The sequence below is a fragment of the Pedobacter glucosidilyticus genome, assembly GCF_002483235.1.
GTDB lineage: Bacteria > Bacteroidota > Bacteroidia > Sphingobacteriales > Sphingobacteriaceae > Pseudopedobacter > Pseudopedobacter glucosidilyticum_B.
The window spans coordinates 1-53,446 of the sequence record NZ_DLHN01000016.1 but is presented as its reverse complement, the minus strand read 5'-3'; the positions used below and the strand labels follow the sequence as shown (position 1 = coordinate 53,446).

The window sequence follows — 53,446 nt, the reverse complement described above, 5'->3', positions numbered from 1 at the left end:
GGAAATACATTAGGTATTCCGCATGCTTCTTTGGTAACGTTGTATGTAAAGGGAAAGATAAATTAGTTTTGATGTACAATTCCATTTTTTCTATATTTGGTTTTGTTTACCTTAAGAAAAAATGTAAACATATTATTTTAATCATTCAACTAATTAAAAAACTCCTAAGAGTTTCGGTACAATCCAAAACAGATTCTATAAATATTTTATAGGCGTTTTAAAAAAAACAACCACAATATAATAAACCTTCAAATAGTTTACTTCCTCAAGCTATGTTGAAACTTTTTAATGATTCTAATTGTCGATGAAATGAAAATATTAATCCTCTTTTCTATCTTACTTTCTTATAATCAATATCATGATAAAAATCTTCAATACAAATGTGATTCACTCGATCAAATCCTGTATGTAAAGTCTCTATCAAGCAAAAATCAACCATCAGAGTTAAAAAACACTTCTTATTATATGTATTTTAAAAATGATATTAGATCTAATTCGGCTTACTACATTACATATGAAACATATGATTTAAGAGAAAAGAATTTAAATTTATTTTTCACTATTAAAGATTATTTAAATCAATCTATTGGTATAGAAAAAATACTCACACTAAGCAAAAAAGATAACAAAATCGTATTAACTGTTTACATTGATAAAAATGGTAGTATTGAAGGGACTGATTTTTTAATGAATGACCTTTATGAAAATTTTGAATGTGATATCATTAAATTTGATAAATTACTAAGAAATTTAAAATTTAATATCACTCCAAGTTTGAAGAATAATCTACAAAATATGGAGGATAAAAAGAAAAAATCTGTTGTAGCCTATACTATGCCATTAGTGATTTTCGCCAATTAGAATATCAGCTATTAAATGCATAAAAAGCTCTTTTACTTAGAAAATTTAAAAGTCTTACGATTCGTGAATATAAAAATTCAAAACAAGAATTGGTTGCACCATCTAAAGGGGCAAATTTTGATATTTTTGATAATAGGAGGATAAACTATATTGATTACATCTCTTTCCTAATTTATTTCGCTACTTATTTAATATTAACGATATCCATCTAGAGTTCTTATAATAGATAAAACTTACTTCACAAACTGTTCTAATAACTGATTTAAAGTTTCCTCAGGGTTTTGGGTTAAACCCGGATGCACTTTAGAACATTGTAAAATGGTGCTTCTGGTAGCCGTTAACCATCTAAAACGTGATGGTAAATCTAACTGGGCAATGGGCGAATTGCAATTTTCTCCTTTACAAATACAGTCAAAAATATGAAGGTGTTGCTTTAAATCATCTACTTCTAGTACTGATGCAAAGGCTTTTAATCGGCTCTCATCAACATAAAAAGCTGTTTTTAAGAACTTGCTTTTAGCGCAATACAATACCACCCCAATATTTAGAAACTCTTCCCTTTCTACTTTAGGAACAATGCGAATAATCGCATACTCGTATAAATTACGCTCTTGCATTTTTGGCGGCTTCTAAAAAGTGATCAGCATGATTTAAGCGACTGGTTAAAAATGCTACATAAGCATCTCTATATACTTCCGGACTATCAAAATAATTTCCTTGTAACCAATCATCAGGAATAAGGTTTACAATTTCTTTTAAAACATCGGGGGTTATTTGAGCTTTAAAGATGGTATGTGCCTCATCAAGCTGAGTAGCTTGCTTTAATAAAACATGGTCATTTATTAAAACAAAAGGCTTTTTTGCTTGCTCTTGCCAATTATCCCAAGAATGGTGAAAATATAAAGAAGCACCATGATCTATTAACCAAAGTTCTTTATGCCACCAAAGCATATTGGTATTTCTGGCTGTACGATCCATATTCATGAGAAAAGCATCTAACCAAACTATTTTTGAAGCCAACAAGGCATCAACTTGATACACGCCAGGGTCGTAAGTAATAGAACCCGAAAGGTAATGTAAAGCCAAGTTTAATCCGGTACTAAATTTTAGTAAATCCTGAATTTCTTCATCAGGCTCGGTACGTCCAAAGGCTTCATCTAAATCTGCAAAAACAAGCTCAGGAACTTTAAAACCTAATTTTCTGGCTAGCTCGCCTCCTATCAATTCGGCTATTAAGGCATTTGTACCTTGGCCAGCACCTCTAAATTTTAAAACATACAGAAAACCGTCATCGGCTTCGGCAATAGCCGGCATAGAACCGCCTTCTCTTAAAGGGGTTACATATCTGGTTACGGTTACTTTCCTTAATTCCATTGCAAAGCTAAATATCAGCTATTTTTCTTCTTTATAATAAATTTTATAGTAATTCATGCCTCTGCTATCATCAAAGCCATTTTCTATCAATTGCCTATCGCCATGAATATACACATGAAAGTTTTTATCCAATTTTAAAACTGTTTTATAGGCGCTACTTTGCTTTTTTACAGCTTGTGTAGAAATATCAAAACGCTCTCCTATTTGGGTATCAAACTCTTGCTCAAAATTCTGAATCATAGATTTAAAAGAAGTTGCAGCGGTTTCATTCCCAATAACTTCCTCAGAAAACTCGTTAAAATCAAACTGTTCTTTTTCTTTAAAGTATTTGATGGATTTATTTAGCAAATCAATCTTATCTGGTTTAGAGATTTCAAACTGTTCGTCTATTTTCTCATTAACAAAGTTCTTGTATAAGCTTAGGTAATTATTGGTTTGGTTAAAGTTATCGTTTCTGATTTTCAGTTTCAGAAAATCATCTTTCCAATACACGGCGGCTTCTTGTGTTTTATTGGTTTGGTCTATCACCACTACCTTAAAGCCTTCTTCTTTATCGGTATTTAAAATTAAACAACCTTTATCTAGTTTTTGGATGTTGATAGCTTCTTGCTCATACGATAAGGCAAAACCGCCAGCATCAGGGTAAACCTTCATATAAGTTTCTTTAGTTTCTGATTTAAAGATGCCTAAAGCCTGATGAAGCTCTCCTTCTATTTGTACATCATGAAATAAAGCGATGTAAACCTCGCCCGATTTTATTTTAGGATGGTTAGAAATATCGTATAAATGACGGGTTATTTGCTGACTAACCTCGTGAAACTTGGTGGTATCTTTAAAAATCTGACTAGCAAAATGATAGATTTCATTTAAAGCTAAATCACTAGAATGCATAAAACGATATACTTCATTTACCTTTTCAAAAGGCTTTAAGAAATACTGCATCAATAAATTACGCAGAAACTCGTCTTGTATGTGTAAGGTGCTATCAGAAAGGGTAAAATATTCGTCTTGTACTTTATTTCCTACTTTATGAACAGAGATATGTTCTAAATCGGATTCAAAAAATGTAATCATGCCCTAAAAATATAAATCATTTGCCACTTTAAAGGTATTACAATGGGCATCAACAATATCTTTTATATTGGGCGAATAGCCACCACCCATACTTACCTGTACTGGAAGCTGTTGCGCTAAACATTTTTTAAATACCATTTCATCTCTTTTTTGACAGGCTGCGGGACTTAAAGCCAATTTTCCCAGTTTATCGGTGGCTAAAACATCAACTCCGGAAAGGTAAAAAACAAAATCGGGCTGGGCTTTATCAAAAACTTCCTCTAATTTTTGGTCGAGCATGGTTAAATATTCATCATCTTCAACACCATCTGGTAAAGGAACATCAAGATCAGACTGTTCTTTTCTAAAAGGGAAATTTTTATCGCCATGAACAGAAAAAGTAAAAACCTGAGGATTGTTTTGAAATATTTGAGCAGTACCATTGCCTTGGTGTACATCTAAATCAACAATTAAAATAGATTTGGATATTTGCTTATGTATAAGATAATTAGCTGCTATAGCTTGGTCGTTTAACAAACAAAAACCTTCTCCCCAATTGCTACCGGCATGGTGTGTACCGCCAGCAACATTAAAAGACACGCCATTTGCAATAGCATAAAAACAGCCATCAATAGTTCCTTGGGCAATACGCAATTCTCTTTCTACCAGCTGTGCCGATAGCGGAAAGCCTGTTCTTTTCTCTTCCTGATATGTTAAAGCTAGATTTTTAAGCTTTTCCCAATAAGACTTTTCATGGGTTAAGAGTACGATTTCCTCGTCTAAAATAACTGGCGAGAATAAATTTTCTTGTGTAATAACACCTTCATGTTTTAGTTGAAGCGGGATAAGCTCGTATTTAAGCATCGGGAAACGATGCCCCTCGGGCAAAGGATGTGCATAAATAGGGTCGTAAGCTATTTTAAGCATGAAAATTTATATACCAATAATGTGTTTTTCTTTACTGAACCAATTCGGCATTTTGCTTTTTAGCTGTATAATAGTTACTTATGAGCTGAATAATAACCGCGATGCTTACGAAACCTAAGCCGAACCAAGCAGCCTGAATAACATTTTCATACAAGCTTGGGTTTACCTGAGTTCTTTTTAATTGTATACCATAAAAAGCCCAAATAACTACCAAACCAAAATAAGGGTTTCGCTTAAAGCGTATGATATAAAATGCTAATAAAGATGCTACTGCTATCAGAATAATAGTCCATAAGGAGCCAGAAATATCTCCATCCCAATTGATGCTATATAAAAAAACGGATGTATTGGCGATGGTTGCAATACAAATCCAAGCGAAATAAATACTTAAAGGGATTTGGGTAAACCATTTAGAAGACAAGCTTTTAGCAGGATTAAAGGTATCTATATGGATGTTAATTTTTATGAGTGATACTAATTGTATGATCATCATGACCAAAGCAAGACCCATATATTCATTTAACCAAACAAAAACCCAAACGAAAGTTGCTGCATTGTTAATGGCAAACCAGTAGCCTATTTTTTGTAAAACCTGATTAGGCTCTGCATGTACATCTTTTTGATAGGCTTGTTTAAGATGATAAATGGTAAAAGCAAACAAACCTAAATATATAATTCCCCAAATGGCAAAAGTTATACCTGCTGGAGTAAAAACCGTATCGTACTTTTTAGAAATATCGCCCATATTACCATTACCAATAAGGTTTAATTGCGATAACTGCGAAACCGTAAAGGCTAAAACGTAAACAATGAAATTTAGCCAAGCTAATGTTCTTACTTTTTTCATGATATAAAATTAACAATATGTGGATGAATATGTTTAATATGACAGTTTTAATGCCAAAAATTATGATGTATTGATTCATCATGTTTTTATAATTGATAGCTTTGTAGCTTATGGAGCTATTTCAAGTACCGGGTATTTTTAATAATGATATTTGCCGAGCTAAAGAAGAAAAAAATGGTATATACACCATTACGTTAAATGCTGTTAAAATTGGAACTATTGTTAAAGAAAATGGGGGCTGGCGTTTACTAGAACAGTATAAAGAAATTTTAAGCGCAGAAAATGTGCAATTGATTGGGCAAAGTATTGATGCGAGAAACCATTAGTCAACCCCCAGAACTTCTCCGGGGATTAACAATGGCTTTCCAAACTAAACAACCTGATCTTTATTAATTAAAGTTTCGTGATATTTGATTAACCCATCAATTGGGTTTCTGATGATATTTCCTACTGGCATATTAAACTCGGCAGCAACCTCTGTTAAAAAAGGTAAATAATTGTGTGCTACAGACCCTACGCAGTTAAAACTATATTGCTGATAATCTGGGTAATGACAAATGATATTGGTAAACAAAGCTCTAAAAGCATTTTCTACTAAATCTATAATATAAGGATGTTTAATATGCTCGCCTACAAACCTACTAAAACTTGCACTAAACCTGTTGGGTAAAGGTTTGGTATATATTTGATTAATAACCTCATCAGCAGTAATTTTAAAAGTATCCCAAAAAAGTTCTTGTAAATCTTTTGGTAATAAAGCTCTGCAATAAGCTATGAGCAGTTGCTTACCCAAGTATGCCCCGCTACCTTCATCACCTAAAATAAAACCTAGAGAGTCTACCTGATAAATCATGTCTTCACCATCAAATAAACAGCTATTGGTACCTGTACCCAAAATAGCTACAAAACCAGGCTTATTACCTAGAACAGAACGGGCAGCGGCTAATAAATCAGACTGTACACTTATATTTTCGGCATGTTTAAAGACAGCTTTTAAGGCTTGTTCTACAACAGGGATTTTATCTGCGCTACAACCTGCCCCGTAGAAATAGATAGCAGAAACCTGTTCTATTTTTACATCATCTGGTAAATGGGTAGAAATAGCATCAGCAATGTATTTACTATCAACATAATAAGGATTAAACCCTTCTGTATTGAAATAAATAGGATTTTTATCTTTTTGTAAATAACACCAACTGGTTTTTGTAGAACCACTATCTGCGATTAAAATCATGCTTGTTTTTTAAATAGTTTATGATATAAAATTTCATGAGCTTATTGAAACTTTACAATACCAAAAATAAAAAAAGAAATGAAAACTTAAAAAAAATATTAAAAAGATTTAAGATTATTATTAAATATTTTTAAAGTTAGGTCTTTTAATAAAAATTTATCGTTAAATTTTTATATTGCCCAGATAAGTTTAGAAAGCTAAATTTGCAGCAATGTTTAATACCAATAAGAAAAATGCTAAGCTCTATTTCGACATTATACAACAATTGTATTATGGCGGCATATTATCTTGTGCAGACCTCAGCGCTTTAATTGATAAAAGTATACCCTTAGTTACCAAGTCATTAAACCATCTCATAGAAACTGGCTTTGTGGTAGAAAAAGGTTATGCAGCATCTAGCGGTGGCCGTAGACCATTAATGTATGCGGTTAAGCATGATAGGCTGTTTGTTGTTACCGTAGCTATGGATCAGCTTTTAACCAGAATTGGTATTATAGATTTAGCTAATCATTACGTATCTCCGGTTGAGTTTGTAAGCCTAAAACTAAAAGATAACCCTCATGCTTTAGAAAAGCTTACTGAAATTATAGATGCTCATATTAAAAAATCGGGTATTGATAGAGAAAAAATTATTGGTGTAGGTATTGGAATGCCTGGTTTTGTAAATACACATGAAGGTATCAACTACACCTACTTAACTTATAAAGAAAAAAGCATTACCAAACCAATTAGTAAAGCTATTGGCTTACCGGTATTTATAGATAACGACTCGAGTTTAATTGCACTTTCTGAGTTAAAATTTGGATTGGCAAAAGCTATCAAAAACGTGATGGTTGTAAATTTAAGCTGGGGAATTGGTTTAGGGATGATTATAAACGGACAGCTTTTTAGAGGTGAAAATGGCTTTGCCGGAGAGTTTAGTCATATCCCCATCTCAGAAAATGGGGTATTATGTTCTTGCGGAAAACAGGGGTGTTTAGAGGTGGAAGCCTCTTTATTGGCTGTTACAGAAAAAGCAATACAAGGTTTAAAAGACGGTAGAAAATCTAATTTTAAATATCAGGAAGAAGAGTCTAAATTAGCTTCTGCTGATGCTTTAATGGAAGTTGCCAACCAAGGTGATCAATACGCTATAGAACTTATTTCTGAAGCTGCTTATAAAATTGGTAAAGGTTTATCTATCCTGATACATATAACCAACCCTAAAGCTATTGTGATTAGTGGTCGTGGTGTTAAAGCCGGAAATTTACTCTTACCTCCTATCCAACAAGCTTTAAATCAACATTGTATTCCGCGTTTGTCTAGAGATACAGATATTTATATTTCTGATATAGGTTTTGATGCTGAATTAATTGGATCGGCTATTTTGGTGATGGAGCAGTATGTACCGAAGGGGTTGAAAAGCTGAAAGCTTAAGGCGAAAAGCTGAAGGCTAAAGGCTCTTAAGGCGAGAAGCTTAAAGCTAAAGGCGGAAGGCTTCAATCTATCATTCAATAAATAAAAAAAATGTTACTTCGTTCCTCATCACCTCATATAGTGCGCTGTGGTTTGAAACCTGTAAATGGCTTTTGTACTTACAGCACACTATTTTCATCGGCTATATGATGTCTCCTCATCATCAAAATTTTGTTTATTTCTTAACTTAAGTTCATCAATATCATCAAAACTTAAACTATCTTGCTTTTTAAAAAAGCATGTGTTAGAAAAATAATCATAAACATCTTTATCGCTAAATCTACTTATACAAGCATGATAAATCAAAGCAAATAATATGTTGTTAACCAAAGAGTTAGTACTTCAATTAGAATACAGATTGATAGAAGCCATTAAAACAAGTGATATTGCCTTCTTAAAAAATTGTTTACACGATGAACTTCTTTTTGTAGCTCCAGATGGCAGTATCATCACCAAAGCAATGGATATTATGGCCCATCAATCCAGACAAATGCAAGTGGAGTATATACAACCATTTTTTGAGGATATAAAAATCATGCAAGATACTGCTGTTGTACTTGTTGATTATGAAACCAAAGGAACAATGCTAGGAAATCCTATTGAAGGTAGATTTAGGTATATAAGATTTTGGAAACAATCACAAGAAGAGTTAAAAATTATTGGAGGCAGCTGCCACCAGTTAAAGCTATTAGAAAACAAATATCAATAATCATCATTAAGACTCATGAAAGCAGCTATTCATCAAAAATACGGATCGCCTGAAGTTGTATTTTTAGCAGAGGTTGAGCAACCTGTACCTAAAGATGATGAACTCCTGATAAAAATTTACGCTTCTACCGTAAACCGTACGGATGCAGGTTTTAGAAGTGCCGAATATGTTATTTCAAGATTTTGGAGCGGCCTATTTAAACCAAAATACCCGATTTTAGGTTGCGAATTTGCCGGTATAGTAGAGCGTTGTGGACATCAGGTTGTTGGATTTAAAACTGGCGATAAAGTTTTTGCATACAATGATAAAACCTTTGGCGGCCATGCGGCCTATACAACCATTGCTTATACCGATGCTGTTGCCTTAATACCTAAAAACATTGATATATATGAAGCAGCCGCAATTACAGAAGGCTCACACTATGCTTTAAACATCATTAGAGCTGCCAATGTTAAAAAAGGACAAAAAGTTTTGGTATATGGCGCTACCGGAGCTATAGGCTCTGCGGCGGTACAACTTTTGGCCTATTTTGGTGCCGATGTAACTGCAGTAAGTAATACCAAAAATTTATCGCTTGTTAAAAACCTAGGGGCAAATGAAGTTATTGATTATGAAAAAGAAGCTTTTTTAGCTTATACGCATCAGTTTGATTTTATTTTTGATGCCGTTGGTAAGCTTTCTTTTCATATCTGTAAACCAATCCTTAGCAAGAATGGAATTTATATTTCTACAGAACTTGGCAGCTACGCTCAAAATGTTTTTTTAGCTATGATAACGCCACTGCTAAAAGGTAAAAAAGTTTTATTTCCGATACCTCCGGCTTTATCTAAAGAGGATATAAACTTTTTAGCTACACTTACAGAGGAAGGTTATTTTAAACCTGTTATAGACAGGCATTATACGCTAGACCAAATAAAAGAGGCTTACCATTATGTTGCTACTGGGCAAAAAACGGGTAATGTTATTTTAAAAGTTATTGATTAATTATATTTGTGATGATAAAACTTAAATTGTTTATAGCAAAGCCTTTAACAAGTCACTAATTATAATTTAATGAATTTGAAAGACATTGAAATACTAAAAGATCAATATCTAAAGGAAATGATGAGAATCATGAATTTTTCTGAAGATGAATTTAATGCAATCAAGGATACAACTATTTTAAAAGCTTATAAAAAAGGTACTGTTTTATTAAAAGAAGGGCAATTTTCACAAAATACATATTACATCATTAAAGGTTGTTTAATAAGCTACCACATTATTGATGGGGAAGAAAAGGTAACTTCATTTTATACAGAAAAGGAAACCTTCTCTCCTTCTTGTATTGTAACAAAAAAGCCTATTGAGCACTATGTAGAATGTATAGAAGATTGTTTAGTAAGTATAGGAACTCCAGAATCAGAAAAATTGATGCTAGAAAAATTCCCCAGATTTGAGAAACTATGCCGAATTTATTCTGAAGAACTCTTGGTAAAACAAAAAACAGCATTTGACCACTTTAAAATTGCCTCGCCAGAACAACGATACCTGGATTTTATTCATAAAAGACCAGATTTGTTGCAGCGGGTACCACAATATCATATTGCCAGCTATTTGGGTTTAACACCGCAATCTTTAAGTAGAATTAGAAAAAGATTATTAAAAAACGAGGTTAATCATCATAAAATAGCTATCTAAAATTTATTTAACCCTTAGTCAATAAAGTAGTTAAACTCATCATTAATAGAAGTTATTTACCATAAATTACCCATATCTGATACATGGTTTTAATCATATCTGGCTTTATTTATATGATAAGGTTTACAATGGTTTACCTACTGATATGTGGTATATAAATTTGATTTCCTACCTATTTCTTAACTAAAGTTCACACTTAAGGAGGTTAATACGCCCAACTTTGCATCATAAATTTAAAATGATGCCATTAACCAAACAATTTAAAATTACCGGGAACAATCCCTGTAAAAAGATAACCATAAATCTTAAGCTATTTATGGTATGGATAACTTTTTCGCATTTAGCAATAGTCGTAACAGCGCAAGATAAAGTTACCATAAGTGGTAGGATTACCGATTCGGAAACCAAAGAATCCTTAATAGGTGTTAATGTATTTCTAAAAGAAATTAATAGTGCTACTAGCACTAATGAATATGGTTTTTATTCTATAACTGTACCTAAAGGAAGCTATACTGTAAAAATTAGATTTATTGGTTATACTTCTTTAGAAGATTCATTAAAACTTAACGAGAGTTTAGTAAAAGACTACGCTTTAAAATCTAATGAGCAATCCTTAAATGAAGTAGTCGTATTAAGTGATAAAAATGTAGCAGAAATACGTCGACCAGAAATGAGTGTAAACAAGCTTAGTGTTAGAGAAATTAAACAAATGCCTGTTATATTAGGCGAAGTAGATGTTATAAAATCTATATTACAACTGCCTGGCGTAACTAATGCTGGCGAAGGGCAATCTGGTTTTAATGTTAGAGGTGGTGGTGCAGATCAAAATTTAGTACTACTAGATGAGGCTACCATTTATAATTCATCCCATTTATTCGGATTTTTTTCTGTTTTTAATGCTGATGCCATTAATGACATTAAGCTTTATAAAGGTGGTATTCCTTCACGCTTTGGTGGGCGATTATCATCTGTTTTAGAAATTTATCAAAAAGAGGGTAACAAAAACAATTTAAAATTTAGTGGAGGCATTGGATTAATTTCTAGCAGGCTGCTTGCAGAAGGACCTGTTAATCGTGGTAAAGGGTCTTTCTTACTTGCAGGTAGAAGTTCGTATGGGCACTTATTTTTAAAACTTACCGATATTAAAAGTGCTGCCTATTTTTATGATTTAAACACCAAGCTTAGCTACAGTCTTAATGATAAAAACAAGCTGTTTCTTTCTGGTTACTTTGGCAGAGATGCTTTTAATCTAAACCAAGATTTTATCAATACTTATGGCAATACTGTTTTTAATGCCAGGTGGAACAAATTATTTAGTGATAAATTATTCTCCAACCTTTCCCTTATCTACAGTGATTACTATTATGGTTTGGAAATTGGCTTTGCTGGTTTTAAATGGACTAGTAAAATACAAAACCTAAATCTTAAGTATGATTTTAAGCATTATTTAAATAATGATTTAAAGCTAACCTACGGAATAAACGCTCAGCATCACTTATTTAACCCTGGTACAGTTACACCCATTGGAGAAAACTCTTCTATGAATAGAGATCAATTAGCAAAAAAGTACGCTCTAGAACCCGCAATCTATTTTGATGTTGACCAAACAATTACAAAAAAACTTAAAGTAAATTATGGCTTACGGTATAGTATGTTTTACCGGTTAGGACAAGAAGATGTATTTATCTACGACAATAACGAGGCGGTTAAATTTAATCAAGATTTAAAAATTTATGAGAAAGCTACCCCTATTGGTGTTAAAAACTACCAGAACAACCAAAGCATCGCCAGCTTTAATAATTTAGAACCACGTATATCTATTTCTTACGCTTTGGATGATGACCATGCTATTAAAACCAGTTATAATAGCATGAATCAATACCTGCATCTTTTGTCTAATGCTCAATCTCCAACACCATTAGATATATGGGCTCCAAGTGATAACTTCTTAAAACCTCAGTCCTTAGACCAAATTGCTGTAGGTTATTTCCAAAATATTAACCAAGACAATTACTCTTTAGAAGTAGAAAGTTTCTATAAAAAGATTAAAAATAAGTTAGACTATATAGATGGTACAGATTTATTAGCCAATAAGGCGATAGAACAAGTGGTATTGAACGGAATTGCCAGATCTTATGGTTTAGAGATGATGTTTAGAAAAAATACAGGAAACTTAACCGGTTGGATATCTTATACTTTATCAAGATCAGAACAACAAACACCAGGTAGAAATGCTTTAGAAACTGGAATTAATAATGGCGAATGGTATAAATCTGTAGCAGATAAATTGCATAATCTTTCTATAACGGCTAGTTATAAATTTAGTGAAAAATGGCGTTTCGGTTCGATATTTACCTTACAATCTGGGCAGCCTATTACTTTACCCAATAGCAGATATCAGTTTCAAGACATAAGTATTCCTAATTTTGGATTAAGAAACCAAAATAACTTACCTACCTATCATCACTTAGATATTTCTGGAACATATACACCAAAGCATCATCAATCAAAAAAATGGCAAGGTGAATGGGTTTTTAGTATTTACAATATTTATAACAGACAAAATGCCTCCAGTATTGCATTTAGGCAAAATACAGAAACAGGGGTAAATGAATCTAAAAAATTATCAATATTTGGTGCGGTACCAAGCTTCACCTATAACTTTAAATTTTAAAATCATGAGAAAAATGATATCAATATTAGCTGTTCTGGTTCCAGTTTTATTTAACAGCTGCGAGGAAGTGGTAAATGTTAAACTTGACACACAATCTCCAAAATTAGTTGTGGATGCTGCTTTAGTTTGGATAAAAGGTACGGATGGAAAAAATCAAACCATAAAATTATCAAGCACTACCGGATACTATCAACAAGAGATACCTAAAGTTGCTCAGGCAACTGTTTATATGGTAAACTCGGCAAATGTAAGATTTGATTTTTTAGAAGAATTAGATTTAAATGGAGCAACTGGAAGATATACTTGTACTAACTTTATCCCCGTGATAGGTGAAACTTATACCTTAACTATTGTTTACAAAGGTGAAACCTACGAAGGAACAGAGAAATTAACAGCTGTTAATAAAATAGAAGACATTGAACAAAGAGATGACTTAGGAATAAACAGGGATGAATATGGGATTAAGGTAAATTTTAAAGATCCTATCAATCAAAAAAACTATTATTTATTCAGTTTTGAAACTGCAAATAGAAAATTTCCTGATTATGAAGTTTTTGACGATCAGTTTTTTGAAGGGAATTTAGGCTTTGGGGTATTTTCTGATTCTAAATCTAAGGTTGGAGATCATATAAAAATTAAGTTAAGAGGAGTTTCTCAGAGGTATTTTAACTATATGAAAATATTAATTGGCACTGCAGACGGAGGCCAAGATGGTCCGTTTGGACCAATACCTTCTTCTAACATTAGGGGTAACATGATTAATAAAACTGTAAATGCTAATTACTGCCTAGGTTATTTTAGCCTTTCAGAAGCTGATGAGCTAAATTATATCTTAAAATAATCTTATTAGGACTGATAAATAGCTAGGCAGCATTCATTTATTAACTTAAGTTCATGAATGGTAGCTAGCCTGTGCTATAACTTTGACAAAGATTTGTTAAGCGTTTGAAATCTTTATTAAATCATCACCTACTTATCATATCATTTTACATGCTATCATTCATTTAAAAAAAACAAACATGAAAACTTTAACTACCCTTATTTTTACTTTTTTCACCATTACCACATTTGCACAAAACGGTGCTTATTCTAAAGGCGATAAATTACTAAACATTGGTATTGGTGTAAATTCTTATTATGACGGCGGAATACCCCTAGGTGCGTCTTTTGAAAAAGGAATTACAGAGAATATCAGCGTTGGTGCCCAGGCAGATTTTTTATCAGCAGATTACGCCTCCATAAAATTTACTGCTTTATATATTGGTTTGAGAGCTTCTTATCATGTTAACCAATTGTTAAACATAAAAAATGATAAAATTGACCTATACGGAGGACCTACTTTAGGCTATAGAAGTTTCACCTGGAAAGATGAAGATTTAAATTTAGGAGATGATTATGGAAGCGGCTTATTTCTTGGGGTTTATATAGGAGGAAAATACTATATCCATAAAAATATTGGCTTATTTTCTGAGCTTGGCGCTATTGGCAGTACCAATGCCAGAATTGGAGTAGCCTTTAAACTAAACTAAAACCTTATATTATCTTCAAAAACAAAAAATTATTTATCATACAAAATTATCATCATGAAAAATATAATTCTTACCCTGGTTACCCTTTCTTGCTTTTTAAGTTCTTGTAAAAAAGATGCTGATAACAATTCTAATAATGCGTCCAGAACTTTGGTTTATGAGATTAACGGAAATTTTACTGGAAATTTTATAGCTTCTTACACCACAGCTGCCGGTGGTACTACTAATGAGCAAATAACTACTTTACCATGGCGTAAAGAGATAACCTATAATAATAATGTTACTGCTGCAATTATAGCTTTATCTGGAAATGGAGGCGTCTCTGGGCAAACCATCTCACTTACCATCAAGAGAGATCAGAAACCAGCTATAAATCCTGTAAACATTATAGCCAATGCCTCGGGGGCTTTTTCAGAAGCAGCACCAGTAATTGTTTTCTAAATTTAAGAGCGTGTAAAGAGCTTCTTCTATTCTTTTAATCATTTCTAATCATAAATTAAAACAGATTTTTATAGATTCTATATAGGATATTATCATCAAAAATTGCTAAGTTTACGTTTATCTATTATAATAAAGTATAAACCTATTTCCTTTAAAATTTATATTTGATGAAACCTTTATTTAGGAAAGTATCCGTAGAGATAGAGAGCTCTTTTAATATTAAGCATCATATTATGCCTAACTATGGAAATGTATGGCATTATCATCCAGAACTTGAATTACACTATAATATTGCTGGAGAAGGCGTACGTTTTATTGGTGATAATATCAGCAATTTTACACCCGGAGAAATTATCTTGTTAGGAGAAAATTTACCTCATGCTTGGCGGTGTAATGAAGCTTATTATCAAAATAATACAGATTTAAATATTGAGGGTATAGTGATGCAATTTCGTCCAGATTGTTTGGGTAAAACCTTACTATCGTTACCTGAGACTTATCAAATACTAAAACTATACGAAAAAGCAAAAAGCGGAATGGTTATTAAAGGAAAAGCAAAAGATAAAGTTGCTGATTTGATGTACAAAACCGCCCAAGCAGAAGGTTTAGATAGAATTATACTTTTACTTTCTATATTAAAGGTTTTAGCAGAAACTCATGAATATGAGCCTATAGTAAATGGCCAAGGTTCTTTTTATCAATCTAACGAGTCTGATACGATAAGGTTAAACAAAGTTTTTAATTATACCCATAGTAATTATAAAAAAGACATAACCTTAGAAGAAATTGCGTCTATCAGTAATTTAAGTGTTACCTCCTTTTGCAGGTACTTTAAACTCATGACCAAGAAAACTTATTATGATTTTTTAATTGAAATTAGAATAAGCCATGCTTGCAGACTCTTGGTAGAAAACAAGTTACCTACTGAAGTGATATGTTTTGACTGCGGTTTTAATAATGTTTCAAATTTTTACCGCCATTTCAAAAAAATCACTGGGATGACTCCTCTTGATTATAAAAAGAAATACTTAGACAGAAGTTGATTTTTTCTTGATGAGGATTAAAAAAGTCAGTTTGTAAATTATAATCTAAATATAATAAGTCAGGTAAGAATTGTGGCAAGCCCTATCTTAACCTGCAGCCTGCTTAGGACGAAGTGAAAATTACTAGGATAGTATGCAAGACGGCCATTACATATAAAATCTATAGCAAAACCATAGTCAGACATCTTTATCGTGTTCACAAACAAAGCTATCAGACGTGTTGCTTGCTGGGCAAGTAAAGAACTGTATTCGTTTAGTCTTTCATCAATATAAGCGATATGCCTTTCCAGTTTAGCGGGACTAAAATTATTCTTCTTAGAGTTCTGCGCTCTAAGCTTGGTACTATCTCCAGCCAACAGCTTAGCGCCAATAAGGTGAAAGTTCTTAGCCAGAGAAACGGTAGCATGAAAGATCTTGCGAATAGCTTTAGGATTATCTTTCCTGAAATTAGCGATGGTATTATGGTCAGGCATCAAGCCTTTCATTAGCCACATCAGTTCAATATTGCGTTTGCACTCTTTTTCTAAAGCCCGAGAAGAGCGGATACGGTTGAGGTATCCATAAATAAACAGTTTAAGAAGATCAGCAGGATGATAGGCAGGTCTGCCGTTATCAATAAAGTTCATATCGAAACCATAGTCAGCCATTTTAATGGAACTTACAAACAGGTCTATCAAACGAACTTCGTTATCTTGACCAACGGCCTGTTCCAGGCAGAAGATCTCGGTCTGATTTCTATCTTTTCCAGTGGTGAATTTCATACTACAAAATACCAAAAGACTAGCTTTTATAGCGTAATACTTATCAATATCCTGTGGAAAACTAAAGGGAGGTTTTTAGACAGTTTGACGGTTTGCAGCTTTGCGAAGGTGGGGATTTAGGAGCACAAATCTATCATAAAGTGACGAGTTTTCTTTGTAGCACTTGTCCGCGGATAACCCACCGAGACCCCACTTTTGCAAAACTGCTGTTATGCCCAGTTTTTATTTTTTAGTTAGTCGTCATTCTAATTTAAATCTTGAAAAATTATAGTTTAAGCTGTCTTTAACGTAAATATTGTAATGATTTGGAATGTACAAATAGTCATTCAGTAAAATCAAATGATAACCCCATTCGCCTTTCAATGATTTCATTTTAAATTTTTTTGAATCACTAATTCTGTGTATTTCGGTTTCATATATCCAACGTAAAAATTTGTGTTGTTTAATTTCTTGCTTATACTTCTGAGGGTCATTTAAATCGATGAAGTCGTTTGTAAATATGTGTTGTTTAACTTCAATTGGAAGCTCTGAATATGGTAAAATTGTTTTTTCTAATCTGTCCACACCTTTTGAGTCGCAACCATACAGAACAATAGAAAGAAATATTGAAAAAGTTAAAATTGAATTTTTCATTTTATCAAGGTTTTACAAGCATAATTGTTGTCGTAAAATATCATTAAGTTCATCTGCCTTATTTAGTGTCATTAAGTGTCCACCGTTTTTAATTGTCGAGTTACTTTTTACAAAATTCAAAGGTAAAATTCTGTCACTTGTTCCGTGAATATGATATAAGTTTTTGGTCTGCGTTTGGTTTGTCCACCGAACAACTTTGTCAATTGCCCAATTCAAAAAAGTCGGGTCGGTGTCGATAAGAATTTGTTTTAAGAGTTGTTTCTCAAACGTTGAACTCGTCCCGAAAAACCAGTTTGTAATAAAGTTTGAGCTTTTTAAAATCTTGTTGGCAAAAGTCTGTGCAATTTAAGTTGACCAGCGAAACGATAGTAAAATGGGATTTCATTTCTAGTCTTTGCAGAGGCAATTAAAATTACTTTTTCAGTGTCAATTTGCTTAGCAACTTCCACAGCAATAAGTCCACCGAATGAAAGTCCGATTAAGGTCGGTTTTGTTGTCGTGATTTGGTCAATAAGTCGGGTTGCGTATTGTTCTATTGTTTCTTTGTCTTGCGGAACAATCCATTTTACAAAAGTTGTCGAGAAGTCAGAAAAGTCAAGTCGTTGAAAAACTCTTTCGTCTGCTCCAAGTCCACTAAATATGTAAAGTTCTTTTGTCAAGTTGTTGTTTTTTTGTGTGTCGTTTTAAAATTGGGCATAACGTCAGTCTGTGAAAAAACCTACGTTAAACAATCATGTAAATATATCAAAATAGGTAGTAATCAAGTTTTTAATTGGTTATTTTTAAGGAGTAAACAACCTTAAATGATGGCTTATTTAAAACCGAAAGATAGATTCCAAGTACAAATGCGCAGTATGGATGTTATGCCTAGTTTTTTATTTTCAATTCCTTTTTAATGTCAACATATTTATACTTCAATACAATTGTCGGTGTCAAATTTTTAATTGCGTTTGGAAGATAGCACTTTTCAATTATTTCTAAATGGTCTGAATGCAAAGCAAATGATTTCAATGTAAACTCCTTATCACAGTTTTCATATTGTTCTAATGCCCATTTATATGTATCGTCATCAAGTCCTGAGTCTTTGTCTAGTAGCATTTCTTTGAGTTCTATTTTCTGCTGCTCATATTGCTTGTCTTTGTCGGCCATAACAAGTGATTTGAAATTCCCTGTCGTGTCGATAATTTGGTCAATGGTTAAATACTGTCCTGTTATGTAATTGTATGTAAAGTAGTCTGTCCACCCCGTACAGTATGCGCCACACCATTCGGCACTTATATTCAATGAAATAAGTCCGCTTTTTTTATAAGTTACTTTAAAGTCGAGATAGATTACTTGTTCGTCTGCCCATTTAATTATTGTCGAGTCAGTTGGCAAGTCATTAAATTCATTGTTTGTAAATCTGATTTTTAAGTCTTTGTTTATTAAGTTGTCAATTTTAAAATCACCTGTCTTGATAATTGGAAATTTTAATTTGTCATTTTGAAAGTGGGTGAGTTTTTCTTTTTTGGGAAGAAATAAAGTGTCAACCGAAATATTCTGTCCGAATGAAGTCGGCCCAAAAGTCAAAAGTAATATTGTCGTTAAGGTTCGTGTCATTTTAAAATTAGGCATAACGGTTTGCAAATTTGTGCAGAAATGGCATTGCTTGCAGAACCATTGTCGTACTGTACCAAATTAATAAATAACTGATGAATTAGCGTAAACCACCGTCAGCCATTTTAGAACAAATTTGCTGTTAGGTGCTGTTTTTAATTTTCTGTCTGATTTAATTTTTCAAGTATACCATTGAAAAACACTACATAATTTTTTTCATCAATATTATTATAATTGTATTTCAAATTCGGTAACATGTAACTAAATGTTTTTTTGTATAGCTCAATTATATGACTTTTAATTATTGTGTAATTTTCGACGTCGACATTTTTTAAATCATGAAATCTTTTTTCCAATTCTAAATACTCAACTTTCCAGTCCTTATGAGTCGGTGGATAATATAGGAAATTCGGATTGATAAGTTTACTGAAACTGTCCGAAGGCGGGTTGTATTCAAAAAGTTGATATATACTTTGAAAAAAACTAACCCCATTTATTATATCTGATTCTATTGTACTGCTGATTTTAATTTCGTTACTATATATTCTTCTATAATTATTAACAACTTTCCTTCTGTTTATTTCGTAGGGCACTAATTTAACATTAAACAGGCTCCTAAATTCAGATATCAATGCTTTAAATTTAGGCTTCCATACAATCCTATTTTCCTTTTCAGTTTTTTTCAATTCATAGAAAAGGTACTCAAACGAACCGTCACTACATGATTCTTCATAATACTCGCCAATATATATTTCCATATGATTATTTGAGATTAAATCAATAAATATATGGTCACCAATTGAATCTTTTAGATTAACTATAAATTTTGATTCTGTCGTGATATAGATTTCGTAGTAATAGTCTTCATCATAGTTATTCGGTAAAATTCCAAGAATGTAATTTGTATCATTTACTTTTTTGAACGATTCTAAAACGCTAGATTTATATTCGGATTTCTTCATGTTTCTTGTACTTCGTTCGGCAAAATTGCACCTAACGACCAGCGCTAAATTTTAGTTGCCGATTTCGGAGCTGTTTTCCTGTCGAGAAGCACCGCTGTTATTGCGAGCTGTGAACTTTGTTTTCCGTAAAAAGCCGGCAATTAAATTTAGCGTCATGTTGGGTGCTGTTTTTATTCCTTCGTAAATTTATTTTGTACACCACCTTGTTTTAGTATTATTGTTTTGTCAGTTGGGTTAAATTCAAAAACCGCTCCCGCTTGGTCAAATTTAAAAATGTCTTTTGCTATTGCTTCAAGAGGAAGTGCAGACTGGCCTGTTCCTTGTGCGATTAAAGTATTGTTATCTTTTGTTACTGTAATTTTCAAAGCAATTTCTTTGGAAGAGTAAACGCCTAAATATTTATCCAAATCTTCTGAACTTACTTCATAAGTTGAAAATTCGGGAATGTCATACGGTTTATCGTAAACAGCACTCAATACCGCAATAGATATGTTGTTGTTATTGTAACTTGTTCCGTTTGATGTTAAAGCGTAAGAAATGTTTCCGTCGGCGAAATATGAAAACACCGAACTAAAACCGTCAATACCGCCTGTATGTCCGTAACCTATTTTGTCGTAAAATGGGATTTGGAACAACCCAATTCCATAGTTATCTTTAATGGATTTCATTATTTCAAGACTTTCCGTTTTTATTAGTTTTCCGCCAAACAAAGCGTTACTAAATTTTGTTAGGTCGCTTGGAGTGGAAATAATTCCACCTGCACCTAAGGGAATGGAAATATCTGTTTCTGGTTCAAGTTGCCAACCACCGCTAAAACTATATGACTTACATTCGTTTTTACTTGAGACAATTTTTCCGCCAAAGTATGTATTTTGTAACCCAACAGGTTTGATGATGTATTCTTGTAACAAATCGGCATACGATTTATTGTATGTTTTTTCAAGAATATAGGTCAAAAGCACAAAGTTTGAATTGCTATATTCTGCTTTGCTATCTGGTTGAAAATCGCTTCCTGATTCTGAAATAATTTCTACCATTTCTTTTTCTTTCTTGGGTTGTTTGTTCCAAGTCAGATAATCTTTGTCGTTTGTAAAATTGTGAATTCCGCTTCGATGGTTGAGCAAAAGTTTAATGGTTATTTTATCAGCATTTTTGATGGTTGGGAAATACTTATAAATCGTTTGGTTTAAGTCCAATCTGTTTTCTTCAACTGCTTTTAGAACCAACACCGAAGTAAATGTTTTAGAAACTGAACCAATTCTGAATTTAGAATTTTCGTCCGCTCTCACGTTATTTTCAATGTCTGAAAAACCAATAGTCTTTGAATAAATAATTACACCGTCTTTTGAAACGGCAACACTTCCCATAAACTTATTGTTCGTTTCGAGTACATTGAAATAGTTGTCTAATTTGGTTTTGTCAATGGATTGAGTAAACCCTATTTGTGTCAAAATCCCGATTAGTATTGTTGTCAAGAATTTTCTTGTCATAATGTTATCTGTTAATGTTTGCAGTATCAGTCGTAAAATAGCACCCAACGTCAGTCTGTGAAAAAACCTACGTTAAATAATCATGTAAATATATCAAAATAGGTAGGAATCAAGTTTTTAATTGGTTATTTTTAAAGAGTAAACAAGATGGAAAGATGGCATATTTAATACCACAAGATAGATTTCAAGTACAAATGCGAAGTATGGATGAGGCAATAGGCAAAGATAATGCTGTGCGGTTTATAGATGCCTTTGTAGCCCATCTTGAGCTGGCTAAGTTAGGTTTTGTGATACCCAATGAAAAAACTGAAGGACGCCCAGCATTTAACCCTAAAGTATTTTTAATGCTTTATTTCTATGGCTACCTCAATGGCATTCGTAGCAGCCGTAAGTTAGAAAAAGAGGCTATACGTAATCTAGAAGTACAGTGGCTTTTGGCTGGTTTAGTACCCAACTACCACACCATTGCCGATTTCAGAAAGCTCAATCCAAAAGCATTGAAAGCCACTTTCAAACTTTTTGTCTTGTTTTTGAAAGATGCTGATTTGATTACTGGAGAAGTTATAGCTATGGATGGCACAAAAGTTAGAGCTAACAACAGTAAAAAGAATAATTACAGTCAAAAAAAGATAGAACGACATTTAGCTTATATCGAGGAAAAAACAAACCAATACCTTTCTGAATTAGATAAAAACGATGTTTTAGAACAACCTGAACAGCTAAAGCAGGTACAAGAGAAGATAGCAAGATTAAAAACTAACAAGATTAAATACGAAGAATTAAGTAAAACCCTAGAAGCAAGCGCAGAGCCTCAAATAAGCACTACAGATGCCGATGCTAGAGCCTTACTGGTACAAGGGCAGGTAGTAGAAGTGAGTTACAATATGCAGGCAGCCGTAGATCAAAAACATAATTTAGTGGTAGCAACCCATACCATTAACCGCAACGATAGAAACGCTATGAGTGGAATAGCGTTAGAAGCTAAAGAAAACTTATCGTTAACCACCTTTACCGCCATACTAGATAAGGGTTACCACAATGGGCGAGAACTGGAAACCTGTCAAAAAGCAGGAATAACCACTCTGGTATGTCCGCCTACCCTAGCAAATAGTAATGAGAAAGGAACAACGGAAGCATACATAGTAGATAAATTTATCTATCACCCACAAACAGATACCTATACCTGCCCAGCAGGCAGCACATTAAGCACCATAGGGACATGGCATAAAAAAACGAGAGAACGTGATAGCTATCTATTTAAGAAATATAGAACACCAGACTGTAAAACCTGCCCAGTACAGCCACTCTGCACAGCTAAGGCAGACGGAAGAAGAGAAATAGAACGTAGCCAATATGCAGAGGCAGTAGCCATCAACAAAGATAATTACAATACAAACAAAGAATTATACCGAAAACGTCAAGAGATTAATGAACATATTTTTGGGACTATAAAACGTCAATGGGGTTATAACCACACCAATTTGAGAGGATTAGCAAAGGTTAATGGTGAAATAGCACTGATTATGACAGTTTATAATTTGAAAAGAGCCATGAATATCTTGGGAATAGAAAAACTATTAGCACTACTAAAGACCTGGAATCCAGATTACCAAAAGGCCTTGGCGCTTTCTTCTAAACGACTTGTTTTAATGCAATATAACGAGTCTAAATATCTACACTTTGCACAAGCCGCTTAAAATACGCTAACACTCAGCAAGCTTAAAACGCGAAATTAGTGGCGCTTTTTAAATGAGTTTTTGTGAAAATATGAGTTTTTTCACAGCCTGACGGTTTCGGGCTTGGCGAAGGTGGCGATTTTCACCACAAATGTTGATGCGGAGAACCAAACTTTGATTAACCACAAAACTGTCTGCGGAGTACACAACCGCCACTTTTGCCAAACCCGTGTTACCGGCTGTCCTTCTGTCCGTCCGAAGAATACAAGTTGGGTGTCCGTAATAAAAGCTATTAAAAGTTAGTTTCATTGTCCTGCTATTTTCCAACCTACAATTTGTGGTGACATACCTTTTCCTAAAATAATTTTCTTCTCATTTGCTGGTGGATAGCCAACAAGTAAAACAATCTTTTCGCCTCCGCCATTTACAGCAATAAATTTTTCCAACTCGGATTTGTTGTAATTGAGTTTAGGCAAAATTATTTCTTTATCAACGGTTTCAATTTTTATATGAAGGTCAATGGTGTCTTGATTATTTATTATTGTAACAAATACTTCTTTACCTTTTGCCTGCTCTATTAAATTTTTGTATGCTTCATAAGGAACAACGCAGTCACCATCAAAGCAAAGGTTAATAGCTCCTACACTATTGTCATGGTTTGGCATAAAGCCAACATCAATAGAAGTAGAAAAGCTGTCTTGAATATCGTCAAAAATGTCTCTTGGTTCTTTTACTGATACTTCAATGACTTCATCATCAGTTTTTTTCTCTTTCCATTTTGCAGGGTCAAAATTAAACTCTGGCTCATTGTTTTTGATGTCTTTTCTTTGACTAACTTTCAAATGATACTTTTTTATTGAACTGTCAAATAGAAATTTGGGTGGCAGTCCAAACGGTTGAATGACCGAAGGAGTAAAAAAGAATGGGTCGTTTGACTTTTGAAAATCCAAAAACTGCTTTATGAAGTAACCGTCTTTGAAGTCAAGCGTATGCCAATAAAAAAGTTGTGCGATAAAATTTTGTTGCCGCTTCCCATACTTTTCAAGTTTACTGGCGTCCTCAAATGCCTTGAACATATAGTCAAGTCGTTTTCTACCAAGGTTGGCATAAAAGTAAGTCGTATATTTTTCGTTTGGTTCAATAACTAAAGAAACAACAAGACAATTCTCTTTGTCGTCATTGCTACTATCGTTTACCCATTCTCTTAAATAGTCAAAGAATTTTTGGGCATATTCTTCACTCAAATAGCTTGGTCCAAAATGAGCTAATTCAACCCCATTCTTTTCTTTCGGTATCATAAAGCCATTTGTCTTCCATTGTCCATACTCAACTTCAAAGTCTGGAGGTGGTTGAAATACCATCACTGTATATTCAATGACTGTCCTTTCAAAGAACTGCTCAATAAGAAAGATGAGAATTGAAAACCCTAAACTCAAATACCATTCACTAATGGAAATTACACTTGTCGCTATACCAACGAACGCAATTGTTCTCAAAATCCATTTGACAATTCTTTCAAACTTCTCGTGAATAACTAATGCTGGATACCACTTTCTCCACTCTATGCGGATAAGTGTGTTTGAGTTTACGTAAAGGTCTTTTCCAATCTTAATTTTCACTTTTGTCGTTAGTTTTTTGTTTGATGGTCAATGTCTGCAATGTCGCACATAGGGTTGCCGGTAACTAGTAAATATCCGCTATCCTATAGCGCATATTTTTCGATTAAGTTACAATTTAGTATTAGATTTTAAATATTCAAATTATCTAAAGGACTTTTTATTTGGCTAATATGCTTTGTACTTACATGAGTATAAATTTCGGTGGTTTTGGTGCTGCTATGCCCCAAAAGCTGTGGTATATAGCATATATCGGTACCGGCTTCTAAAAGATGGGTTGCAAAAGAGTGCCTTAACCAATGTAATGTTATGGGTTGCTTAATTCCAGCTTTTAAACAGGCCTTTTTCAAGACTTGTCTTAAAGAGCTTACAGCATATTGATCTTCGTATTGCCCTTGAAATAGAAAACATATTTTCTAGTTAAAGTGATTTTATAAAAAATTTGAGACATTAATCATCATCAGTATAGCTTAAAAATATTTTTCATAAGCTCATGTATTCAACACTTCATCCCTACACTTAAGCTCCTCCTTAAATTACTATATATTAACTCATAAATTACAGGTTATTTATAGGGTAGCTAATATAGTTTGTACCCTGTTATGACCCTGTTAGCACCCTGTTAGTACCCTGTTAGTACCCTGTTAGCTATGGTTTAAATCTTATGCTGGTAAAGCCAAAAATTCTGATGCAGTTTATGCTGAGTTTAAAATCAAGACAAAATGAGATTAACGAATTTGAGGGGGATATATCCAGCAACATTATCGCTGTGAAGTTTGAGAAGACTATACTTGTATCAACTTATCCCTGATGGATATTTCTTACGATAAACCTTTTAAATTTTCATTCTGCTTATGATAGCTATCATGAGCAAAGCACCCGACTAGTGGCGAATAAGATGTAAAAAATTAATCCTTTTAAAAAAGAAATAATGGAAATTGATTAATTTAACCCAGTGTAGATGCTATACCAAAGGTATTTAAAACTCTGCCTGTAAAACTTTTCTTAATTTATCGGTAGGTAAACCCATCACATTGGTATAAGAACCCTCTATCCTATTTACAGCTATTAAACCTATCCAATCTTGTATGCCATAAGCACCTGCTTTATCAAAAGGTTTGTGGTGTTTTACATAATAGCTAATTTCATCAAGGCTTAGAGGATTAAAATAAACCAACGTTTCTTCACTAAAAGTAATTTGCTTCATAGCTGATCTTATGCTTACTCCGGTAATGACCTGATGTTTTCTTCCGGCCAATTTGCCAATCATCGCTATAGCATCAGCTTCGTCTGTAGGTTTTCCTAAAATCTCATCATCTATTAAAACAATAGTATCTGCAGTAATTAGTATCCCATCATCAGGGATATCAAAAGCAGCGGCCTTTTTATCTGCAATAAAAGCAGCTACCTCTGCAAGGGCTAAATTAGCAGGATAACTTTCATCTACATCTTTTAAAAGCAGCTCAAAATTAAATCCCATAAGGTTTAACAATTCTTGTCTTCTTGGTGATTTTGATGCTAAATAGAGTTTCTTATTCATGGTTTTATAATAAATTTTGAGCTCTTATGTAGATAAAAATATCCTAAATTAAAGTGCTAATTTAAATTTAATTTTTTGGTATCAATTATGTTGATGCTTTGCTTGTTTACCTATCATCGTTTAAGACATGAAAAACCAATTTCAACCTGTACAACATGCTAAGCATCATGAAAAAGAGTTTAGTGCATTTATAAGGATGGATAATGCTTCGCAAATTTGGCAATTTTATAGAGATTGCAGACAACGTTTATTAAGTGTTAACCACTGGGGCAAACATCATTTACAAAATTTAAATTCGCAATTTATTTTACATGATCGTTTTGGTTATGAAGTACAAAGAACTGCCCAGGTTGGCGATTATATTAAGATTTTGAATAACTGCTTCTCTCAAAAAAATATCTTTTGGCTAGAGATAGAAAGTATAGCTTTTAACCACGAGTTTGATAGCAGCGAAGAAAGTGTTATCATGAGTTTAAAAACTACTGATGACCCTAAATATCAAACAGACAGGTATTTTAAACCGGGTGTAGAAAATTGTATGATTAGCATCAAAAGGGTATTAAATACCATTTTGGCTCATATAAAAGTGATTGAACCTGTAGCAACACCCAATTTTTACACTTCTAGCAAGGATATAAAATGGCTTAGTAATTTTAGATGGAATGATGTACTAAAAGATATTACTTGTTGATGGCACCATCATGTGCACTAGGCTGAGCATCAAACCAATTTTGCTGAATTTTTAAAACCTTTTCTATGATATCTCTGGCAACACCAGCACCACCAGCTTTTGGAGATACATAGTGTGCTGCTTCTTTTATTTCTTCTACAGCATCAGAAGGGCAAACAGCAAGAGGTGCTAATTTCATAATCGCTAAGTCAGGAATATCATCACCTACATAAAGAAAATCATCAGCTTTAAGCTTTTCTTCTTTGATAAGTTGATGGTAAACAGCCATTTTATCCGAAACACCTAAAAATATATGCTTAATACCTAAACCTAATAATCTTTTCTCTACCCCGCTAGATTTAGCACCAGAAATAACAATGATACGATAACCTTTCTTTACAGCCAATTGCAAGGCATAACCATCTTTGATGTTAAATTGCCTTAACTGCTCGCCGCTTTCTGTTACCAAAACATGGCCATTGGTTAAAACACCATCAACATCAAAAATGAATGTGTTTATGTTTTTAAGTTTATCTAGCATGGGTATTTAGAAGACTTATTGGTTGTCTCTCCACTCGTATACCCAGGCAGATTGGATTTGCTCTAAATGCCCTTCATTACACTCTTCTTTAGTGCCTGCAAAACTAGGTAATTCTAATACCCAATTCATTAAGTCTGTAAAGCGTATGCGGTATATTTTAGATTCGCCAAATTCATCGCCAAACTTTTCGTAAAGTCCCATGGCAATATCTTCATAGTCATTCCAATGAATGGGTAAAGCGTATTTATCGTTATTCATGTATAATTATATTTAATGACCTAAGAATTGAGATTGGTCTGGAATTGTAATTTCTATATCTCCGTCTATCATTACACACTGGCAACCTAGTCTGGAGTTTATCCTGGGGTTTACAGCCCTATCAATAAAATCTTCTTCTTTATCTGATATTTCCTGAATATGGTCTTCGCCTTTGTTTACATACACATGGCAGGTACTGCAACCGCAAACACCACCACAATTGTGTTGTAGCTCTATCCCATTATCCAGACAAACGTCTAAGACTGATTCTCCTTCTGCAATGGCCAGCTCTTTTGGCTCTAAACCTTTTTCCTCGAAATTTATTTTAATCTTGTAAATATTCATGCCTTGGCAAAAGTAATAATTTATTTAAGCGAAGACGTGTCTTTTGCATACATTTTGACTATGTCTTGACTTATTTGCTGATACAGCAATTTCCATGCTGTATGAGTTTGCAACAATTCCAAATGCTTTTGGATGGTTAGCTGGTCGTTTCTTTTTGCCGGACCCGTTTGTGCTTCTGATGGCAATATTTGCTGCACCTTGGCTGCCGTTTCTTGTATTAATGGTCTTATCAAATTAAAATCAAGACCAGATTGCTGCATTAATGTTTGTGCAATGGTATAAAAGTGGTTGGTAAAGTTACAGGCAAATACTGCTGCTGTATGTAACATTAACCTTTGTTGAGTGTTGATGTAATAAGTTTTAGTAGATAAAGCCTTGGCCAAATTAAATAAAACTTGTGTACTGCTTTCATCAAAAGCCTCAATTGCTATCGGTATTTGAGAGAAATCTATTTGAACAGCTTTAGAGAATGTTTGTAAAGGATAAAGTACCCCAGCTTTTTGGGTATATGGCAATAGCACATTTAAAGCGGTTGATCCGGATGTATGTACCAATAATTGTTGAGGCAATAGCTGTAATTCTTTAGCTACAGAGGTAATAGCCTCATCACTTACCGCAATAATGATTAAATCAATATCAGCATCAATTTGATTTAAATGGGTGATAGAATCGGCACCTATTTCTAGGGCCAGAGCTACTGCTTTTTCGGCTGTTCTATTCCAGATTTGTTTTACGGGATGCCCGGCATGTATCAAAGCTTTTGATAAATGCCAGGCTATATTTCCTGCTCCTAAAACAGCAATATTCATTTTATTTCAATTCTTTTTGCCTTCTAAAGATAGAAAGTATAAAGCCAATAACCATGATGATGGTACCTCCCCAAAATAAATTGATGTAAGGGAACATGATGGCTTTCATCACAATCCAATCTTTTTTATCTTGTTTTGGTTTCTGATAAACGGTAAGCTCTAATTTATCTTTTTCGGGCATGATATTGGTAAAACGTAGCTTTAAGCCAGCTTCATCTACTTTTTTGCCAAAATCTACTTTAGCATTACCTTTAATCAGGAATATAGGTTCTGATTTGTAGGTACTACTTTCTGTGATAACATCTAACTGTAAGCCAATAGCAACATCGTTTTTAGTTAAAGCGATATTCTCTATTTCGGCATTTTTGTTAACACCTCGCACAATAATCATCCCCTCTCTAAATCTTACGGTATCTCCAATAGAAACTTCATGAGGTACAGGTTCTTCGTAGTGCTCATCTTCAGAATGGTCTGTATGTTCATCATGCACATGTTCCTCTTCTTTCAAAGGCACACTACTTACGTGGGTGTAAACATCATGTAACAAATAATGCTTGGTATCTGGCGAAGCAATAATTTGCCTCATTTTAGCATTTTGTTGCGCATTAGGGTATAAATTAAAGTTTTCTTTAACCTTACCATCATCATCAAAAGCTTTATAATTTACTTTATAATAGGTATTAACGCCTGATGTTGAATCGCCCAGATAAGTAACTGTATACCTATCCATAACAACAGGATCATTTTTATAAAGGATGATATTTTCTCTTGGATTGTTGTTTTTTGCAAACTCCTCGCCAAAACCTATGCTGGTATTGTTGATAGAAATTACTTTATTGGTAGCCGCAGCAACTAAAGCACCTATCAATAACAATGCAAAACCTATATGCGCAACTGCAGAACCAGAAAGTTTCCATTTTCCTTTAAAAGCTTCGCCCAAAATTTTTGCGTTACACAAAATTGCAAATACTGAGGCCCACGTTAATACGATGTACATGAAATTGGTATATACTTGAGTTAAGTAAACCAAAACTGCAGTGAGCAATAAGGAAACCACAAAAGAAACGGCTATGCTGATGTAAAACTTGCGTACATCTGTCTTTTTATATTTTAAAAACTGTGAGAACGCCGAAATTACGGCTACAGCCACAGCAAAAGCAATTTGCCATTTATTGTAGTGTTGGATAACATCTGTTGGAGGTGCTACCTCTGTACCAAAAATAGCATTAAATACAGGTATTGATGTTGTGGCTATTATCTGAATACAGGATACAGATAATGTTATAGCTCCTATAAACAACCAAAACTCTCTGGAATAAGTATCCTCATCTTTTTTGGTGATAGGGAAATTTTTCCAATGCTTTACAATTAATATGGTTGGAATGATAAAGAACACGCCCAGATATATTAATAACTGAATATCCATCCCCATAGAGGTAAAGGCATGTACAGATGTATCTCCTAAAATACCACTTCTGGTTAAAAAAGAAGCATATAATACCAATACAAAGCTGATGAAAATTAAGAAAAGAGCGGTAAAATAGCTATGTCCAGAGTTTTTATATGCTATCAATACGTGTACACCAGCAATTAAGGTTAACCACGGAATAATAGAGGCGTTTTCTACTGGATCCCAAGCCCAAAAACCACCAAAGTTTAAAGCTTCATAAGCCCAGAAAGAACCCATAATGATACCTGTACCTAATATCATCACTGCAAATAAAGACCAAGGCAATGCAGGTTTAACCCATTCTTGGTATCTTTTCTCCCAAATACCTGCTATACCATAAGCAAAAGGCACAATCATGGAAGCAAAACCCAAAAACAAGGTTGGAGGGTGTATAACCATCCAATAATTCTGCAGTAAAGGGTTTAAGCCATTTCCATCGGGAATGAGAGAAAGGTAATCTGCTCTGGAAAAAATTGGTGCTTCCATGGCATCTCTTAAAAGTATAAACGGAGAAGAACCTATTTTAACCCCTAGAACTTCTACACCTAACAGCATAGAACATAGAAATAACTGAGACAATGCCATCACCGTCATGACACCGTTTTCCCATGTTTTGGCATATTTAATTAGGATTAAGCCTAAAACAGCTTGCCAAAATGCCCATAACCAGAAACTACCCTCCTGGCCTTCCCAGAAACTAGAAATGATATAATAAACAGGAAGTTTGGTAGATGAATGAGCCCATGCGTAGTGGTACTCAAACATGTGGTTATAAATGATATAGAATAAACAAGAACCTATACCTATGATAGCTACGACGTTGATAAAAAAGCTATATCTGGCAATTTTAGACCAAGATAAATCGCTTTTATCTTTATTAACCGTTGCCATGTAATAAGCAATTAAGGATAATAAAGATGTACCAAAAGAAAGTATAATAAAGAACTGGCCGAGCTTGCCCGGCAACAGGTGTTCACCTGCAAATTGTATATCCATTAAAAATTTTTAAATTTTAGCTTGTGCACTAACTTCTACAACCTCTACTTGATCTTCTGTGTATTTAGAAGGGCATTTCATCAGAATTTTGTTGGCATGGAAACTAGAGCCAACCATTTGTCCGGTTAAAACAATTTGTTCAGAACGCTCAAAGTCTTGTGGTTTAGAACCACTAAATACCACTTTACATTCTTTTCCTTTATTATCAAGCATGTAAAAAGAGAAATAATTTGCATCCTTCTCAGGGTTGTAAACCATTTCTTTTTCTTTAACTAAAGTACCTACAACATGTAATTCTTTTTGAGTTTCTTGCGCATCACCAAATGAACCATAGGTACTACTATCAGCATAAGTACTCATGATAACACCAATTGCTATTGCAATTATAATCATCCCAATAATTGAACTCTTTTTCATCTCTTTATTTATTTGTTATACAACCAGAAGCTTTGAAATATTTTGCTTGTTTAATAGGGTATATAAAATTTATTTTTTATATTATCTCTACAAAAATACAAAACCCTAAGTTTTACGTATAATTATATCAAGAATGTTAATATAATTAGAATCATTATAAATAAGAGAATTATATGGAACAGCATTTGAATAATATTTATACTAGAAATCAGCTTTTTTAAAATGCAACTATTGCCTAAAATCATTAAAAATCTTGTTTTACTCGCTCTATTCCTTTTTATACATGTTAAAATTACGGTTGCTCAGGAAGATTTGAGTTCCGATTCTTTAATGGTATTGGCAAAAAAGGAGGCCTATACTCATAATAATTATCCGGCAGCTATCACATTATTAAAAAAAGCGCTGATAAAAAGTCCCACTTATACCGATGTAAGAGCATTATTGGGGAGAATTTACACGTTTTCTGACCAAATAGATAGTGCTCAAATGGCTTATGATATGGTTTTAAAACAAGAACCTAATCATTTAGATGCTATTAACGGGCTTTACGATCTGTATTACTGGAATAATTTTTATAAGCAAGCAGTTAAAGCCGCAGACATGGGTATACAGTTCTATCCGGATTCAAGCTCTTTCTACCTTAAAAAACTAAAAGCATTACTGCTAGAAAATGATATTGCTGCATCTAGTAAACTCAATAATGATATCCAAGACAGATTTAAATCTGACAAGGTTTTTGTTCAAAGTGCAGCATTGGCTTATCAAGAAAGAAAGAAGGTTTGGGATAATCCGGTTACGCTAAGTTCTGATTCTTTAATGATTTTGGCTAAAAAGGAAGCTTATACCAATAATAATTATCCCAAAGCTATTGCTTACATGAAACAAGCCGTTAAGCAAAGTCCTGATTATAAAGATTTAAGAATTTTATTGGGCAGGCTGTATACCTTTAGTGATCAAACAGATAGTGCTAAAAACGAATTTCAGAAAGTTTTATTAAAGCAATATGATGATATAGATGCTTTAAGTGGTATCTACGATGCTGATTATTGGGCAGACAGGTATGACCTAGCCCTAAAAACTGCTGAACTGGGCATAAATTATCATCCGGATACGGCTTTATTTTATATCAGAAAAGCAAAAGTTTTTAATGCTCAATTTAAACCATTTGACGCTATAGATTTTCTGGAAAGCAACCCCAGTATCTTAAAAGATAGTCTTGCCAGAGCTTATTTAGATGATTTAAAGCTTACCAACCTAAGAAACAGAATAGGTATAAGTTATGAATATGTTGATTTTGATAAACGTTTTGATGAACCCTGGCATTTTGCAACCATAAGTTATGGTTACAGGTCAAAAAAATTAGGTAGAGTAAATACCCGATTTTACTATGCCAACCGCTTTGATTCTGAAGGCTTACAAGGCGAAATAGAAGCCTATCCATCTTTAAAAAACGTAGGTTACCAATATATAGGCATTGCCATTTCTGAATCTCCTATTTTCCCGCGTTTTAGGGCTGGTTATTCTTTATTTGCTTCTTTACCTAAAAGCTATGAAGCAGAAATCGGATTTAGATATTTAAGATTTTCTGAAAATACGTTTTTATTTACCGGTGCTATTGGTAAATACCTGGGAAATAATTTTTACAACATCCGCTCCTTCATATCACCCGGAGAAACCGCTTGGTCATACTCTTTCACGGCATCAGCCAGATTATTTTTTTCTGATGATATGGATGATTTCTTAAATATTGCTGCTGGAACTGGTGTATCTCCTGATGACCCCGTAAGAGTACTTTTTATTAATAGTTTTGCCAATTTAAAATCCTATAAAGCTGCTATCAGTTATAACAGGGTTTTAAAAAGAAAACACATGCTAGGTTTGGATATCAGTTGGGTTAATGAAGAGTACAGTACAGATACCTGGGGAAATCAGTTTAGTTTTGGTATTGGCTATAGCAGAAGGTTTTAAGCATGGGAAAAAGGAAATTTAAACTTAACTCTATTCTGTTTTTTATCATTATTTTAACACCTTTATGGATGTATTTAACTTGGGTTTTTTGGCCCAAAACAAAACTTGTTATTGCCATTGTTGATAAAACAGTACTGAATAAAAAAGGACAAGAACACGCTTCATTAACCTGGTTCCTGAGGTATAACAAGTACTCCAAAACATCAGAAAAACTCTATACCGTTGGGAATGATTATTTTGGCTTTTTTCCAAAACCCAATCAGGAATATACCTTAAAAGGATTAGAAAGATTTGATGATAAGCAACTAGAGCAATTGGCAGACGATAGTGACCTTGCTTATGTAACAGATACCTATGGCATTTATTTAAAGGAATGGAAAGAGCTTTTAGCCAGCACAGAGCGCTCTAAATTGATTTATGGCGGACTTGCTAAAGAGGATATGGCGTTTTTAAAAAAGATGAAAAAACGTAAAAAACTTATTCTTACCGAATTTAATACCATTGGTACACCTACACCAAAATATCTGAGGCAGGCTTTTGAGAAAGAATTTCAGATACAATGGACTGGATGGGTAGGCAGATATTTTGATTCTTTAGACACCAATAAGAATAAAGAACTACCCAGATGGCTTATCGAAAATTATAAAAATCAAAATCATCAGCAATGGCCATATTTAAAATCTGGGATAGCTTTTGTTAATGAGAGCGATAAAATTGTAATTCTTGAAAATATAGAACATCTGGATGCTGAAGTACCCTATATTTTAACCGCTAAAGAGGATAGAGAAAAATACAATATCCCCATCACCATGAAATATCCATTCTGGTTTGATATTGTAAAAACTTCGAGGAACAATCGTATCATTTCTTTTTATGATATTAAAGTTAATGATAAAGGCCGAGCGATTTTAGAAAGCAACAATATTCCTCCACAATTTCCGGCCGTTATAGAGCATTATAGGGATGATTATAAATTCTTTTATTTTGCTGGCGACTTTGCTGATAATCCTATTGCTTTAAATGCCTCTAGCTTTAAAGGTATACACTTTTTTAGAAAGCTATTTTATGATAGAAGTATCGCTTCTGAAAGGGTAAGTTTCTTCTGGGAATATTATTATCCGCTTATACATACCATTATTACAGATTATGAAAATGATTTAAAACCAAAAACTACCTCACGTTAAGGTAGCGTTTTGCATCCATATTATCTGTTTGGACAGCATTAGGTTGCATCTCAAAGGCTTGTACTATTTCTGATTTATAATAAGGAGTATATAGGTTAATAAAAAGACCCAAATTTTGTGCGGCTTTTACAGAGGCTCTGTTTAAATTTACATCTGTATAATTGAGACTTAAGCCATCATAACCTTCTTGTAGTGCTATTTGTATTTTTCTTTCCAAAGTTCCAGACCGTATCAATAAACATTTGATATTTTTGGTTTTCTCGTTTGCTTTTATTAAATCAATAAAAGATTTACTATTAATTTCTATGATCAGATTATCTGTTTTATCAGCAACAGCTAAAGTATTGATCATGACTGTAGCCATTCTTCTAAAATACGCATCCAATCCTCCTATTAAATCAAAAGCGGGATCATAAAAAACTTTAACCTCCATAAATAAGTAATATTGAGGGTTTAAATTCCAATAATCTATGATTTCTGCTAATTTATAAAGCCTATCTGTTTTACCATCATGGCAAATGGTTATTTCTTCAATCTCAGCATCAGTTAAGAGTGGGATATTTTGTTCTGGTAATCCCTCTAAACAATTAAAATCATGAACGTTAAAATTATGATTAACCCAAATGGTGCCGTCTTTACTCATCTGCAAATCTAGTTCTACACCATCTAAATTGGCAAAGCCTTCCTTTACCGCATTTAAGGTGTTTTCCATATTTACATCGTTAAAATTGTTGCTACCCGCACCTTTATGTCCAATAAATAAAATATCTGTTTCTACTTCTGGTATAATTTTTCTGCAACCAGAAACCGATAACAAACAAATGAGTAGACTCAAAAAGTAGATTTTAAAGTTTGTTTGTTTCGTCATTTTTTATGATTACCTGTTTAAACTATCAAAAACTTAAAAAATTGATTCTGCTATTTAACATGCTTATGGATTAAAAGTTTACAAATTTTAAATAAACAGAGTCTGGAACCAATTTATTAACTTTTGAAACCAAATCATTTCTTAATTTATACTGTTTTAGCTCGTTTAACAATTTCAATCTCATATCTTCATTTTCTATAGGCTCTACACCCATTTTATCATCTATGGCAAATAATGTATTTTGGTTGAGGAAGAATTTACCATAAACAAAGTCACTAAGTTCATTCTTAGTTTGCATTAATGGATATTTATGTACATTTCTAAATGATTTTACAGTATCTAAACCAGAGCCTATAAAATTAATCAGTTTAGGTGTTTTGATATTGTAATTAGCATTTAAAAAAGCTAAAATAGATGGTGCTATATCTAAATGGCTAGAAACAGATTTGAAACGAGCAGTACGTTTAAGTTTTGGAGAATAAATAATGAGTGGTACGTGGTAACGGTCTATTTTTGTTGCAATTGGAATTTCGGGTAAGCGGTGGTCTCCGGATATGATGAAAATTGTACGCTCAAATGCTGGATTTTTAGCATAGTTATTTATAAACGTTTTAACTGCATCATCGCTATACAATATGGTAGAATAAATATTTTTATACTTTCTATAAGCTTCTTTTTCATCTTCTGTTATGCCCAATATACCCAGTTGCTGTTCAAATTTTTCAAGATATTTTGATTGATTAATAACCTGATAGGGTGTGTGTAAACTTACGGTTTGGATGATGGTTAAACCTGGTTTTTCTGGCGCTTTATTTAAATAATCAACGCTTTTAAACATCAAATCCATATCGCCATAACCCCAGGTAAAGCCCCCGCTGTTAGCTGGCATTTGCTGGTAAGCCTTACCAAAGTTACGGATAGAAATAGTTTCGTTTATTTTGTTTTTAGCCAAAAACAATCCCTCATTATCAAAATCCAAATCAAAACCTGATAAAAATCTGGTATGGTAATTATTTGCTTTTAAGATATTGATAAGCGTTAAATGAGTAGGCATTTTATTTCCAAGATCTGCAAAGCCATGTTCTGCAAAAGGTAATGAACCTAACACTGATGGTAATGATGCAAAAGTTCTACCCTGTGCAGCTAGAAAATTTTCGAAGTATAAACTTTTTTGTGCTAAGCTATCTAAAAAAGGTGTAAAACTGCCTAAATAAGCACCTTCTCCACTAAAAGCTCTGCCTAAGCCTTCTATTTGTATGTAGATGATATTTGGAGGACTATCAAATTTATGAAAGAAATTACCCAACACATCTGCCGTATTATTTTCTCTTAAAAAAGGATATTTTACATCTACATATTTAAAAGTATTTATTCCGTCTGAACTGTTTTCTGATGTAACGTCTTCAATATAATTTTCTGCATAAATATCTACTTCTGGCTCGTTTCTGGTAAAGTAATCATAAGATTTTTGAAAGAAAAAACCTGTTTTATTTACGGCTAAATTATAATCAAACTCTGATTTAAACTTTTTAGATTCTGGTAAAAAGCTGAATCCAGATAACACAGCTAGAAAAGATAGTAAAACAAAAACGATGGCTGCTTTAAGCGGTATAAATGTTAATTTACTTAAATAAATGATCAGCAGCCAGAGGATGGCTATCAAAATCACGAAAAATAATAAAGAAAATACATCTAAAGAAGCACCAGCCAAAGCCGTTTGCTTAATCTCTGATAAAGAATAGCCATAAATATCATCACCAAGAGGTAATAAAGTAGTATGGTAATACTTGGTAAGCAACATGGCAATAACAAGGCTAAAACTAGCTATACTTGCATAAATATTAACTTGTAAACGCCTATCTCCTATTATAATTTGAACGGTTAGGAGGTAAATCACAAACAAGAAAAAACTTATTTTAAGGAATAATAAGAGGTCTAGTAAAAAAGCATAAATAAATACTTGTAAGCTATTTTCAGGACTCTGATAGCTTTTGACCATGACACCAACTTCTAGCAACCTTAGTAGTAAAATAATGATAAAGAAAGCTAAAGAAACATGGGCAAATTGTAATAACGCCCTTTTAGTCTTTTTAACTATTAGATTTTCTTCATCAAAATTATAGGGGTCTTTCATTAGTTTTAAAATTGTTTAAACGCTTTGTTCTTGTTGAGTTGTTAAATTTTGGGTTGAGGATGTTTCTAATTTATCTTTTTGGTTACTGGTAAAACCAGCCCTTGTCATGGTTCCCCAATTTTTTTTGCCTGTAAATTTATCAATATTACCTTTTATAGACCAGTATATGGTTAAGGGATGATATACTATAGGTTCTATGAAGGCCAATAATAATAATTTTAATACATCCATACCAGAAGTGTATTGATGATAAGACCTTTCTTCAAACAATACAGCTATGGTTGATAGTAAGATGGAGAAAGTATAAACCATGGTAAATAAAATCAAAGAAAACTCCCAATTGATTTTACCGAAAGAGGCTAATAAAATAAAAGTTATGATACCAATGCCTTCTAAAATTGGTGCCAACCACTCAAAAAACAACCAATAGGGATAGCTTAACATTCCTAAAATGCTATATTTAGGATTAAAAAATAAATCTCTATGTGTCCATAGAGTTTCAATAGTGCCTCTTGTCCACCGGTTTCTTTGTCTTCCTAAAATTTTAAAATCTACGGGGCTCTCTGTCCAACAAAGGGGGTCTGGTATATAAACAACCTGGTATTTTAAATTATTGTCATGCATATATCTCCGCATACGTACTACCAACTCCATATCTTCTCCAACGGTTTCGTGGCTGTAGCCTCCACATTTGATAACAATTTCCTTATCAAACAATCCCATAGCACCTGATATAATCAATAAACCGTTTAACCTGCTCCAAGCCATCCTACCCATTAAAAAGGCTCTAATATATTCTAAAACCTGAAATCTTGAGATGATATTTTTAGGCATGTGAACTTTTACCAAACGACCATCTTCTACTTCACAAGAATTGGCAATACGTACCACGCCACCGGTAGCAATAACCCTTTTCTTTTCTTCTAAATAAGGTTTTACCAGTTTTAATAAAGCGTCTTGCTCAACAATACAATCTACATCAATACATAATAATAAATCTTTTGAGGAAACATTGATACCGGCATTTAAGGCATCAGACTTGCCTCCGTTTTCTTTATCAATAACGATTAATTTAGCATAAGATGAATTTCTGGATTTATAAATACCACGTATAGGTTGATGATTTAACTGCTCGTTTACACAAAAATCAACTTTTTCTAATTGGTAGGCGTGTATTAATTTTTCTAAGGAATGGTCTTTACTACCATCATTGATGATGATAATTTCGAAATTACTGTAATGTAAAGACATGATAGACTTTACATTATCAACGATAGTTGCTTCTTCGTTATAGGCTGGTGCTAAAATAGATACTGATGGCGCAAAGGGTGAGACTAATATTTCTCGATAATCAATAAAGCTATTTTTACGCATGTAGGCTTTCATCTCTAATGCCGAAAAAAAGCAAAGAAAAATATAGGAAGCCATTACCACCAGCGCAAAATAAAATATTGCACTATTAAAAATTTGCTCGAAAAAGTAAAAGCCTGCTTCCATTTATATTTTAAATTCTAGCATCCAACACATGGGCAATAATCTGCTGATTTTTAGTTGGTACTATACTTTGCAATTCTTGTAACATAAGTTTACCTTTTCTACCATGTCCTAAAATAGCTTTTGTAGCTCCCATCTTAATCTCAAAATCAGCAGTAAGCAAACAGTCTTTTAAGAAGCTAAGATAATTTCCAGATGATATTTTACCTAAAGCACTTAAAATTTCTATTTTAACTTTTTGAGTTTCTTTAGGATAGATTTTCAACAATTCTTCTTCTACAAACTCGGCTTCCATTTTACCAATTACCCAAACAGACATTTTCCTGATTTCTTCTTGAGGATGTTTTAAAAGCTTTACAATTTCTGCTAGAGCATCTAATTGTTGATAATAGCCAATTAATTTAAGACAAAAAATCACTACAGAATCATTAGGAGAACCCAACCATTGAACAAATGAAGGGATTTTAACATATTTAGCTTTGGTGATGATTTCAAATAAAATTAATTGATGCCATGGCAAAATTCTCCCTCTCATATTATCTAAAAATTTAAAAGGGTTATCTCTATTTAATCTCACATGTGCAGTTTGGGCTTCCATACGCACAATTTCATGCTCGTGATCTGTTAAAGCAAAAACTAATTGGTCATACTCATATAACCAAAACTGAGCTATTTCTCTGATACCTTCAATCTGGATTTCCCAATAATTACTTTTTAACTTTTCTAGAGTGTATTTATGAAGTTCTAATTTTATAAATAATTCTTTTAAAACATCAGCCGTAAAACCAGTAAAATTAGAGTGATAGATTCTAATTTCTTCAATCAGAATGTTTCTCACTCTTTTTCTTTTAAGTGGTAACTTTTTAAAACGAGGTAAGAAATGGTTTACAACGTTTTCTAATCCGTCGTCCTCATCGCCATAAATGATGATGTTACTTAACATGTTACTTATCTTCTCTTTCCAATTGGCATTCAGATAATTGTCTCTCTTATTTTTTGCTTTTTTAAGAAAAACATACAGGTAAATTTCTAAAGTTGCTATCAAACAAAACATGATGATAAACAAAGAAATTCTAATGTTATCAGGAAAAAATGGTAACCTATCAAAAAAAAGGTTTTTTAAATATTCGCCTACAGAAACACTTAATAACATGCTATTTTTTGAGTAACTTTTTTACCCTTATGGTAAGTTCTGTTAAATTAAACGGCTTGGTAATAAAATCATCAACACCAAGCTCAAAAGCCTCTAAAACCACATTTTCTAAACCTACAGCCGATAAAACAATCATAGGTGTTTTTGCTAAATGTGGTGTTTGTTTAACTTTACCAATAATTTCTAAGCCACTTACAAAGGGTAACATAATATCTGTTATAATTAAATCAAAATCTGCTGATTGAATTTTAAGCAATGCCTCTCTACCATCTTTAGCGATCTCTACCTCATGCTCGTCTTTTTTTAACCTAAATTCTAACGCTTTTAACATCAATTCTTCGTCTTCTACCAGTAATATTCTCGCCATGTCTTCTCAAAATTATAAGTATACAATTGTTATACGTTAAATCAACTTCTAAAGATTTATTTAAATATGTAGAACAAAAATCACAAACGCTGATTTTTTTCCACAAAACAACCCTTAAAAACAAATATATTTTAATAAGCTCATCTTACCTAATTTTTCTAATACTGCTCTAATGAATAATCGCTTATGATTTTGGCTTATTTAAATATCTGATTTGTCTTTATGATAAGGTTTATAAAACAAAAAATGCCCCATTATTTTGTAATGAGGCATTTTGTTAATAAAAATAAAATTTACTTAACCCTAGTCCAGTTATCTGTTCTTCCTATTAAAGAAATTCCAACAAAGCCTCTTACATTGAGTTTATCTTTACCCTCCATAGAAATTTTACAGCTATAAGTTTTACCAGATTTTGGGTCGTAAATGGTACCATCCTCCCACACGCCATCATTAAACTTAAAATTTTGTAAAATTTCTAAATTTAGGATAGGTCTTTTCCGTAAATCCTCATTCGGGTTTTGTTCATCAAGTTTAGGCTTTTTTGCTTCATCTAAAGGCTCTTTTAGCCATACAATTTTTCCGAAATAGGCATTTCCTTTTTTAAAAATCTGGATATGAGCGTTTTTATCCTTGTTTAACCACTTACCCACTACAGCATCAGCATTTTGCGCAAAACTACTTAAGCCAACCACTAATAGTATTAATAAAAATAATCTTGTTTTCATATATGTGTGTATTAAAAATTGATAAAAGGTTTATAACGCATGTTTCAAAATAACATTACAAAAATTGATTATAAATTGTTTAGTAAACCAACAGGATTGTAAAAAAATGTTAAAACATCTTATTTTAATAGCTGCTATCTTTATATTTAACCTTTGTATTAGCTTATAATTTTCCTGATGAACAAAATTAAACTCGTATTACTTTCCTTTTTCTTGTTTTGCCAAGTTTCTATTTCCTTAGCACAAACAGCAATACCGTTAAAAGATATTTTAGAAAAAACTGCTAAGTATTATCAAACCTACCCATCAGAAAAAGTTCATTTACATTTTGACAAACCTTATTATGCCGTTGGAGATACCATTTGGTTTAAAGCTTATGTTGCTTTAGAGCAACATATTCCCTCGCCGCTAAGCAAAATTTTACATGTAGAATTAATTAACGCTAAAGATTCTTTGGTAGAAAGTTTAAAACTACCTGTAAAAAACAGCGTAACACAAGGAAGCATTATTTTAAATTATCTTGCCTATAAACAAGGAAACTACCGCATTAGGGCATATACCAAATGGATGTTGAACCAAAACCAAGCTTATTTATTTGCAAAAAACATAGTTATTGGCGATGCCATTAATAAAAACCTAAATACCAACATTACTTATAAAGGCACTATTACAGATAAAGCTATTAAGGTAAACTCTAGAATTCAGTTTAAAGACGAACGAGGCATGCCTATCATCAATAAAAAAGTAAGCTGGGAGGTTATGGCAGATTTTGAACGTATTGCCAAAGGCAGAGAAACTACTGATGATAAAGGCTTTGTGAATATAGAAATAAGCACTTCGCCAAAAGTAGGGATTAACCGTGGCGAACTTTTTACCAGCGTTGAAATGAATAGCACTACCAGTTACAAAGCCTCTTTTCCTTTAAAAACTGCATTATTAGAACATGATATTCAGTTTTTCCCTGAAGCCGGAGATTTAATTGATGGCATACCTACACAAGTAGCTTTTAAAGCGATAAAGTCTGATGGATTAGGAATCAGTGCTAAGGGAACTATTGTGGATGAAAGCGGAAAAGAAGTAGCCCAATTTACCTCAGCCCATTTAGGCATGGGTGTTTTTTCTTTAGTACCAGAGTTTAATAAAAAATACCAGGCAAAAGTAACTTTTGCAGATGGTAACCAAAAAACTGTACCCTTGCCAGAAGTTAAAGCAGAAGGCATGCGTATAGCGCTTAAAACTATTGATGAAAACTTGGTATTAAAAATTTATGCCAATCAAAAATATGTAGATCAAAACCTAAATAAAACCTTTTATATTGTTGCTAAAAGTGCAGGAGTTATCTATTATGCTGCACAAAGCGATTTAAAAAGTACTGTATTTACAGGTCAAATTCCTAAAAACAAATTCCCAACAGGTATTTTACAGGTTACTTTATTTTCTTCTATTGGAGAGCCTTTAAGTGAGCGTCTTATTTTTTTAAAGCGTAACGATGACTTAAAAATAAACTTAAGTACCGATTTACAAGCTTATAATAGCCGACAAAAAGTTAAAGTAAATATCACTAATAGTGGCGGAACAGAACTTACCGAAGGAAGTTTTTCTGTTGCTGTGATAGATGAAACCAAAGTTCCGACAGATGAAGACACCGAAACTACCATTTATAGCAACCTGTTATTAACCTCAAATTTAGAAGGTTATATAGAAAAACCTAATTATTATTTCAATAAGATGGATGATCAAAAACTTGCTCATTTAGATTTATTGATGCTTACCCAAGGCTACAGAAGATTTAGCTATAAAGATATTATTGCTGATAAAGCTCCAAACCTAACTTTTTTACCAGAACAGGGTATTGATATTACCGGAACCATCAGAAAAAGTAATGGTATGCCTTTAGATAAAGGCAGATTGTTGTTACAAATTCCAGAGAAATACTATTCTACCACTACCACAACAGATGCTGAAGGTAAATTTAAATTCAGCAATATGGTTTTTAAAGATTCTGCCGAGGTGATTGTAAATGCCCGTAACAACTTAAACTCTAAAGATTTAAGGATTCATGTTGATGGCGAAGCATTCCCTGCAATTTATAGCAATGTAAATGCCCCAGATGATATCTTAAACATAGATAGTACCTTAAATACCTACCTCAAAAATAGCCGTATGATTAATAATAATTCATTGATGTTAAGAGAGGTAGTGGTAAAATCAACATCTACCTCAAAAAAAACTCACTTAGACTTCCCTGCTTTATCAGGTCTAAATATGATGGCTGATAGAACAACAACTGGCGAACAGTTAACAGGTTGCGGTCTGTTGGTTAACTGTTTAAGTGCTTCGGGTTTAACATTTGTAGATAATAATTTATTCATCACCAGAACCTATAACCAAGGGATAAGAATACCAGTAGAGATTTATGTAAACGATATGCCTGTTGATATTGCTTACCTCAATAGTTTAGATGCAAAAGGAATAGAATCTGTCCAAGTTTTCAATAATGATGGTTTATCAGGCATCAATAGAAGAAGCAATACCAGCGGTGTTTTGGTTATCATCATGAAAGAGATAAAAAAAGTACCTGCTACCAAGGCTCAAATACAAGAGCTGTTTGCGCCAACCAATGTTATAACCATTAAACCAAAAGGCTATGCAGTAGAAAGACAATTTTACCAACCTAAATACACAGGACCGAGAACCAGTTTACAAGCTCAGGATATACGTTCTACCATTTACTGGAATCCTTATGTAAATACAGATAAAGAAGGCAAGGCTAGTTTTGAGTTTTTTAATAGTGATGATAAAGGTCCGCGTAAAATTGTGGTAGAAGGTATGGATAAAAATGGCAACTTTGGGGGCTCCATTTATCGTTATCAAGTAAAGTAACAGAAAAATAAACCAATTTTAAGATACATGAATTATAGAATTTTAGGAAAAACAAACTTAAAAATCTCAGAAATCAGCCTAGGAACCTGGCAAGTTGGCGGCAAATGGGGAGATACATTTGACCACAGCAATGCTGATAAAATTTTAAACGCAGCTATTGATGCAGGTATTAACTTTATTGATACTGCTGATGTTTACGGCGATGGCGAAAGTGAAAAAGCTGTTGGCAGAATAGTAAAAGCCAGAAGAGAAGAAATTTATGTGGCTACTAAATGTGGTCGCCAGCTTAACCCGCATATTAACCAATCTTATACGGTAAAAGCTTTAAGAAACTTTGTAGAAAGCAGCTTAAAGAACATGAATCTAGAAAAGATAGATTTAATACAGCTACACTGCCCTCCTACTGAAGTTTTATACCGTCCAGAAATTTTTGAGCTGTTTGACAGGCTTAAAGAAGAGGGAAAAATCTTGAATCTTGGCGTTAGTGTTGAGAAAATTGAAGAAGGACTAAAAGCTATAGAGTTTGACAATGTTTGTACCTTACAACTGATATTCAACATTTTTAGACAACGCCCAACTGAACTTTTATTTGAACAAGCTAAAAAGAAAAATATCGGTCTTATTGCTCGTGTACCTTTAGCCAGCGGTTTATTAACCGGAAAATTCACCAAAGAAACTACTTTTGGTAAAGATGACCATAGAACATTTAACAGAAATGGTGAAGCATTTGATAAAGGCGAAACTTTCTCTGGTATAGATTATAACAAAGGTTTAGATGCTGTTGAAGAACTTAAAAAGCATTTCCCTGATTATGATTTACCACTTTTAGCTTTAAAATGGATATTAGAGTTTCCAGAGATAAGCTGCGTGATACCAGGTGCATCTAGTCCGCAACAACTGTTAAATAATTTAAAAGTTGAAGAAGCCCCAACTTTAAATCAACAACAAAAAGATGTGATTAAACATATTTACAATACTTATATTAAAGCTGAGGTACACCAGCTTTGGTAAATATTTTTGCTTTTGATGATTAAATAAACCACAAGCTATGGGTATTATTTAAATAATGAATATCCAAGTGTTAACAAAAGTGTGTTGTAATTAGATGTCATATATGGGTATTCACTCAATATATTGGGACTAGGTTGATACCTCATCTCAATGCCTAATGTATTCTTAAATTTATAACCAATACCCATAGCTAAGCTTGAAATTGATTTAATATCAAATGACGAATAAACCGAATTATCATTTCTTAAAAATTTAATGGTTGAATTAAGACCGAAGTCAAGTACATAATTAACATTTAAAAACAATTTTGATTTTTGATTAAGGTAAAAATAATGCCGTATACCTACTGGCAATCCGATTGCTTTATAATCAACTTTAGAAATTAAAATACCACCTGATACTTGATTTGTCTGTTTAAATTCTTCTGATTTAAAATATTGGTAGGTAGGCTCTATAACTACGCCCCACTTATTTTTATTAAAAGGCAAAATAAATTCGGCTTCGGCACCTAATCTAAACCCTAAACTACTTCCAAAATTAGTATTCAGCAAATCGTTTATAGCACTTTCTATTTTTAAACTGTTATAGCTAATCCCTGGTCTAATCGTTAAATGAGATAGATACTTGCTCCTTTTAGGTTGATAATTTATAAAAGTTAAATTATTTACCTCATAATACTTGATAAATAGCTTTTCTAAATCTCTATCATCATATTTAAGACGTGTAAAATCCTCTAATGCTATTTTTTCACTATTAAAAAGGATAAGTAATTGCTGCTTAAAATAATCGTTATTTAAAACCTTGTCATCTACCATATATCGTTTATAAACTAATTGATTTACAGTTGAGTCTTTAGTTTTATAAAAGAATCTTACCAAACCGTTATCCGTATATTGTAATAAAGAAAACTGCCCTTCAATAAGAACTTTTAAGAATAACAACTCTTCTTGAAAAACAGGATTTCTCTCAGCATCCATTTCCTCTATACGGTCAGAAGATCTATCAATTTTTGTTTGAGTTCTTATATATTTAGAAACCTGATTAATACCAAATTCTTTTACTGTATGAATATCCCCTACTTTAATGGCATCATTTGAAGAAAGCTTATATTCGAATTTTGATGGATTGTTTATCCAATCCATATTGCGAATCAAACAATCTACTCTTTCATCTGCATCAGTAATAAAATAGCCGCTCTCAAAAATAATTTGAGCATCTGATTTAAAGCTTGAAACTACTATCAAAAGTAAAATCCAAATTTTTCTTATCATGTTATTTTGTTGTTTAACAGGTAGAATTAAAAACGTAAAAAAGAAACAAACTACAATAAGTACAATTTTCCTTGTATTTCATCATCATTAATTCCACAGGATGTATTCATAAGTTAGAATTTAAATTAAATAAAGTAAATATTTATCGAAAGTCAAAACGAAGTGAGGTAACCTAAGCAAAAAGTAAAAGGCTTTAATAGAAGAACAAAATAAAACCTATTTTTTTATTAAAACAGGTTTTATATAATTACATATCCTCCATCATTTAAAAAAAATCAAAATGCTAACTCTTTAAATAATCTTTTAATTTAGCTAAACAAAAAGTTTATCCAATGCTCATGAAGAAACTCCTATTGATATTTTTATTATACTTTACTTTTTATGATGTGTTTGGGCAACAGGAAGCTACCACAACAAGTGGTAAAAAAGTTTGGTTATGGGAAAACGGTACCTGGACTTATGTTGATAGTTTACAAACTTGGAATCCTAAAATCGCTAAAATAGCTCAGTTAGAACTTCCCAAAATGATGCCTAAAGATGTGGTTATTCGCCATAGTGGATTTTCGCTTTCTTATAACGAGACACACGAGCAAGCCAATTGGGTAGCCTACGAACTCACAAAAGAAAAAACCGTTAAACTTTATAACAGAACAGATAAGTTTATAGAAGACCCAAAAGTTAAAACTGGTACAGCTCAATCTAAAGATTATACTTCTTCTGGCTATGACCGTGGACATTTGGCCCCAGCAGCAGATATGGGATGGTCTGCAACAGCCATGGCAGAAAGCTTTTATTATAGTAACATGAGTCCGCAAAACCCTGGCTTTAACCGTGGTATATGGAAAAAACTGGAAGAATTAGTTAGAACCTGGGCTGTAGAAAATGAAGCTTTATACATAGCAACTGGTCCTGTTTTAAATGGTAGCTTACCAAGTATAGGTGTAAATAAAGTAAGCGTACCTAAATATTATTATAAAGTTATTTTAGATTATAATATGCCTGATATTAAGGGAATAGGCTTTATTTTAGAGAATAAAAGTAGTACACAACCACTTCAATATTATGCTGTTAGTATAGATAGTGTAGAAAAATTTACAGGTATTGATTTCTTTTTTGCTTTACCCAATGAACAGGAAGAAGTTATAGAAAAAACACTGTGTTTACCATGCTGGTTGTGGGATACTACAACATCTACTAATGAAAAAAGCACCATCAAACAAGAACAGCTTTTAGAACAAAATGAAAGCAATGAAACTGAGGTAAAAATATCAACAGCTGTACAATGTTCAGGAATTACAAAAGCTGGCGAAAGGTGCAAGCGTAACACCACAAATGCCAACGGTAGGTGTTATCAGCATTAAACTTTAAAACTCAATTCACAAGATATTTTCTCGCCACCGGCATCATCAATTTCTGCTACTTCGTCTAGAAACAAATCCCAATCACCATCGGTAAATAAGTTACCCTCATATTCCTGAGTATGGCTATAATAATTAAAATGCCACTCATCTATTTCATCTAAATCATCAACAGCGTAAGAACGAACGCTAAAACCGTCTTCACTGATATTGATGCTCCAAGTAGCCGTTAAAGCTCCGCTTTGCTTAGAGATAGAGAAGAAAATATCAAAATCGCCCACAAGTTCTGGCATGCTTTCCAGATAATTCTTGATTTTTTGTGCGGCACTTTGTTGCTCTTCTTTTATAAGATCTTTATCTTCTATTAACTGAAAAAACTCTATAAAATAGTTCTGATATCTGATAAGTAGGTTTCTGAATATATGATCCATAAAATGCGATTTAAAGGCAAAAATAACAGAAATAATATGTAAAAAATAAAATTGCTGCGAAGTACTGATTATTAATCATTTAAAAGCAGTACAAGATCATATTCATGCTTATCCACAAAGGGTATTTTCTCCACACCTATTATACTATCAGAAAAAAACCTTACTTTTGAATCCCGTACAAAAAGATTTAGAAAAGAGGCATTTTTTAAGCTCAAATTCTAAGTTTTTAAAGATTATCCACATACAATGACTAAGTATATTTTTGTTACGGGCGGCGTTACATCGTCTTTAGGGAAAGGTATTATTTCCGCATCATTAGCTAAACTTTTACAAGCAAGGGGTTACAGTGTAACTATCCAAAAATTTGATCCCTATATCAACATAGATCCGGGAACTTTAAATCCTTATGAGCATGGTGAATGCTTTGTAACTGAAGATGGTGCCGAAACAGATTTAGACTTAGGCCACTACGAGCGTTTCTTAAACATCCCAACATCACAAGCCAATAACATTACAACAGGTAGAATTTACCAAAACGTCATCAATAAAGAAAGACAAGGCGAATTCTTAGGTAAAACAGTACAAGTTATTCCACATATTACCGATGAGATTAAACGCAATATGCGCTTATTAGGTGAGAGCGGCAATTTTGATATTGTAATTACTGAGCTTGGCGGTACTGTTGGTGATATTGAATCTTTACCTTATATAGAAGCTGTAAGACAATTTAAATGGGAAGTTGGCTCTAATAATGCACTAGTTATCCATTTAACATTAATTCCATTTTTGGCTGCTGCCGGAGAGTTAAAAACAAAACCAACACAACACTCGGTTAAGATGTTATTAGAGTATGGTATACAGCCAGATATTTTGGTTTGTAGAACAGAACACCACATCAGCCAGGATATCAGGAAAAAGATTGCCCAATTTTGTAACGTAAATTTAAATGCTGTTATAGAGTCTATTGATGCCAGCACCATTTACGATGTACCTTTATTGATGCTAAAAGAGCAATTAGACCGTACTGTTTTAAGTAAATTAAAACTTCCGCTTAAAAACGAACCTGATTTAGAAAGCTGGAAAGATTTTTTAGGACGATTAAAAAACCCTACCGCAGAGGTAAGAATTGGTTTGGTAGGTAAATATGTGGAGTTACCTGATGCTTACAAATCTATAACAGAATCTTTTATACATGCCGGAGCTTTTAATGAATGTAAAGTACGTGTAGAATGTATCCATTCTGAAAGTATTACAGAAGAAAACGTAAAAGCAAAACTGGGTAAACTAGATGGTGTATTGGTAGCACCAGGCTTTGGTGCCCGCGGTATAGAAGGTAAAATTACGGCTATAAAGTTTATAAGAGAAAGTAATATTCCTTTCTTTGGTATCTGTTTAGGGATGCAGTGTGCTGTTATAGAATTTGGAAGAAACGTTTTAGGATTAACGCATGCACATAGTACAGAGATGGATGAAAATACCGAGCATGCTGTTATATCTATGATGGAAGAGCAAAAGAAAGTTACTTTGAAAGGCGGTACTATGCGTTTAGGTTCATATCCTTGCGAGCTTAAAAAAGGTTCTAAAGCCTATAATATCTACGGAAAATCAAAAATTACTGAGAGACACCGACACAGATATGAGTTTAACAATGATTTCTTAAAACAATACGAAACTGCTGGTATGATAGCTTCTGGTATTAATCCGGAGAATAATTTAGTAGAGATTGTTGAATTAAAAAACCATCCTTACTTTATTGCTTCGCAGTTTCACCCCGAATTAAAATCAACAGTTGCTAATCCTCACCCACTTTTTGTTAAATTTGTCGCCGCTTCTTTAGAACATTCAAAAAAGAAACATTAAGAATAGCATATAAATAGATATAATGGATAGAAATACGTTTACAGGTTTGTTCCTGATTTTAGTCATATTAGTTGGATCAACATTTTTATTAAAACCATCTGAGGAGCAAATAAAAAGAGAAGATTTTGTACAAGATTCCTTAGCTAAAGCAAAAAAAGGAATTAAACAACCTGCTGCTGTAGCAAAAACTACAACTTTACCTACAGATACCAATTCACAAAATCAGGTTGTACAAAAAGAAGAAATTTTAACCTTAGAAAATGATAAAGTAAAGGTTTTTATTTCTACACTGGGTGGTAAAGTTTCTAGCGTTGAGCTTAAAAATGAAACTAATCAGCTTAATCAGCCGGTGGTTTTATTTAACAAGCAAAACAACTTCGGAATAGCCTATAGCCAAAACAATCAAAACCTAAATACCAGCAACCTTTTCTTTGCCAAAGAAGTTGTACAGGATGATAAATTAGTTTTAAAAGCCACAAATACCGATGGTTCTTTTGTTAATTACACCTATTCTTTAGCTAAAGGAAGTAATAAAGTTGATTTTAACATTGTATTAAGCGGTTTTCAAAATAAAATAAATGCTGATAAGGGCTTAGCCATCAATTGGGCTGCTGAATTACAGCAACAAGAAAAAGATATTCAGAACGAGCGTATCTACTCTACCACTTATTATAAAATAGCTAATGAAGATGTAGATTATTTAAGTGAAACAGAAAGTGAGGAAAAAGCTTTTACAGAGGAGACATTAGCATGGGTTTCTTTTAAACAACACTTTTTTTCTGCTGCTTTAATGAGTAAAGATGGCTTTAAGAATAGTACACTTAAAGTACAAACTGTTGCTAATAACTCGGCAGTAAAAGCTTATCAGGCCAATTTAAACCTTCCTTTTAAAAACCAACAGGTTAATCAATATGAGTTAGAATACTATTTTGGTTCTAATAAATTTTCGCAGTTAAGAGCACAAGGTAACGATTTAGAAAAGCAAGTAAAAATGGGTTGGGGTCCATTAAAATGGATAAACAGATACTTAGTTTTACCTGTTTTCAATTTCTTTGAAGGCTTTAACATGAGCTATGGTATTATTATTTTACTGTTAACCATCATTTTAAAAACAGTATTATTTCCATTCACTTATAAATCCTACTTATCAATGGCTAAAATGAGGGTTTTGAAGCCAGAGATGGATGAGATTAAAAAGAAAGTTGGAGACGATAACCCTACCCTTTTACAACAAGAATACTTAAAACTATATAAGCAGGCTGGTGTAAACCCACTGGGGGGATGTTTACCTCTGTTGTTCCAAATGCCTTTTATATTAGCATTCTTTTATTTTTTCCCAAATTTATTTGAGTTAAGACACGAGAGTTTTTTATGGATGAAAGATTTATCTACTTACGATGAATTAATCACCTTCGCACCTATTCCGCTTTTAGGTTGGAGCCATATCAGCTTAATGTGTTTATTAATGACCATTTCTACTTTGATTTACACTTACTTTAACAATCAGGTTTCTGGTGCGCAAGGGCAAATGAAGTACATTGGTTACATCACACCTATCATTTTCTTTGGTGTCTTAAATGCTTATCCGGCAGGTCTTAATTATTATTATTTCTGTGCTAATATTTTAACTTTTGCACAGCAATATTTAATCAGATACTTTGTTGATGATGAAAAAATTCATGCACAAATTCAAGAGTTTAAGAAAAAACCTGAAAGTGCGAAGAAGAAAAGCGGTTTCCAGAAAAAACTGGAAGATATGATGAGGCAGCAGCAACAATTGAAAGAACAACAAAAAAAGAAAAAGTAAATTTTAAAGCCCCAATAAAAGTGGGGCTTTTTTATTTCCCCGTTAACATGACAAATTTCCACAATTGAGAAACAAAAACCCCAATCTTATTTAATGCTTCATTTTTATAGAAAACACTTAACAGAACAAAATCTAAATTATTATAATAATAGGATAAGTATTTTTTAATTACAATTATTACAATAATAAACTCAATAAAGTGCAAATACACTACAAAAGCAAATCTATAACAGTTGTTTTTTTAAATTATAGCAAATATTTATTTTTTCATTACAAAGAAAATTTATCCACAAAAATAGTTTTTTCTAAAACCTACAACCAAAGGCATTATTTATGCGTATTGCTTTGTATATTTAAATTAATTTTATGAAACTAATAGATATGGCTCGAACCTCTACAAAGAAAAAAATTCTCTTAGTTGATGATGAATTAGCTATTTTGAAATTATTAGAATTCATACTTAAAGATGATTACGAACTCATCATTAGAAATAATGGCTTTGATGCTTTAAGTTGGTTAGATAATGGAAACATTCCTGATTTGATTATTTCTGATATGGAAATGCCATATTTTGATGGTGCTGAATTAGTTAAATCCATAAAAGTAAGTGGTTTCTATAGAGATATTCCTTTAATTGTACTTTCAGGTTCAGAATCTTTAGAAAATATCAAAACTAAAATACCTTACGAGATCAGCGGCTTAATGGCTAAGCCTTTTAATCCTGGTATTTTAAAGGAGAAAATTAAAACTTTGCTTAACTAAAATGCAATTCCAAAATTTTAAGAATTCTACAGATTCTAATCAATTATCAAAGATTAGTATATTTTGTCATGCCGAAATTTATGAACAGGATATACGTTCAACTTTTGAAGAAGAATCTTTTGACTTAAGATTTTTAGAAACCCTCACCCATCTACAAGAAACTATTGCAAATTTATCTATTGACGGATTAAATAGCGTCATATTAATTGAAGTAAGCAGTAGCAATGTAAACGAAGTTATTTCTTTAGTTAGTTCCGTTAAAAATAACTGGTTAACAAGAAATTTAATTATTTGTTTCCTATTAAAGGAAAACGATCAGCAACTATTCCAGTTAGCTTTAAAATTAGGCGTTAGCGATTGCTATAAACCTTCTATTCATTTTCAGGATGTTAAAGAGAGAATAAAATTTCTAACATTTTACAAATTATTACGCTCGCAGGTTAACAATATATCCGAAATATCTGCTGTACAATACAAAATCCCCTTTAGTAAAAGGTTATTCGATATTGTTTTATCCTTATTAGCACTTATTGCTTTAAGTCCTTTTTTCATCATTGTAGCCGTGTTGATTAAATTAGATTCTAAA

The 53,446-nt window shown here is 32.9% G+C and carries 50 protein-coding genes and 1 pseudogene; 22 read left to right on the top strand and 29 right to left on the bottom strand.

Annotated features, from left to right (window positions below; translation table 11 throughout):
• Window positions 1-309: 309 nt before the first annotated feature.
• Window positions 310-861, top strand: coding sequence for a hypothetical protein (locus tag B2745_RS03645; RefSeq protein ID WP_304063832.1), 552 nt, complete (start codon window positions 310-312; stop codon window positions 859-861).
• Between the two features lie 233 nt (window positions 862-1,094).
• On the opposite strand, the gene B2745_RS03640 is transcribed toward B2745_RS03645, so the two are convergent.
• Genes B2745_RS03640 through B2745_RS03620 form a run of 5 tightly spaced genes read right to left on the bottom strand, consistent with a single transcriptional unit; the run spans window position 1,095 to window position 5,062 of the window.
• Window positions 1,095-1,478 carry a DUF3037 domain-containing protein gene (locus B2745_RS03640; RefSeq protein ID WP_304063829.1) on the bottom strand — a complete coding sequence of 128 codons (384 nt, stop codon included), beginning with the start codon at window positions 1,476-1,478 and terminating at the stop codon, window positions 1,095-1,097.
• The gene (locus tag B2745_RS03635) at window positions 1,465-2,235 is read right to left on the bottom strand and encodes a HipA family kinase (RefSeq protein WP_304063826.1); all 771 of its coding nucleotides are present in this window, start codon (window positions 2,233-2,235) and stop codon (window positions 1,465-1,467) included. Before B2745_RS03635 ends, B2745_RS03640 begins: the two co-directional genes overlap by 14 nt.
• A gap of 18 nt (window positions 2,236-2,253) precedes the next feature.
• Window positions 2,254-3,309, bottom strand: coding sequence for a nucleoid-associated protein (locus tag B2745_RS03630; RefSeq protein ID WP_304063824.1), 1,056 nt, complete (start codon window positions 3,307-3,309; stop codon window positions 2,254-2,256).
• 3 nt (window positions 3,310-3,312) lie between these two features.
• The gene (locus B2745_RS03625; RefSeq protein ID WP_304063821.1) at window positions 3,313-4,215 is read right to left on the bottom strand and encodes a histone deacetylase family protein; all 903 of its coding nucleotides are present in this window, start codon (window positions 4,213-4,215) and stop codon (window positions 3,313-3,315) included.
• 31 nt (window positions 4,216-4,246) lie between these two features.
• Window positions 4,247-5,062 carry a hypothetical protein gene (locus tag B2745_RS03620; protein WP_304063818.1) on the bottom strand — a complete coding sequence of 272 codons (816 nt, stop codon included), beginning with the start codon at window positions 5,060-5,062 and terminating at the stop codon, window positions 4,247-4,249.
• A gap of 110 nt (window positions 5,063-5,172) precedes the next feature.
• Here B2745_RS03620 and B2745_RS03615 point away from each other — a divergent pair, with 110 nt between their 5' ends.
• Window positions 5,173-5,388 (top strand): hypothetical protein, encoded by a 216-nt coding sequence (locus B2745_RS03615; RefSeq protein ID WP_304063815.1) that lies wholly within the window; start codon window positions 5,173-5,175, stop codon window positions 5,386-5,388.
• 44 nt (window positions 5,389-5,432) lie between these two features.
• On the opposite strand, the gene B2745_RS03610 is transcribed toward B2745_RS03615, so the two are convergent.
• Window positions 5,433-6,296: an N-acetylglucosamine kinase gene (locus B2745_RS03610; RefSeq protein WP_304063813.1), complete on the bottom strand. Its 864-nt coding sequence runs from the start codon at window positions 6,294-6,296 to the stop codon at window positions 5,433-5,435.
• Between the two features lie 211 nt (window positions 6,297-6,507).
• On the opposite strand from B2745_RS03610, the gene B2745_RS03605 reads away from it, so the two are divergent.
• The 9 genes from B2745_RS03605 (at window position 6,508) to B2745_RS03565 (ending at window position 15,824) form a co-directional block, all read left to right on the top strand.
• Window positions 6,508-7,704 carry an ROK family transcriptional regulator gene (locus tag B2745_RS03605; protein WP_304063809.1) on the top strand — a complete coding sequence of 399 codons (1,197 nt, stop codon included), beginning with the start codon at window positions 6,508-6,510 and terminating at the stop codon, window positions 7,702-7,704.
• A 363-nt stretch (window positions 7,705-8,067) separates the two neighbouring features.
• Window positions 8,068-8,460: a nuclear transport factor 2 family protein gene (locus tag B2745_RS03600; protein ID WP_304063806.1), complete on the top strand. Its 393-nt coding sequence runs from the start codon at window positions 8,068-8,070 to the stop codon at window positions 8,458-8,460.
• Between the two features lie 15 nt (window positions 8,461-8,475).
• On the top strand, window positions 8,476-9,444 hold the full coding sequence (locus tag B2745_RS03595) for an NAD(P)-dependent alcohol dehydrogenase (protein WP_304063803.1): 969 nt from the start codon (window positions 8,476-8,478) through the stop codon (window positions 9,442-9,444).
• Window positions 9,445-9,513: 69 nt separating this feature from the next.
• Window positions 9,514-10,137 (top strand): Crp/Fnr family transcriptional regulator, encoded by a 624-nt coding sequence (locus tag B2745_RS03590; RefSeq protein WP_304063801.1) that lies wholly within the window; start codon window positions 9,514-9,516, stop codon window positions 10,135-10,137.
• A 238-nt stretch (window positions 10,138-10,375) separates the two neighbouring features.
• Entirely contained in the window at window positions 10,376-12,811 is a 2,436-nt protein-coding gene (locus B2745_RS03585) for a TonB-dependent receptor (protein WP_304063798.1), read from the top strand.
• Window positions 12,812-12,824: 13 nt separating this feature from the next.
• On the top strand, window positions 12,825-13,652 hold the full coding sequence (locus B2745_RS03580; RefSeq protein ID WP_304063796.1) for a DUF4249 domain-containing protein: 828 nt from the start codon (window positions 12,825-12,827) through the stop codon (window positions 13,650-13,652).
• Window positions 13,653-13,830: 178 nt separating this feature from the next.
• The gene (locus B2745_RS03575) at window positions 13,831-14,340 is read left to right on the top strand and encodes a hypothetical protein (RefSeq protein ID WP_304063795.1); all 510 of its coding nucleotides are present in this window, start codon (window positions 13,831-13,833) and stop codon (window positions 14,338-14,340) included.
• A 54-nt stretch (window positions 14,341-14,394) separates the two neighbouring features.
• The gene (locus B2745_RS03570) at window positions 14,395-14,781 is read left to right on the top strand and encodes a hypothetical protein (RefSeq protein ID WP_304063792.1); all 387 of its coding nucleotides are present in this window, start codon (window positions 14,395-14,397) and stop codon (window positions 14,779-14,781) included.
• A gap of 167 nt (window positions 14,782-14,948) precedes the next feature.
• On the top strand, window positions 14,949-15,824 hold the full coding sequence (locus B2745_RS03565) for an AraC family transcriptional regulator (protein ID WP_026904527.1): 876 nt from the start codon (window positions 14,949-14,951) through the stop codon (window positions 15,822-15,824).
• Window positions 15,825-15,883: 59 nt separating this feature from the next.
• Here the strand turns inward: B2745_RS03565 and B2745_RS03560 are convergent, their stop codons facing one another.
• The 6 genes from B2745_RS03560 to B2745_RS03535 form a co-directional block, all read right to left on the bottom strand.
• Window positions 15,884-16,585, bottom strand: coding sequence for a transposase (locus B2745_RS03560; protein WP_304063789.1), 702 nt, complete (start codon window positions 16,583-16,585; stop codon window positions 15,884-15,886).
• A gap of 240 nt (window positions 16,586-16,825) precedes the next feature.
• A complete protein-coding gene (locus B2745_RS03555) occupies window positions 16,826-17,218 on the bottom strand; it encodes a hypothetical protein (RefSeq protein WP_304063786.1) in 393 nt (130 codons plus the stop codon).
• A 314-nt stretch (window positions 17,219-17,532) separates the two neighbouring features.
• Window positions 17,533-17,877 carry an alpha/beta fold hydrolase gene (locus B2745_RS03550; protein ID WP_304063784.1) on the bottom strand — a complete coding sequence of 115 codons (345 nt, stop codon included), beginning with the start codon at window positions 17,875-17,877 and terminating at the stop codon, window positions 17,533-17,535.
• Window positions 17,878-18,085: 208 nt separating this feature from the next.
• A complete protein-coding gene (locus B2745_RS03545; RefSeq protein ID WP_304063781.1) occupies window positions 18,086-18,817 on the bottom strand; it encodes a hypothetical protein in 732 nt (243 codons plus the stop codon).
• 152 nt (window positions 18,818-18,969) lie between these two features.
• A complete protein-coding gene (locus B2745_RS03540; protein ID WP_304063778.1) occupies window positions 18,970-19,776 on the bottom strand; it encodes a hypothetical protein in 807 nt (268 codons plus the stop codon).
• A gap of 170 nt (window positions 19,777-19,946) precedes the next feature.
• Window positions 19,947-21,266 (bottom strand): serine hydrolase domain-containing protein, encoded by a 1,320-nt coding sequence (locus tag B2745_RS03535; protein WP_304063775.1) that lies wholly within the window; start codon window positions 21,264-21,266, stop codon window positions 19,947-19,949.
• 155 nt (window positions 21,267-21,421) lie between these two features.
• On the opposite strand from B2745_RS03535, the gene B2745_RS03530 reads away from it, so the two are divergent.
• Complete coding sequence (locus tag B2745_RS03530; protein WP_304063771.1) at window positions 21,422-22,963, top strand: IS1182 family transposase; 1,542 nt, start codon at window positions 21,422-21,424, stop codon at window positions 22,961-22,963.
• Window positions 22,964-23,247: 284 nt separating this feature from the next.
• Here the strand turns inward: B2745_RS03530 and B2745_RS03525 are convergent, their stop codons facing one another.
• The 3 genes from B2745_RS03525 to B2745_RS03515 form a co-directional block, all read right to left on the bottom strand.
• Complete coding sequence (locus tag B2745_RS03525) at window positions 23,248-24,561, bottom strand: hypothetical protein (RefSeq protein ID WP_304063769.1); 1,314 nt, start codon at window positions 24,559-24,561, stop codon at window positions 23,248-23,250.
• Window positions 24,562-24,689: 128 nt separating this feature from the next.
• The gene (locus tag B2745_RS03520) at window positions 24,690-24,971 is read right to left on the bottom strand and encodes a tyrosine-type recombinase/integrase (protein WP_304063834.1); all 282 of its coding nucleotides are present in this window, start codon (window positions 24,969-24,971) and stop codon (window positions 24,690-24,692) included.
• 566 nt (window positions 24,972-25,537) lie between these two features.
• The gene (locus B2745_RS03515; protein WP_304063767.1) at window positions 25,538-26,098 is read right to left on the bottom strand and encodes a Maf family nucleotide pyrophosphatase; all 561 of its coding nucleotides are present in this window, start codon (window positions 26,096-26,098) and stop codon (window positions 25,538-25,540) included.
• Window positions 26,099-26,225: 127 nt separating this feature from the next.
• Here B2745_RS03515 and B2745_RS03510 point away from each other — a divergent pair, with 127 nt between their 5' ends.
• Window positions 26,226-26,789 (top strand): hypothetical protein, encoded by a 564-nt coding sequence (locus B2745_RS03510; RefSeq protein WP_304063764.1) that lies wholly within the window; start codon window positions 26,226-26,228, stop codon window positions 26,787-26,789.
• Here B2745_RS03510 and B2745_RS03505 read toward each other — a convergent pair.
• Genes B2745_RS03505 through B2745_RS03480 form a run of 6 tightly spaced genes read right to left on the bottom strand, consistent with a single transcriptional unit; the run spans window position 26,779 to window position 31,584 of the window.
• Window positions 26,779-27,309: a KdsC family phosphatase gene (locus tag B2745_RS03505; protein ID WP_304063761.1), complete on the bottom strand. Its 531-nt coding sequence runs from the start codon at window positions 27,307-27,309 to the stop codon at window positions 26,779-26,781. The genes B2745_RS03510 and B2745_RS03505 overlap by 11 nt on opposite strands.
• Before the next feature lie 15 nt (window positions 27,310-27,324).
• Window positions 27,325-27,567: a Fe-S cluster assembly protein IscX gene (iscX, locus tag B2745_RS03500; RefSeq protein WP_026903412.1), complete on the bottom strand. Its 243-nt coding sequence runs from the start codon at window positions 27,565-27,567 to the stop codon at window positions 27,325-27,327.
• A 12-nt stretch (window positions 27,568-27,579) separates the two neighbouring features.
• Window positions 27,580-27,912 carry a 2Fe-2S iron-sulfur cluster-binding protein gene (locus B2745_RS03495; RefSeq protein ID WP_026903411.1) on the bottom strand — a complete coding sequence of 111 codons (333 nt, stop codon included), beginning with the start codon at window positions 27,910-27,912 and terminating at the stop codon, window positions 27,580-27,582.
• A 20-nt stretch (window positions 27,913-27,932) separates the two neighbouring features.
• Window positions 27,933-28,721, bottom strand: a complete 789-nt coding sequence (locus B2745_RS03490; RefSeq protein ID WP_304063758.1) for a Rossmann-like and DUF2520 domain-containing protein — start codon at window positions 28,719-28,721, stop codon at window positions 27,933-27,935.
• A 1-nt stretch (window position 28,722) separates the two neighbouring features.
• Window positions 28,723-31,167: a heme lyase CcmF/NrfE family subunit gene (locus tag B2745_RS03485; protein ID WP_304063755.1), complete on the bottom strand. Its 2,445-nt coding sequence runs from the start codon at window positions 31,165-31,167 to the stop codon at window positions 28,723-28,725.
• A gap of 9 nt (window positions 31,168-31,176) precedes the next feature.
• Window positions 31,177-31,584, bottom strand: coding sequence for a cytochrome c maturation protein CcmE (locus tag B2745_RS03480; protein WP_026903408.1), 408 nt, complete (start codon window positions 31,582-31,584; stop codon window positions 31,177-31,179).
• Between the two features lie 222 nt (window positions 31,585-31,806).
• Between B2745_RS03480 and B2745_RS03475 the strand changes: the two genes are divergently transcribed.
• Entirely contained in the window at window positions 31,807-33,552 is a 1,746-nt protein-coding gene (locus B2745_RS03475; RefSeq protein ID WP_304063753.1) for a YaiO family outer membrane beta-barrel protein, read from the top strand.
• A 2-nt stretch (window positions 33,553-33,554) separates the two neighbouring features.
• Window positions 33,555-34,736 (top strand): hypothetical protein, encoded by a 1,182-nt coding sequence (locus tag B2745_RS03470; RefSeq protein WP_304063750.1) that lies wholly within the window; start codon window positions 33,555-33,557, stop codon window positions 34,734-34,736.
• Here B2745_RS03470 and B2745_RS03465 read toward each other — a convergent pair.
• From B2745_RS03465 to B2745_RS03440, 6 genes are all read right to left on the bottom strand, one after another.
• Window positions 34,723-35,604 (bottom strand): glycerophosphodiester phosphodiesterase, encoded by an 882-nt coding sequence (locus B2745_RS03465; protein ID WP_304063747.1) that lies wholly within the window; start codon window positions 35,602-35,604, stop codon window positions 34,723-34,725. The two genes, B2745_RS03470 and B2745_RS03465, sit on opposite strands and share 14 nt — an antisense overlap.
• A 70-nt stretch (window positions 35,605-35,674) precedes the next feature.
• Window positions 35,675-37,738, bottom strand: a complete 2,064-nt coding sequence (locus B2745_RS03460) for an LTA synthase family protein (RefSeq protein ID WP_304063744.1) — start codon at window positions 37,736-37,738, stop codon at window positions 35,675-35,677.
• A gap of 15 nt (window positions 37,739-37,753) precedes the next feature.
• Window positions 37,754-39,235 (bottom strand): glycosyltransferase family 2 protein, encoded by a 1,482-nt coding sequence (locus B2745_RS03455; protein ID WP_304063742.1) that lies wholly within the window; start codon window positions 39,233-39,235, stop codon window positions 37,754-37,756.
• A gap of 7 nt (window positions 39,236-39,242) precedes the next feature.
• Complete coding sequence (locus B2745_RS03450; protein ID WP_304063738.1) at window positions 39,243-40,385, bottom strand: HEAT repeat domain-containing protein; 1,143 nt, start codon at window positions 40,383-40,385, stop codon at window positions 39,243-39,245.
• A 1-nt stretch (window position 40,386) separates the two neighbouring features.
• A complete protein-coding gene (locus B2745_RS03445; protein ID WP_026903402.1) occupies window positions 40,387-40,752 on the bottom strand; it encodes a response regulator transcription factor in 366 nt (121 codons plus the stop codon).
• Window positions 40,753-41,045: 293 nt separating this feature from the next.
• Window positions 41,046-41,477 carry a DUF2147 domain-containing protein gene (locus tag B2745_RS03440; RefSeq protein WP_304063735.1) on the bottom strand — a complete coding sequence of 144 codons (432 nt, stop codon included), beginning with the start codon at window positions 41,475-41,477 and terminating at the stop codon, window positions 41,046-41,048.
• A gap of 177 nt (window positions 41,478-41,654) precedes the next feature.
• Between B2745_RS03440 and B2745_RS03435 the strand changes: the two genes are divergently transcribed.
• Window positions 41,655-44,360 (top strand): carboxypeptidase regulatory-like domain-containing protein, encoded by a 2,706-nt coding sequence (locus B2745_RS03435; RefSeq protein WP_304063732.1) that lies wholly within the window; start codon window positions 41,655-41,657, stop codon window positions 44,358-44,360.
• Between the two features lie 27 nt (window positions 44,361-44,387).
• Window positions 44,388-45,371 carry an aldo/keto reductase gene (locus tag B2745_RS03430; protein WP_304063729.1) on the top strand — a complete coding sequence of 328 codons (984 nt, stop codon included), beginning with the start codon at window positions 44,388-44,390 and terminating at the stop codon, window positions 45,369-45,371.
• 44 nt (window positions 45,372-45,415) lie between these two features.
• Here the strand turns inward: B2745_RS03430 and B2745_RS03425 are convergent, their stop codons facing one another.
• Window positions 45,416-46,642, bottom strand: coding sequence for an outer membrane beta-barrel protein (locus B2745_RS03425; RefSeq protein WP_304063725.1), 1,227 nt, complete (start codon window positions 46,640-46,642; stop codon window positions 45,416-45,418).
• A 338-nt stretch (window positions 46,643-46,980) separates the two neighbouring features.
• Here B2745_RS03425 and B2745_RS03420 point away from each other — a divergent pair, with 338 nt between their 5' ends.
• The gene (locus B2745_RS03420) at window positions 46,981-48,003 is read left to right on the top strand and encodes a DNA/RNA non-specific endonuclease (protein WP_304063722.1); all 1,023 of its coding nucleotides are present in this window, start codon (window positions 46,981-46,983) and stop codon (window positions 48,001-48,003) included.
• Here B2745_RS03420 and B2745_RS03415 read toward each other — a convergent pair.
• Complete coding sequence (locus tag B2745_RS03415; protein ID WP_304063719.1) at window positions 48,000-48,431, bottom strand: hypothetical protein; 432 nt, start codon at window positions 48,429-48,431, stop codon at window positions 48,000-48,002. The genes B2745_RS03420 and B2745_RS03415 overlap by 4 nt on opposite strands.
• Window positions 48,432-48,677: 246 nt before the next feature.
• Here B2745_RS03415 and B2745_RS03410 point away from each other — a divergent pair, with 246 nt between their 5' ends.
• The 4 genes and pseudogenes from B2745_RS03410 to B2745_RS03395 form a co-directional block, all read left to right on the top strand.
• Window positions 48,678-50,291 carry a CTP synthase gene (locus B2745_RS03410; protein WP_304063716.1) on the top strand — a complete coding sequence of 538 codons (1,614 nt, stop codon included), beginning with the start codon at window positions 48,678-48,680 and terminating at the stop codon, window positions 50,289-50,291.
• A gap of 22 nt (window positions 50,292-50,313) precedes the next feature.
• Complete coding sequence (gene yidC / locus B2745_RS03405; RefSeq protein ID WP_304063713.1) at window positions 50,314-52,098, top strand: membrane protein insertase YidC; 1,785 nt, start codon at window positions 50,314-50,316, stop codon at window positions 52,096-52,098.
• Between the two features lie 366 nt (window positions 52,099-52,464).
• On the top strand, window positions 52,465-52,860 hold the full coding sequence (locus tag B2745_RS03400; RefSeq protein WP_304063709.1) for a response regulator: 396 nt from the start codon (window positions 52,465-52,467) through the stop codon (window positions 52,858-52,860).
• 1 nt (window position 52,861) lies between these two features.
• Window positions 52,862-53,446, top strand: a pseudogene (locus B2745_RS03395) (sugar transferase); the annotation flags it as partial.

Bases quoted from the DNA above. Each gene is read 5' to 3' on its own strand.
- B2745_RS03645 (WP_304063832.1), top strand. From the start codon at position 310: ATGAAAATATTAATCCTCTTTTCTATCTTACTTTCTTATAATCAATAT.
- B2745_RS03640 (WP_304063829.1), bottom strand. From the start codon at position 1,478: ATGCAAGAGCGTAATTTATACGAGTATGCGATTATTCGCATTGTTCCT.
- B2745_RS03635 (WP_304063826.1), bottom strand. From the start codon at position 2,235: ATGGAATTAAGGAAAGTAACCGTAACCAGATATGTAACCCCTTTAAGA.
- B2745_RS03630 (WP_304063824.1), bottom strand. From the start codon at position 3,309: ATGATTACATTTTTTGAATCCGATTTAGAACATATCTCTGTTCATAAA.
- B2745_RS03625 (WP_304063821.1), bottom strand. From the start codon at position 4,215: ATGCTTAAAATAGCTTACGACCCTATTTATGCACATCCTTTGCCCGAG.
- B2745_RS03620 (WP_304063818.1), bottom strand. From the start codon at position 5,062: ATGAAAAAAGTAAGAACATTAGCTTGGCTAAATTTCATTGTTTACGTT.
- B2745_RS03615 (WP_304063815.1), top strand. From the start codon at position 5,173: ATGGAGCTATTTCAAGTACCGGGTATTTTTAATAATGATATTTGCCGA.
- B2745_RS03610 (WP_304063813.1), bottom strand. From the start codon at position 6,296: ATGATTTTAATCGCAGATAGTGGTTCTACAAAAACCAGTTGGTGTTAT.
- B2745_RS03605 (WP_304063809.1), top strand. From the start codon at position 6,508: ATGTTTAATACCAATAAGAAAAATGCTAAGCTCTATTTCGACATTATA.
- B2745_RS03600 (WP_304063806.1), top strand. From the start codon at position 8,068: ATGTTGTTAACCAAAGAGTTAGTACTTCAATTAGAATACAGATTGATA.
- B2745_RS03595 (WP_304063803.1), top strand. From the start codon at position 8,476: ATGAAAGCAGCTATTCATCAAAAATACGGATCGCCTGAAGTTGTATTT.
- B2745_RS03590 (WP_304063801.1), top strand. From the start codon at position 9,514: ATGAATTTGAAAGACATTGAAATACTAAAAGATCAATATCTAAAGGAA.
- B2745_RS03585 (WP_304063798.1), top strand. From the start codon at position 10,376: ATGATGCCATTAACCAAACAATTTAAAATTACCGGGAACAATCCCTGT.
- B2745_RS03580 (WP_304063796.1), top strand. From the start codon at position 12,825: ATGATATCAATATTAGCTGTTCTGGTTCCAGTTTTATTTAACAGCTGC.
- B2745_RS03575 (WP_304063795.1), top strand. From the start codon at position 13,831: ATGAAAACTTTAACTACCCTTATTTTTACTTTTTTCACCATTACCACA.
- B2745_RS03570 (WP_304063792.1), top strand. From the start codon at position 14,395: ATGAAAAATATAATTCTTACCCTGGTTACCCTTTCTTGCTTTTTAAGT.
- B2745_RS03565 (WP_026904527.1), top strand. From the start codon at position 14,949: ATGAAACCTTTATTTAGGAAAGTATCCGTAGAGATAGAGAGCTCTTTT.
- B2745_RS03560 (WP_304063789.1), bottom strand. From the start codon at position 16,585: ATGAAATTCACCACTGGAAAAGATAGAAATCAGACCGAGATCTTCTGC.
- B2745_RS03555 (WP_304063786.1), bottom strand. From the start codon at position 17,218: ATGAAAAATTCAATTTTAACTTTTTCAATATTTCTTTCTATTGTTCTG.
- B2745_RS03545 (WP_304063781.1), bottom strand. From the start codon at position 18,817: ATGACACGAACCTTAACGACAATATTACTTTTGACTTTTGGGCCGACT.
- B2745_RS03540 (WP_304063778.1), bottom strand. From the start codon at position 19,776: ATGAAGAAATCCGAATATAAATCTAGCGTTTTAGAATCGTTCAAAAAA.
- B2745_RS03535 (WP_304063775.1), bottom strand. From the start codon at position 21,266: ATGACAAGAAAATTCTTGACAACAATACTAATCGGGATTTTGACACAA.
- B2745_RS03530 (WP_304063771.1), top strand. From the start codon at position 21,422: ATGGCATATTTAATACCACAAGATAGATTTCAAGTACAAATGCGAAGT.
- B2745_RS03515 (WP_304063767.1), bottom strand. From the start codon at position 26,098: ATGAATAAGAAACTCTATTTAGCATCAAAATCACCAAGAAGACAAGAA.
- B2745_RS03510 (WP_304063764.1), top strand. From the start codon at position 26,226: ATGAAAAACCAATTTCAACCTGTACAACATGCTAAGCATCATGAAAAA.
- B2745_RS03505 (WP_304063761.1), bottom strand. From the start codon at position 27,309: ATGCTAGATAAACTTAAAAACATAAACACATTCATTTTTGATGTTGAT.
- iscX (WP_026903412.1), bottom strand. From the start codon at position 27,567: ATGAATAACGATAAATACGCTTTACCCATTCATTGGAATGACTATGAA.
- B2745_RS03495 (WP_026903411.1), bottom strand. From the start codon at position 27,912: ATGAATATTTACAAGATTAAAATAAATTTCGAGGAAAAAGGTTTAGAG.
- B2745_RS03490 (WP_304063758.1), bottom strand. From the start codon at position 28,721: ATGAATATTGCTGTTTTAGGAGCAGGAAATATAGCCTGGCATTTATCA.
- B2745_RS03485 (WP_304063755.1), bottom strand. From the start codon at position 31,167: ATGGATATACAATTTGCAGGTGAACACCTGTTGCCGGGCAAGCTCGGC.
- B2745_RS03480 (WP_026903408.1), bottom strand. From the start codon at position 31,584: ATGAAAAAGAGTTCAATTATTGGGATGATTATAATTGCAATAGCAATT.
- B2745_RS03475 (WP_304063753.1), top strand. From the start codon at position 31,807: ATGCAACTATTGCCTAAAATCATTAAAAATCTTGTTTTACTCGCTCTA.
- B2745_RS03470 (WP_304063750.1), top strand. From the start codon at position 33,555: ATGGGAAAAAGGAAATTTAAACTTAACTCTATTCTGTTTTTTATCATT.
- B2745_RS03465 (WP_304063747.1), bottom strand. From the start codon at position 35,604: ATGACGAAACAAACAAACTTTAAAATCTACTTTTTGAGTCTACTCATT.
- B2745_RS03460 (WP_304063744.1), bottom strand. From the start codon at position 37,738: ATGAAAGACCCCTATAATTTTGATGAAGAAAATCTAATAGTTAAAAAG.
- B2745_RS03455 (WP_304063742.1), bottom strand. From the start codon at position 39,235: ATGGAAGCAGGCTTTTACTTTTTCGAGCAAATTTTTAATAGTGCAATA.
- B2745_RS03450 (WP_304063738.1), bottom strand. From the start codon at position 40,385: ATGTTATTAAGTGTTTCTGTAGGCGAATATTTAAAAAACCTTTTTTTT.
- B2745_RS03445 (WP_026903402.1), bottom strand. From the start codon at position 40,752: ATGGCGAGAATATTACTGGTAGAAGACGAAGAATTGATGTTAAAAGCG.
- B2745_RS03440 (WP_304063735.1), bottom strand. From the start codon at position 41,477: ATGAAAACAAGATTATTTTTATTAATACTATTAGTGGTTGGCTTAAGT.
- B2745_RS03435 (WP_304063732.1), top strand. From the start codon at position 41,655: ATGAACAAAATTAAACTCGTATTACTTTCCTTTTTCTTGTTTTGCCAA.
- B2745_RS03430 (WP_304063729.1), top strand. From the start codon at position 44,388: ATGAATTATAGAATTTTAGGAAAAACAAACTTAAAAATCTCAGAAATC.
- B2745_RS03425 (WP_304063725.1), bottom strand. From the start codon at position 46,642: ATGATAAGAAAAATTTGGATTTTACTTTTGATAGTAGTTTCAAGCTTT.
- B2745_RS03420 (WP_304063722.1), top strand. From the start codon at position 46,981: ATGAAGAAACTCCTATTGATATTTTTATTATACTTTACTTTTTATGAT.
- B2745_RS03415 (WP_304063719.1), bottom strand. From the start codon at position 48,431: ATGGATCATATATTCAGAAACCTACTTATCAGATATCAGAACTATTTT.
- B2745_RS03410 (WP_304063716.1), top strand. From the start codon at position 48,678: ATGACTAAGTATATTTTTGTTACGGGCGGCGTTACATCGTCTTTAGGG.
- yidC (WP_304063713.1), top strand. From the start codon at position 50,314: ATGGATAGAAATACGTTTACAGGTTTGTTCCTGATTTTAGTCATATTA.
- B2745_RS03400 (WP_304063709.1), top strand. From the start codon at position 52,465: ATGAAACTAATAGATATGGCTCGAACCTCTACAAAGAAAAAAATTCTC.